This is a genomic window from Streptomyces sp. NPDC045021, assembly GCF_056432645.1.
This window is the reverse complement of sequence record NZ_JBWKIQ010000001.1, coordinates 559219-613427: the sequence shown is the minus strand read 5'-3', so window position 1 is coordinate 613427 and position 54209 is coordinate 559219. Positions and strand designations below refer to the sequence as shown.

Genomic DNA, 54209 nt, shown 5'->3' with positions numbered 1-54209 from the left:
CGTACCCCTGTCACTCCCGCGCGGGGGCGAGGGGCGGGGGGGGCGGCGCGGCGCGGTGCCCCGCGTCGCCCACCCCCCCCCGCCCCGGCCCCCCCGGGGGGGGGGGGCCCCCGACTCCTTGTTGTTTTCGGTCAGCCGGCGGTCGCGGTGAAGATGGCGACCGCACCGCGGATCGTCACCCGGTACTCGGGGAAGTACTTCGCCAGCTGCCGTTCGAGGCCCGCCGGGTCGTCCCCCTGGTTCTGGAAGTTGCCGCGCCGGTGCTGCTCCAGCACCATCTTGCTGGTCAGCCTGTTCATCGGAACGCCCTCGGCGAGCACCGTGGTGCCGAACAGCACACCACCGGGCCGGAGGGTCTCCGCGACATGCTTGAGGATGATGCCCTTGGTGTCCCAGCCGCCGGGGATGGTGTGGAACACGAGGTTCATGGCGGCCGAGTCGAAGTGCCGGCTCGGCAGTGGCAGCGGTTCCATCAGATTGGCCTGGCAGATCGCCGGCCGGTAGCGGGCCAGTCGGCCCGCGGACATGTCAAGGCATTCGGAGTTGAGGTCGAGCAGGGTGAGTTCCGGCGTCTTGGTCGGGAACCGGCACTTGTCCACGAAGTAACCGGTGCCGGGGCCGATGTCCAGGTGGCGGTTGCCGGCGGAGGAGTTGTAGAGCCGCCGCATGACTCCGGCCGGGCAGCGCCACACCACACGGCAGAACACCCCCAGCACCCATTTGTCGTAGATCCCCAGCCTGCTGCGGCTGTACACCTGTTGCGCATGAACGATCCGTGGGTCCAGCTCCGCGGACTCGGGAGCGGAGGCGGGAGTGTCGCTCGTCATATGGCTCTCCAGTGTTCTCAGCGGCGCCGGAAACGGGCGCTGCCCAGGGCAGCGAAGACAACCGTGATCCCGGCGGTCCAGATCAGCGAACGTGAGACGAAGTACCCGGCGTCATGACCGAGCAGAGCATGGGCGTGGCTGCCCAGCGTGAGCGCCCGCACCGCGTCGGCCATCACGGTGACCGGCTGGTTCTCGGCGAATGCCTGGAGCCATCCCGGCATGGTCCCGACCGGCACGTAGGCGCTCGATGCAAAGGTCACGATGAAGACGACCATCGACACGCCTTGTGCGGACTTGACGTTGCCGGTGAACAGCCCGACGGCGATGAAGACCCAGCTGAAGGCGACCCCGAACAGCAGGCACAGCGCGAACGCCGCCAACCCGCTCAGGACGGATGCGTGCAGCCGGAAGCCCACTGCGAAACCGACCCCTGTAGTGATCGCCAGGACGAACGCCAGGATCCCGGTGTCCGCCAGCACCCGGCCGGTCAGCACGGCCGAGGAGGGGAAGGGCATCGACCGCAGCCGGTCGATGAAGCCGCCCTCGACGTCCTCGGCCATCCCGATGGCGGTGCCCAGCGTCTGGAAGAGCACTCCGGCGGTGATGAAGCCGGGGACGGAGAAGTCGACGTAGTCCAGGCCCTGACTCGTGCCGATGGCGCCGCCGAAGATGTAGCGGAAGGTCAGCATGATCGACGTCATCTGCAGGACGCTCAGCACGATGAGTTCGGTCCTTCGCCAGAACGTCAGCGTGGTCCGTTTCGCCAGGAGCCCCGTACTCGTCAGCAGGCCGGCCCTGCTCTGTGATGTGGCGACCGCGGTCGTCATGGGCATTCCATCCTTCCGGATCCGGTCACACCGACTCGGCGGCGGACAGGGCGTGCTGCTTGTCGGCTCCGACCTCTTCCTCCGGCCGCTGATATGTCAGCGCGAGGAACACCTCGTCGAGGCTGGGCTCGCGCACGCTGATGTCGGCGAGATCCACGGCCGTTCCCTCGATCGACCGCAGTCCCGCGATCAGCCACTGGGCCGTGTCGTCGTTGCCAGGTCCCGCGGCCACGCTGACGCACCGCGTCGCCTCGTCCACCTGCGGCTCGGCGCCGTTCTCGCGGGCCAGCGCGGCGGCGACCTTGGGCAGGTCCGCGCGGTCGTGCACATGGACCTCGAAGACCTTGCCACCGATCCTGCTCTTGAGCTCGGCGGGGGTCCCGGAGGCGACCGTGCGCCCCTCATCGATGATCACGATGTGGCTGGCGAGCCGATCGGCCTCGTCCAGGTACTGCGTGGTCAGCAGGACATCGGTGCCCTGTTCGAGGAGGGCGTCGATCGCGTCCCACAGATCGAGCCGGCTGCGCGGGTCCAGCCCGGTCGTCGGTTCGTCGAGGAGCAGCAGGCGCGGGGCGCTCACCAGGCTGGCGCCCAGGTCCAGTTTGCGCCGCATACCGCCGGAGTAGGTGCGCACCAGCCGGTCGGCGTCGTCGGTCAGGTCGAACAGCTCCAGGATGGCGGTGGCATTGGCGCGGGCCTGCTTGGCCCGCTGGCCGAACAGCCGGGCCACCAGCTCCAGGTTCTCCCGGCCGGTCATGGCCTGGTCCACGGCGGCGAACTGGCCGGCGAGGCCGATCGCCCGGCGGACCGCCTCCGGCTCTCGCCGGGTGTCGTGGCCGACGACGCGCAGCTCGCCCTCGTCCGGGTAGAGGAGGGTCGCCACCGCCCGCACGAAGGTCGTCTTCCCGGCCCCGTTGGGGCCCAGCACCGCCACCACCCTCCCGGACTCGACCTCCAGGTCGAGTCCGTTGAGGGCGGTCTTCTTTCCGAAACGCTTGACTAGTCCCCGAGCTTCAATCGTCAGCGCCACAAGATTTCACCTCGTTTGCTTAGCATCCGTGTGAGGGCATGGCCTCCGGCCCATGGTGTAAAACGGCACCGGAGTGCCACTGGACCGCGACTTGATCGACGGCACGGCGGCAGGAAACGCGATCGGCTGTCCGTCAGACCACCAGTTCCACGTTGTAGTGCGACAGCCAGGAGTTGAACTGCAGCGCCGTCTCGATGTGCATCCGGCTCGGCCAGTCATTGGCGGCGCCCGGGTTGCGCAACGTGTGCTCCACCGCCTTGTTGTCCAGGTACGGCAGGATCGGTGAGTTCGGATCGCTGATCAGCGCGGTCAGTTCCTCGTGCAGCATCGCCGTGTAGGCGGGATCCTGGGTGACCGGCCACGGGCTCTTCTTGCGCTCCAGCACGGACGCCGGCAGCAGATCGCGCACGGCTGCCCGGAGGATGGCCTTCTCCCGGCCGTCGAAGGTCTTGAAGCTCCACGGAGTGTTGTACAGGTACTCGACGAGCCGGTGGTCGCAGTAGGGCACCCGCAGTTCGAGGCCGTGGGCCATGGAGAGCCGGTCGCTGCGGTCCAGCAGCATCGGCATCCACCGGGTGAGCGTGAGATAGCCGATCTCCCGCATCCGGTACTCCTCGGGGCTCTCGCCCTCCTGGTGCGGTGCCTCCGCGGCGGCCTCGTGGAAGGAGTCCGTGTAGTAGCGGCGCATGTCCAGCTTCTGCAGCAGCCCGTCGTCGAAGAGCCCCCGGCCCTGTCCCTTCATGGAACTCGGCTGCAGCGCCTCGTGCGCCACCCAGGGGAAGGCGTCGGCGCCCACGGTCTCCGGATTGAACATCCAGTTGTATCCGCCGAAGATCTCGTCCGCGACCTCGCCGACCAGTGCCACCGTGGAGTGCGTCCTGATCTCGCGTGAAGTGAGGTAGTTCGAGGTGTCCATGTCGCCGAGCGTCGAGGGCGCGTCCTGGGCGAGCAGCGCCGCCAGACGGGTCTTCGGGTCCATCAGGTCGTGGCTGCTCAGCCGGATGTTGACGTGGTCGGAGGAGAGATGCTCCGCGACCTCGATCGCGAAGGGCTCGTCCGGCGAGAAGCGGACGTCGTCCGCCTGGAACTTCTCGGCGTAGTCGTCGAACGTGGTCACGAAGGTGCGCAGCCGCGCGCCGTCCAGCTTCCAGCGCCACTGGGCGGCGATCGCGGTGAGCGAGCTGGAGTCCAGGCCGCCGGAGAGCGCGGTGCACAGCGGCACGTCGGCCACCAGCTCGCGCAGCACGATGTCCTCCAGCAACGAGCGGACGTTGGTGATGGTCTCCTGCAGGGTGTCGGTGTGCGGCCGGGCCTCAAGCTCCCAGTAGGTACGGTCGACGACGCCCGCGCTGCCGATGGTCAGGGTGTGGCCGGGCAGCAGCTCGCGCATGTCGCGGAAGACCGCCTGCCCGGGCTTCTTGGCGACGGCGAACATCTCCCGCAGGCCGTCGGCGTCGACGACCGGGCGGATCAGCGGGTTGGCCAGCAGGGATTTCGGCTCGGAGCCGAACAGGACGCCCTCGGGCAGCCGGTGGTAGAAGAGCGGCTTGACGCCGAACCGGTCGCGGACCAGGAGCAGTTCCTCGCGGCGCAGGTCCCAGATGGCGAAGGCGAAGATCCCCTCCAGCCGCTTGGCACAGTCCGGGCCCCACTCCAGGTAGGAGCGGAGCACCACCTCGGTGTCGCTGCGGGTGCGGAACTGATGGCCGCGCCCCTGCAACTCGGTACGCAGCTGCTTGTAGTTGTAGACCTCACCGTTGTAGACGATGACGGCGACGGGGCGCCCGTCCTCCTCCACCGTGAGCGGCTGCACGCCGTCGGCCAGATCGATGATCGCGGTACGGGTGTGCCCGAGCGCGGCGTGCCTGCTGACCCACAGCCCCTGGTCGTCCACACCTCGCTTGGCGACCGCGTCGGTCATCGCTTGCAGCACCGACCGCTTCTGCGACAGGTCCTGCCCGAAGTCCACCCAGCCGGCGATGCCGCACATCTGTGTCTCCCTCAGTTGTGTTCTGAAAGCCGTCTGTCTTCCGAAAGTCGTCGGCAGCATGCGGGTGCCGGTTCGAAGGGACCTTGACGCCTGCTAGATCCCGCCGTTCCACCAGGCCTCCACCGTGGTTCAAGTGAGGTTCGAGGCGGAGCCCCGAACCTGTGCGGACGTTGATCCGGACGAGAGGTGGACGTCGATGACCGCGCAGGACAGCGCTTCCGGGGCCCAGGGCACAGCCGGATGGTTCGACGCGAGCCTCCCCCCACAGCAGCAGGTGCTCGGATTCCTCTACGCCAAGTGGGTCATCGGGGCGCTGCGGGCGCTGGTGGAGCTGAAGGTGCCCGACGCGCTCGCCGACGGACCGCGGACCGTGGCGCAGATCAGCGAGACGACGGGCACGGATGCCGACGCCCTCTACCGGGTGCTGCGTGCGGTCGCCGCGGCCGGCGTGTTGGAGGAGCGGACCGACGGTAGCTTCGTACTGACGCCCCTCTCGGCGGGCCTCGTCTCGGACGCCACCGACGGCATCCGGGACATGTTCCTGTTCGCCTCCGACCCCACCCTCTGGCGGCCGTACGAGAATGTGGCACACAGCGTCCGCACCGGCGAAGCGGCCTTCAACAACGTCTTCGGGATGTCGTACTACGAGTACACCAAGGCCAATCCGGCCAGCGGCGCGGTGCTGGACCGGGCGATGAAGCAGAACCACTATCCCGGTACGGACCGGATCTTCGCCGAATTCGACTTCGGGCGCTTTCCCCGGATCGCGGACGTCGGCGGCGGCAGGGGCCAGTTCCTGGCCGAGGTGCTGCGCCGCCATGCCGGAGTCACCGGCGTACTGGCCGACCAGGCCCACACGGTCGCCGACGCCAAGGAGACCTTCGCGGACGACGGGCTGGCGGACCGGGTCGAGATCGTCCCGACCGACTTCTTCGTCGAGGTGCCCGCCGGCTGCGACGCGTACTTCATCAAGCACACGCTGCACAACTGGTCGGACGACAAGGCCGAGCTGATCCTGCGCCGGATCAGGGAGGCCATCGGCGGCAACGGCGAGGCGCGGCTGCTCATCGTGGAGAACCTGCTGCGCGGTCCCGGCGAGTGGGACATCGGCAAGCTGATCGACGTCGAGTCCCTCGCCGTGCTGGGCGGCCGTGAGCGCAGTCGCGAGGAATGGAACCACCTCACCGCCGCAGCCGGTTTCGCGCCGGCCAACGAACCGGTCCCGGGCGACATCGCCCTGTTGGAGTACCGGCCGGTCTAGGAGCGCGCGCCGGGAATCCGTGCCAGGCTCCAGTACGGGGAGCCCGCGGCGCCGGACCGGCAGGGGCGGCGGGCGGGACCGTACGGCTGAGTTGTGGTAACGGCCTCAGGAGTTCGAGATGGATCTGGGTTTGACGGACAAGCGGGTGCTGGTCACCGGCGCCACGCGGGGCATCGGCCGGGCCACTGCCCGGGTGTTCGCCGCGGAGGGTGCACGGGTCGCGGTCACCTACCACAGCAACGAGGTGGCGGCGAAGGAGCTCGTCCAGGAACTCGGCGGAGCGGACCGGGCCTGCGCGGTCCCCTACGACCTCGCGGTACCCGAGTCGATCGAACAGGCTGTGCGCTCGATCGAGGACCGGTGGGGCGGCGTCGACGTGGTGGTGGCCAACGCCCAGACCTGGGAGTGGATCAACCCCCAGGAGATGCCGCAGTACCAGGACTTCCCGATGGACTTCTGGCTGTCCAAGTACCGGGAGAACGTCGAAGGCCATCTGTGGACGGTGCGTCAGGCCCTGGGCGGGATGCGGGAACGCGGCTGGGGCCGGGTCGTCCTGCTGTCCTCGGTCACCGCGACCCACGGAAACCCCGGTTCTGAGATCTACAGCGCCGCCAAGGCGGCCCTGCACGGATTCGTCCGCGGACTCATGTGGACCGGCGACGGCGTGCTGGCGAATGTGGTGGCGCCCGGCGGCACCCTGACCGAGAGCCTGGAGGCGGTGGACCCGGCGCTGCTGGAGGTCGCCGTACGGGAGACGCCCAGCGGCCGTCTGAGCACCGCGGACGATGTGGCCCGGCTCATCGTCTTCCTGTCGTCCGAGGCGAACGGCAATGTCAACGGGCAGGTCATCCATCCCGCCGGCGGGCGCTGAGATGCTGCGGGACGAGCTGTCGGCGATCGCGAAACCGGTGCTGGCCGCCGTGTTGGAGCATCCCTTCTGGGACGGTCTGCGCAAGGGCACGCTGTCCGCGGACTCGCTGTGGTACTTCGCGGAGCAGGACGCGCGCTATGCCGTGCCGGCCTATGCGCGGGCGCTGGCCCGCACGGCCGCGATCGCCGACCAGGACGCGCACAGCGCCCTGATGAGCGGCGCGGCGCGCGTCACCCTGGACGCGGTCGGCAGGATGGACGGCGAACTGGCCGCCCTGGCGGCGGAGCTCGGCAGGCCGGTGCGGACCGTGGCGGTGAGTCCCGCGACCCATGCGCACACCTGCTTCATGCTGGCGGCCCCGGCGGTCTCGTTCGGCGCCGCGTTCGGCGGGCTGCTGCCCATGACCTGGTTCCACCAGGCCGTCTCGCGCGATCTGCGGGAACGGTGCGTGCCCGGGTCGCGGTACGAGGCGTGGATCGATCAGTACTGCCCGGAAAGCGGTTTCCACGACTACGTGGAAGCCTACCTGAGCATGATCGATGAATTCGGCGAGCAGTGTTCGCCCGCCGACCGTGCCACGCTGGCCGAACACTTCCTGTTCGGCGCACGGCATGAACTGGCTTTCGCCGATTCAGCCTTCCGGCTGCAAGCCTGGAGCGTCTGACCTTCCGCCCGGTTCACGCAATTCTTGAGCAAGGGTTGACCGCGCCGTCGCAGACTCGCCGAGACAACGATTTTCGGCCAAAGTTACTGCGAGGAGCAACGGCATGGTTATCACCTGGCGCTCGAACAGAGCGCGTCGCGGGGGTCAGGAGAGAAGACCGGCCCGGAGAGTACTCGCTCTCGTTCTCGGCCTGATGGCCGGAATGACCCTCGGTGTGTCAAGCACCTCGGCCGCCGCCGATTCGCCGGGCGGCCAGCGGTACTACCTCGACTGCGCGGCCGGGAACGACGCGGCGGCCGGTACGGCGCAGGGGTCGGCATGGCGGACTCTGGACCACGTCAACGCGTTGGTGTTCCACCCTGGTGATTCCATTCTGCTGCGCAGCGGCACCACCTGCCAAGGCACCTTTTCGCCAAAGGGGTCCGGTACCGAGAACCGGCCGATCGTCGCCGGCTCGTACGGCTCGGGAGCGCGTCCGGCCATCGTCGCCGACGGCGCCCGCGCGGTGGTCTTCCTGCACAACGTGCAGTACTGGGAGCTCCGGAACCTCGACATCTCCGACCGGGCAGCCGGCAACGGCACCTCGCGCACCGGGATCTACGTGCTGCTGGAGGATTACGGCACCGGCCATCACTACGTGATCGACGGCGTGAACGTCCACCACGTGGTGGGCATCGACGCCACGGGACCGGCGAACGAGGACAGTGCGGGCATCCTGTTCAAGGCCACCGGATCCACCGTGGCCACCGGGTTCGACGGGATCCAGGTCACGGGAAACACCGTCTCCGGCGTCGACGGCTACGGAATAGCGACATCGTCCCAATGGTCGCTCCGTCCGCTGCTCACGTCCGGAACGAACACCTTCGTGCCGATCTCCCATGTGCGGATCGCAGGCAACCGGCTGTCCGATCTCGGCGGTGACGGAATCGTCGTACAGAACGGCATCGACCCGCTGGTCGAAGGCAATGTGATCGACGGATTCGGGAAGCGTGCCACGGCCTTCCACGCCGGAATCTGGTCGTGGAACTCCGACCGTCCGGTGATGCAGTACAACGACGTGTCGCACGGCTCCTCCTCTCCGCCTGCCTTCGCCTTCGACGTCGACATCGCGGCTGCCGGTGTTCTCTACCAGTACAACTACAGCCACGACAATGCCGGGTTCATGCTGCTGTGCACGAATCCCGGTGAGAAGAGCGCCGGGGCGACCATCCGCTACAACGTCAGCGAGAACGACCGGGGCGCGCTGTTCGGCACCACCGAACTCCCGCTGGTCACCAATGGCTGCGGCAGCGTGCAGCCGGATGTCCGCTTCTACAACAATGTGATCCACACCAAGTACGCGAGCGGGCTGATCGGGAACTTCGGGGAGACGGCTGTCGCGTACAGCAACAACATCTTCTCCGGAAAGCCGGGCGGTTCGACGATCGGCGACCCGATGGCGTCCTTCGACCACAACCTGTACTTCAACGTCACCTCCGCACCGACGGTCGACGCACACGCCGTCGCCGCGGACCCGGCGTTCGTGCGGCCCGGCGCCGGCCCCCTGGGGTACCTGCTGAAGTGCGGATCGCCCGCCATCGGTGCGGGTGTCCTCATCGCCGGTGACACCGGACACGACTTCCTGGGATTCCCGGTGCCGCACGACGCGCCGCCGAACATCGGGCCGCACCAGTCACCCTGCGTCCACGTCTAGGACACGGCCCAGGGCCGTCAACCGCGGCTCGACCGGCTCCCCAGCCGTCACTCACACAATCACGGGACACGAGCTCGAGGAGGAACGCCATGGATATCGGGGTCTGCCTGCCGACCGCCGTGCACGGCGCCGACAGTAGTCAGTTGATCGAGTTCGCGCGCCGCGCCGACCGTCTCGGATTTCACAGCCTGACGGTGACCGACCGGGTCGTCTACGACAACTACGAGGGCATTGTGACGCTCGCCGCAGCGGCGGCGGTCACCGAGCGGATCAACCTGGTGACAGCGATTCTGCTGGCCGCCACCAGGCCCAGTCCGGTGGAGCTGGCCAAGCAGCTCGCCAGTCTGGACCGGCTCTCCGACGGGCGGCTCATACTCGGGCTCTCCGCGGGGATGCGCGAGGACGACTACGTGGCGACCGGAACCGACTACGCGACGCGTGGGCGCCGCCTGGATGCCATGATCGAAGAGATGCGCGAAGTCTGGCAGGGCAGGGGACCGGTTCCCGGTGTCGGTCCCCGCCCCACCAACGGTGACATCCCGTTCTGGGGCGGCGGCCACTCGCCGGGCGGCCTGCGCCGTTCCGCGAAGTACGGCATCGGCTGGATCTCACCCGGTGGACCGCCGCACAAGTTCGGCGAACTGGTCGCGAACTTCGCGAAGTTGTGGGCCGAGGAGGGCCGTACCGGTACGCCGAGGATGGGCGCCAACTGCTATGTGTCGCTCGGTCCCGGCGGCAAGGAACTCGCCACCGAGCACATGCTCAGCTACTACGCCTACATGGGCAAGGTGGCGGAGCACCTCGCGGCGGGCGCGATCACTGAGGAAGACCGGCTGCGCCAAGTGGTGGACGCCTACGCGGCGAACGGCTGTGACGAGCTGCTGCTGCTGTCGGTCACGGCCGATCCCGATCACCTGGACCGGATAGCCGACGTGGTGCTGCGCTGACAACCAGCGCCTCCGCATCACACCCGCATCCGGCCCCGACCTCGTAACAGGAGTAGTTGATGGACACTGCCCGCGATTCGGGCCGGCCGCTTCGGATCATCATCATCGGTGGTGGCATCGGCGGACTGTGCCTCGCCCAGGGGCTGAAGCAGGCCGGTATTGAGGACGTCGCCGTCTATGAACGCGATCAGTCCGCCCGGGGCCGGATGCAGGGGTACCGGCTGAGGATCAGCCCCGACGGGGAGCAGGCGCTGCGAGAGGTCCTGCCTCCCCGGTTGCAGGAGCTCCTCAGCGCCACCTCGAACCAGCGCGGCGAGGAGGGCCTGGCGGCGTACGACGAGCACCTCGAACCGAAGTGGGCGCCCACGTTCAGCGATCCGCGCGGAGATTCACCGGACAAGGTGGACGCCGTGGACCGGGCGACGCTGCGCCGGATCCTGCTCGCCGGCCTGGACGACACAGTGCGCTTCGGCAAGCGGTTCACCCACTGCGAGCAGGTGGGCGGCCGCGTGGTGGCGCACTTCGACGACGGCGACTCGGACGTGGGCGATGTGCTGGTCGCCGCCGACGGGGTGAACTCCACGGTGCGCACCCAGTTGCGGCCGGCCGACCGCGCGCTCGACCTGGGCGTGCGGGGTGTCCTGTCGCGCACCCCGAGGGCCAAGGCCGTTGCTGCCGGGTTGCCGGATGCCTTCAAGGACCGCTTCGTCTATGTGATCGGTTCGGACGGATACCACCTCGGACTGATGCCCATGGTCTTCCGCGAGCAGCCGGACGACGCCTCGGCCCGGCTGTGGCCAAGACTGCAATTCGAGAAGACCGACGACTACTACATGTCGGTCTTCAGCGTGCACCAGGATTCCCTGGGGCTGTCCGACGACAAGTTCTTCGCGATGAGCGGCGAGGAGCTCAAGCAGCTGGTGCTGGAACGGACCACCAACTGGCACCCGGACCTGCGGGCCGTGTTCGCCCATGCGGAACCCGAGGAGACCCACCCGGTCGCGCTGCGGGCGACGTCGCCGGTCGAGCCCTGGGAACCCGGCAATGTGGTCCCGCTCGGGGACGCGGTGCACACCATGCCTCCCACCGGTGGGGTCGGTGCCAACACCGCGCTGCGCGACGGGGCCGCACTCACCCGGGCACTGACCCGGGTGAGCCGCGGTGAGCAGTCACTGACCGATGCCGTGACGGAGTACCAGACGGAAATGGTCAAGTACGCGACCGAGGCCGTCGACATGTCGTTGAAGATCGCCAAGTGGTCCATCCAGATTGATGTCGACGGGGGACAGACACCTTCGAGCGTGTCCAGTGTCTGATCGGACCGGATCGGCCGGTGCCGGCCGCCATGCCGTGGTGGTGGGCGGCGGCATCGGCGGCCTGTCAGCGGCTGTCGGGCTGCACCGGCTCGGCTGGCGCGTCACCGTACTGGAGCGCGCCGACCGGATGCGTGAGTCGGGGGCGGGTATCTCGCTGCTGACGAACGCCCAGCGCGCGCTCGACCGGCTCGGCGTCGGCGACGCGGTACGCGCCCTCTCGGCGACCATGGATCCCGGCGGCGAGGGCCTGCGGGCGGCGTCCGGGCGGCGGCTGCAACGGCCGGCCGAGCCGGCCTTCCTGCGCGAGCGCGGACTGTCGATCATCGTCCTGCCCCGGCCGGACCTGCACGGCACGCTGCGCGCAGCCCTGCCGGAGGCATCGCTGCACACCGGCGCCGACGTCACCGAGGTCGCCGACGTGACCGACGGCGCCCGCGTCAGCTACCGGACCGAGGGCGGCGAGCGGACCGTGCACGGCGACATGGTGGTCGCCGCGGACGGCACGTTCAGCCGGATCAGGAGCGCCCGCTGGCCGCAGGTGCCACCGCCGGTCTACAGCGGCCACAGCGTCTGGCGGGGTATCGCCGAGGGGTGCGACGGCAGCGCCGAGCCGGGCGGCAGCACCTGGGGCCGCGGCCGGGAGTTCGGGCGGATGCCACTGGCCGCGGACCGCGTCTACTGGTTCGCCGTGGCCAATCTTCCCGAAGGTGTCCGATACCCCGACGAACACGCGCAGGTGCGAGAGCGGTTCGGCTCCTGGCATGACCCGATCCCCGCGCTGATCGCCGCCACGCCGCCCGAGCGGGTGCTGCGCCACGACGTCTTCGAGCTGGCGCAGCCGCTGCCCAGCTATGTCTCGGGCCGCGTGGTGATGCTCGGCGACGCCGCCCACGCCATGACCTCGGACCTCGGACAGGGTGCCTGCCAGGCGCTGGAGGACTCGGCCGTGCTCTGCTCCGTGCTGGCGGCCGAGGCCGACATCCCCCGCGCGCTCGCCGACTACGACGAACTGCGGCGGCCGCGGTCGCAGGCGATCGTCGAGGCTTCCCGCCGGATGGGAGAGCTGAAGCTGAACGAGCGGCGCCTGGAGCTGCTGGTCCGCAACGTGAAGCTGAGAATCGCGCCACCGCGTGCCGGACAGAAAGGGGTGGCCGGTGTCGGCGACTGGCACCCCCCGGCGCTGCCGGAACCGGTCCCGGTTCCGGAACCTGCCGGGCCGGTTTCCCCCCGGCGTCCTTGAGGAGGACGAACGATGATCCTGGTCTTCGGAGCCACCGGCAATGTCGGCAAAGAGGTGGTCAACGGGCTGGTCGAGCGCGGGAAGCAGGTCCGGGCCTTCACCCGGAACCCGTCCCGGGCCGTCTTCGACAGCGAGGTGGAGGTCCACACGGGAGACCTCGACGACAGCCGGAGCATCCGGGCCGCGCTGGAGGGGGTGGACGCGGTGTTCATGCTCTCCGCGGGCCCCGACGCCCTGTCCTACGACCTCGCCGTGGCCGAGGAGGTGCGGCGCGCGGGTACGGCGCGGGTGGTGCGGATGTCCTCGGTGGCCGCGCTGCCGCCGGTCGAGACTTCGTACGGCCGCGCGCACGCCGAGGCGGACCGCGCGTTCCAGGACTCGGGCGCGGCGTGCACGATGCTGCGCGGAGCGACCTTCATGACCAACGCGCTGCAGTGGCGGGCGTCGATCAGGTCCCACGACACCGTCTACGGGGTGTACGGGACGATCGCCCGCGCCCTGGTGCATCCGGCGGACGTCGCCGCGGTGGCCGCCACCGCCCTCGTCACCCCGGGCCACGAGGGCCGCAACTACACGGTCACCGGCCCGGAGGCGCTCACCACCGACGACGCGGTCCAGCGGATCGCCAAGCTGCTCGGGCGGCCGCTGAGCTACGTGGAGATGCCGGTGGAGAAGGCCCAGCAGGCCATGGTCGGCGCGGGTCTGTCCGCCGAGTTCACCGAAGGGCTGCTGGCTGTGCAGAGCGATCCTGATCCCGCGCGCGGTGGTATCCCGCTGCCGACCGTGGAGTCCATCACCGGTCTTCCTCCCCGCACCTTCGACAGCTGGCTGAAGGACCATCAGGAGGAGTACAGCTGAGAAAACCTGACTTCAGAGAAACGGCCCTCGGGCACGCACATCTCCGCGCGGCGGGGTGCGTGCCCGAGGGCCGTCCAGCGTCCTGACCGCCGGCCGTCACATCGCGACAGGGTGCCCCTTGAGCCGGTCTCGATCGGGGCCTGCCAGCGTTCCGCCGACCACCGGAGGTGCTCCGGCGGCGTCCAAGAGACCGGCGGTGAGACGTGAACGGCAAAACGAGCAGTGGCGGCACCGATGCCCCGCCCTTCCGGGTGATTCTGCGGATGGAGATCCGCCCGGGGGCGGCGGTCAACTTCGAGCACGCCTGGCTGGAGGTCGCAAGGGTGATCGCCCTCGATCCCGCCAACCTCGGCCAGGTGCTGGTGCGCAGCGCCGAGGAGGAGTTCGTCTACTACATCTTCACCGACTGGATCGACGAACCCAGCTTCCGGGCGTTCGAGCGCAGTGAGGCGCATGTCGAGCACCGTCGCCGACTGAAGCCCTTCCGGGTCGGGGGTCAGATGATCCTCAGCCAGATCGTGTACGACCTCGGCGGTCTGGGCGCCGCCGCAGCGACCGCCTGACCTCAGCGAGGAGTGACATGGACGCGAAGCAGCTCGCCTTCATCGGACTGGGAAACATGGGTGGCGGCATGGCGCACACCCTGCTCGACGCCGGTTACCCGCTCACGGTGTACAACCGCACGGCAAGCAAGGCCGAGCCGCTGGTCGCCGCAGGAGCCCGGGCCGCCGCCACCCCCGTCGAGGCGGCGGCCGGCCACGGGGTGGTGATACTCAGCCTGAGCGACGAGCACGCCGTGGAGCAGATCCTGTTCGGCCTGCTCGCGCCGGTGCTGGAGCCCGGCACCGTGGTGATCGACACCTCCACCGTCTCGCCCCGCTACGCCAGGGAGTCCGCGGAGCGCCTCGCGCAGCTGGGCGTACGCCGGGTGGAGGCGTGCGTGGTGGGCAATCCCTTCCAGGCCCGCAAGGGTGAGCTGCGGGTGTTCGCCTCGGGCCGGGACGATGACATCGCCGACGTGCGGGACATCCTCGACACCATCGGCTCCGAAGTGGTGCCGGCCGGGGCACCCGGCATGGCCACCACCATCAAGCTCATCTTCAATCTGCTGCTCGGCGCCCAGGTGGCCGCACTCGCCGAGAGCGTCGCCTACGGGGTGAGCGCCGGACTCGACCGCGACATGCTCATCTCCTCCATCGCCGGCAGCGGGTTCAGCTCGGTCGTGATGCGCTTCCGGGCGAATCTGATGCTCAACGGAACCTACGAACCAGCCTTCTTCCGCGCCGAGTTGATGGAGAAGGACCTCCGGCTGGCCAACCAGGCCGCACAGGAGGCAGGTGTCACGCTGCCGGTCCTCGACATGGTCCGCGCCCGGTTCGCCGAGGTCATCGAGGCCGGGGACGGCGACAAGGACGCGTCCGTCCTCGTCGAGCACACCAAGGCGTGACCAGTCCGCGTTCGGCTCCTGGGAGCCGCCCCCCGACGCCGTAACCGCGTCAACCCCGTCTTGAGCGGCCTTGCAGGCACTGCACGCAACATGGCCCGAGGTTGCCGACCATCTGGAGGAACCGTGTCTCGCCGCCTGTTCACATCGGAGTCCGTGACCGAAGGTCACCCCGACAAGATCGCCGACCGGATCAGCGACACCATCCTGGACGCGCTGCTCCGGCAGGACCCGACATCCCGGGTCGCCGTGGAAACCCTGATCACCACCGGGCAGGTGCACATCGCCGGTGAGGTGACGACCAACGCCTACGCCGACATCGCCACCCTCGTCCGGGAAGCCGTGCTCGACATCGGCTACGACTCGTCCGCCAAGGGCTTCGACGGCGCCTCGTGCGGTGTCTCGGTCTCCATCGGAGCGCAGTCCCCGGACATCGCCCAGGGCGTCGACACCGCCTACGAATCCCGCATCGAGGGTGGCGAGGACGACCTCGACCGCCAGGGCGCCGGCGACCAGGGCCTGATGTTCGGCTACGCCTGCGACGACACCCCGGAACTGATGCCGCTCCCGATCGCCCTCGCTCACCGGCTGGCCCGACGGCTCACCGATGTGCGCAAGGACGGCACCATCGCCTATCTCCGGCCCGACGGCAAGACCCAGGTCACCGTCGAGTACGACGGCGACAAGGCGGCGCGGCTGGACACCCTGGTGGTCTCCTCCCAGCACGCCTCCGACATCGACCTCGACGGTCTGCTCGCACCCGACGTGCGCGAATACGTCGTGGAGCCGGAGCTCAGGGCACTCGCCGAGGCCGGCATCGGCCTGGACACCGACGGCTACCGGCTGCTGGTCAACCCGACCGGCCGGTTCGAGGTGGGCGGTCCGATGGGTGACGCGGGGCTGACCGGCCGGAAGATCATCGTCGACACCTACGGCGGTATGGCACGGCACGGTGGTGGCGCGTTCTCCGGCAAGGACCCGTCCAAGGTGGACCGTTCCGCCGCCTACGCGATGCGCTGGGTCGCCAAGAACGTCGTCGCCGCGGGCCTGGCCCGCCGCTGCGAGGTACAGGTCGCCTACGCGATCGGCAAGGCCGCTCCGGTCGGGCTGTTCGTGGAGACCTTCGGAACCGAGACCGTACCGGTCGAGCAGATCCAGGAGGCCGTCGGCAGCGTCTTCGACCTGCGTCCCGCCGCGATCATCCGCGACCTCGACCTGCTGCGGCCGATCTACGCCCAGACCGCCGCCTACGGGCACTTCGGCCGGGAGCTGCCCGACTTCACCTGGGAGCGGACCGACCGCACCGAAAAGCTGGTCGCCGCAGTGCGGGGCTGACCTCAGCCAAAGGAGAGAAACAGTTGTGAAGATCGCCGTCACCGGATCCATTGCGACCGACCATCTGATGTTCTACCCCGGCCGCTTCACCGAGCAGTTGCTCGCCGACCGGCTCGACAAGGTATCTCTTTCCTTCCTCGCCGACGACCTGGAGGTCCGGCGGGGCGGGGTGGCGGCCAATATCGCCATCGGCCTGGGACGGCTGGGAATCCGGCCCCTGCTGGTCGGGGCGGCGGGCGTCGACTTCGCGGAGTACAGGCAGTGGCTCGAGGGCAACGACGTCGACACCGCCTCGGTACGGGTGAGCGAGACCCGGCACACCGCGCGCTTCGTCTGCACCACCGACGCGGACCAGAACCAGATCGCGACCTTCTACGCGGGCGCGATGTCCGAGGCCCGGGAGATCGCCCTCGCCCCGGTCGTGGAACGGGCCGGTGGTCTCGATCTGGTCGTGGTGTCGCCCAACGACCCGGACGCGATGCTCCGGCACACCGCGGAATGCCGTGAGTTGGGCATCCCGTTCGCCGCCGATCCCTCGCAGCAGCTCGCCCGTCTCGACGGACCTTCGGCACGGCAGTTGGTGACCGGTGCGACCTACCTGTTCACCAACGACTACGAGGCTTCGCTGCTCCAGGAGCGCACGGGATGGACCCACTCCCAGCTGCTCGACCAGGTCGGCACCTGGGTGACCACCCGCGGCGCCGACGGTGTGGACATCGCGCGGGCCGGCGAGCCGACCCTCTCCGTGTCCGCGGTTCCGGACGCCACGGTGGTGGATCCCACGGGAGTCGGTGACGCCTTCCGGTCGGGCTTCCTGGCAGGCGTCGCCTGGAAGTGGTCCGACATCCGCTCCGCCCAGCTCGGCTGCGCGCTGGCCTCAGTGGTGCTGGAATCCATCGGGACCCAGGAGTACGAGATCTCACCGGCCGAGCTCACCGCCCGTATCCAGATCGCCCACGGCGACGAGGCGGCCGATGCGATCGAGCCCCAACTGGTGGGCGTGTCATGAGCGCGGCCGCCCGGTCGGACGCGCTGCGTCGGGCATTCGCCACCCGGGTGGTGGTGGCCGACGGCGCGATGGGCACGATGCTGCAGGCCCAGGACCCCTCGATGGACGACTTCGAGAACCTGGAAGGGTGCAACGAGGTTCTGAACGTCACCCGTCCGGACATCGTGCGGTCGGTGCACGAGGAGTACTTCGCGGCGGGTGTCGACTGCGTCGAGACCAACACCTTCGGCGCCAACCTCGCGGCACTGGGGGAGTACGACATCCCCGAACGGATCCACGAACTGTCCCTGACGGGTGCCCGGTTGGCCCGTGAGGTGGCGGACGGTTTCGCGACGCCCGACCGGCCGCGCTGGGTGCTCGGCTCCGTCGGCCCCGGCACCAAGCTGCCCACGCTCGGCCACGCACCGTACGTGGCGCTGCGGGACGGCTACGAGGCGAATGTGGCCGGTCTCGTCGAGGGCGGCGCGGACGCGATCCTGGTGGAGACCACTCAGGACCTGCTGCAGACCAAGGCCGCCATCCTCGGCGCGCACCGCGCTCTGCGGAAACTCGGAAGCAACCTGCCCATCATCACGCATGTGACCGTCGAGACGACGGGCACGATGCTGCTGGGCTCCGAGATCGGTGCGGCGCTGACGGCGCTGGAGCCGCTCGGTATCGACATGATCGGTCTGAACTGCGCCACCGGACCGGCCGAGATGGGCGAGCACCTTCGCTATCTGTCGCAGCATGCCCGTATCGCCGTTTCGTGCATGCCCAACGCCGGCCTGCCGGTGCTGGGCAAGGACGGCGCGCACTACCCGCTGTCGCCGGAGGAACTGGCCGACGCACACGAGTCGTTCGTGCGGGAGTACGGGCTGTCCCTGGTCGGCGGCTGCTGCGGGACGACACCTGAGCACCTGCGGCGGGTCGTGGAGCGGGTGCGTGGCCTGGACCTGTCGCCGCGCAACCCGCGCCCCGAACCGGGTGCCGCCTCGCTCTACCAGACGGTGCCGTTCAAGCAGGACGCATCGTATCTCGCGATCGGCGAGCGGACGAACGCCAACGGATCGAAGAAGTTCCGCGAGGCCATGCTCGAAGGCCGCTGGGACGACTGCGTCGAGATGGCCCGCGACCAGATCCGCGAGGGCGCCCACCTGCTGGACCTGTGCGTGGACTACGTCGGCCGCGACGGTGCGCTCGACATGAGTGAGATCGCGGGCCGTTTCGCGACGGCGTCGACGTTGCCCATCGTGCTGGACTCCACCGAAGTGCCGGTCCTGCGTGCCGGGCTGGAGAAGCTCGGCGGCCGGGCCGTCATCAACTCCGTCAACTACGAGGACGGTGACGGCCCCGAGTCACGTTTCGCGCAGGTCACCGCACTGGCCTCGGAGCACGGCGCCGCGCTGATCGCGCTGACGATCGACGAGCAGGGCCAGGCCCGAACCCCCGAGCATAAGGTCGCCATCGCCGAGCGCCTCATCACGGATCTGACCACCAACTGGGGCATCCATGAGTCCGACATCCTGGTGGACTGTCTGACGTTCACCATTGCGACCGGTCAGGAGGAGTCCCGCAAGGACGGGATCGCGACGATCGAGGCGATCAGGGAGCTGAAGCGCCGCCACCCGCTGGTGCAGACGACGCTGGGCCTGTCGAACATCTCCTTCGGGCTCAACCCGGCCGCCCGTGTCGTACTGAACTCCGTGTTCCTCAACGAATGCGTGGCGGCAGGTCTGGACTCCGCGATCGTGCACGCCGCGAAAATCGTGCCGATCGCTCGTATCCCCGAGGAGCAGCGGGAGATCGCTCTCGATCTGGTCTATGACCGGCGCCGTGAGGGCTACGACCCGCTGCAGGCCTTCCTGGAGGCCTTCGAGGGCGTCGACATGAAGTCCGTCAAGGCCGGCCGGGCCGAGGAGTTGGCCGCGCTGCCGCTGGACGAGCGGTTGCAGCGGCGGATCATCGACGGTGAGAAGAACGGCCTGGACCGGGACCTGGACGAGGCGCTCGCGACCCGCCCGGCTCTGGCGATCGTCAATGACACGCTGCTGGAGGGCATGAAGGTCGTCGGTGAGCTGTTCGGTTCCGGGCAGATGCAGTTGCCGTTCGTGCTGCAGTCCGCGGAGGTCATGAAGGCCGCGGTCGCCTACCTCGAACCGCACATGGAGAAGTCCGATGCGGAGGGCAAGGGCACGATCGTGCTGGCCACCGTGCGCGGTGACGTCCATGACATCGGTAAGAACCTCGTCGACATCATCCTGTCCAACAACGGCTACAACGTGGTGAACCTGGGGATCAAGCAGCCGGTGGCGGCGATCCTGGACGCGGCGACCGAGCACAAGGCCGACGTGATCGGCATGTCGGGACTCCTCGTGAAGTCCACGGTGATCATGAAGGAGAACCTCCAGGAGCTCAACCAGCGCAAGATGGCCGCCGACTACCCCGTCATCCTCGGCGGCGCCGCCCTGACCCGCGCCTACGTCGAGCAGGACCTGCACGAGATCTACGAGGGCGAAGTCCGATACGCCCGTGACGCGTTCGAGGGCCTGCGGCTGATGGACGCGCTGATCGCCGTCAAGCGCGGGGTGCCGGGAGCGACGTTGCCGGAGTTGAAGCAGCGCCGCGTCGCCGCCCGTCCGGCCGTCGTCATCGAGGAGCCGGACGAGGAACGCGGCTCGGTCCGGTCGAACGTGGCCACCGACAACCCGGTCCCCACCCCGCCGTTCTGGGGCAGCCGCATCATCAAGGGCACGCCGCTCAAGGACTACGCGGCCTGGGTGGACGAGGCCGCCCTCTTCAAGGGCCAGTGGGGCCTGAAGTCGGCCCGCGGCAGCGGTCCTTCGTACGAGGAATTGGTGGAGACCGAGGGCCGGCCACGGTTGCGGATGTGGCTGGACCGGCTGCACACCGAGAACATGCTCGAAGCGGCCATCGTCTACGGTTACTTCCCCTGCGTGTCCAAGGGCGACGACCTGATCATCCTCGGCGAGGACGGCAGCGAGCGGACCCGTTTCACCTTCCCGCGCCAGCGCCGCGGGCGCCGGCTGTGCCTGGCGGACTTCTTCCGCCCGGAGGACTCCGGCGAGACCGACGTCATCGAGATGCAGGTCGTCACCGTCGGCAACCGGGTCTCGGTCGCGGCGAACGAGATCTTCGCCGCGAACGCCTACCGCGACTACATGGAACTGCACGGACTGTCCGTCCAGTTGACCGAGGCGCTGGCGGAGTACTGGCACGGACGCGTCAGGTCCGAGCTGGGCATCGCCTCAGCGGATCCGGACAACCTGGACGCGATGTTCCGCACCGAGTACCAGGGCTGCCGCTATTCGCTCGGCTACCCGGCCTGCCCGAACCTGGAGGACCGCGCCAAGATCATGGACCTGCTCCAGCCGGAACGCATCGGGGTCAACCTCTCCGAGGAGTTCCAGCTGCACCCCGAGCAGTCCACCGACGCGATCGTCATCCACCACCCGGAAGCCAGCTACTTCAACGCTCATGGAGGCCCCTTATGAGCACGCTGCGCGAAATCCTGGCATCGGGAACCCGGTCCTTCTCCTTCGAGTTCTTCCCGCCGAAGACGGACGCGGGCGAGCGCTCCCTGTGGGACACGATCCGGCGTATCGAGGCCGTCGGGCCCACCTTCGTGTCGGTCACCTACGGCGCCGGCGGCTCGTCCCGTACCCGGACCATAGCGGTCACCGAGCGGATCGCCGCGCAGACGAGTCTGCGCCCGGTGGCCCATCTGACCGCGGTAGGGCACTCGATCGGTGAGCTGCGGCGCATCATCGGGCAGTACGCCGACGCCGGCGTCCGGGACGTCCTGGTGCTGCGCGGCGACCCGCCCGGCGACCCGCGCGGCGCTTGGGTGCCGCACCCGGACGGGCTCAACCACGCCCGGGAACTGGTCGCGCTGGTCAAGGGGTCGGGGAACTTCAGCATCGGTGTGGCGGCCTTCCCCGAGCGCCACCCGCGCTCACCCGACTGGGAGACCGAGGTCCGGCACTTCGTCGCCAAGGCGCGGGCCGGGGCCGACTACGCCATCACCCAGATGTTCTTCCGGGCCGAGGACTACTTCAGGCTCCGGGACCGGGTGGCCGCCGCGGGCTGCGATCTGCCGATCATCCCGGAGATCATGCCCGCCACCGACGTCCGGCAGATCCGGCGCTTCGCCGAGCTGAGCAATGCGACGTTCCCGGACGATCTGGCGGCCCAGTTGGCGGCGGCCGAGCACGACCCGGACGTCGCCCACCGGATCGGGGTCGACCACGCGACCCGGTTGGCCCAGCGCCTGCTCGACGCCGGCGCTCCGGGGCTCCACTACATCACCCTCAATCGGTCCACGGCCGCCTTGGACATCCACCGAAACATTAGGAGTGCAGATGCCGTCCCTCACCGCCGCTGATTTCAAGGTCGCGGACATCTCCCAGGCCGCTTACGGCCGCAAGGAGATCACGCTGGCCGAGCACGAGATGCCCGGCCTGATGTCGATCCGTGCCGAGTACGCCGAGGCGCAGCCGCTGGCCGGCGCCCGCATCACCGGCTCGCTGCACATGACGATCCAGACCGCCGTCCTCATCGAGACCCTGGTCGCCCTGGGTGCCGAGGTCCGCTGGGCGTCCTGCAACATCTTCTCCACCCAGGACCACGCCGCCGCCGCCATCGCGGTCGGCCCGAACGGCACCCCCGAGAACCCGCAGGGTGTGCCGGTCTTCGCCTGGAAGGGCGAGAGCCTGGAGGAGTACTGGTGGTGCACGGAGCAGGCGCTGACCTGGCCGAACACCCCCACCGGTGGCCCGAACATGATCCTGGACGACGGCGGCGACGCCACGCTCCTCATCCACAAGGGCGTCGAGTTCGAGAAGGCCGGCGAGGTCCCGGCCACCACCGCCGACGACTCCGAGGAGTACGGCCACATCCTCCAGCTCCTCCGCCGCACCATCGGTGAGAACTCCCAGAAGTGGACGCAGCTGTCGTCGGAGATCCGCGGCGTCACGGAGGAGACCACCACCGGTGTTCACCGCCTGTACGAGATGATGCAGGAGGGCTCGCTGCTCTTCCCGGCCATCAACGTCAATGACGCGGTCACCAAGTCGAAGTTCGACAACAAGTACGGCTGCCGCCACTCCCTGATCGACGGCATCAACCGTGCCACCGACGTCCTGATCGGCGGCAAGGTAGCCGTCGTTCTCGGTTACGGCGACGTGGGCAAGGGCTGTGCGGAGTCGCTGCGCGGCCAGGGCGCCCGCGTGGTGATCACCGAGATCGACCCGATCTGCGCACTGCAGGCGGCGATGGACGGCTACCAGGTCGCCACCCTCGACGACGTCGTCGAGATCGCCGACATCTTCATCACCACGACCGGCAACAAGGACATCATCATGGCCGCCGACATGGCCAAGATGAAGCACCAGGCCATCGTCGGCAACATCGGCCACTTCGACAACGAGATCGACATGGCCGGCCTGGCCAAGATCCCGGGCATCGTCAAGGACGAGGTCAAGCCCCAGGTCCACACCTGGAAGTTCACCGACGGCAAGGTCCTGATCGTGCTGTCCGAGGGCCGTCTGCTGAACCTCGGCAACGCCACCGGTCACCCCTCGTTCGTGATGTCCAACTCCTTCGCGGACCAGACGCTGGCCCAGATCGAGCTGTTCACCAAGCAGAGCGAGTACCCCACCGGCGTCTACGTGCTCCCCAAGCACCTGGACGAGAAGGTCGCCCGTCTGCACCTGGACGCCCTCGGCGTCCGGCTGACCACGCTCCGCCCGGAGCAGGCCGCCTACATCGGCGTCCCGGTCGAGGGCCCCTACAAGGCGGACCACTACCGCTACTGAACCATCGGCGCAGTCCGGCAAACCGACAAGGAAACCATGAGCATCTTCGAGCTGGAACGACAGATGACCGGTGCTCCACCGGAAATCGTGCCGCCCTCGTCACCGAACCTGGACCCGGACTCCGTCGACCTGCCAGCCGGGACCGCGACCGCTCCGGCGCCCGCGGACATGCTCGGCCGGATCGCCGAACTGGAAGGCCGCAAGGCGGAGGCGGAAGCGGGGCCGAGCGAGCAGGCCACCCGCAACCAGCACGACCGCGGGAAGTTCACCGCCCGCGAGCGGCTGGAACTGCTCTTCGACGAGGGCACGTTCAACGAGGTCGAGCCCTTCCGCAGGCACCGTGCGACAGGGTTCGGCCTGGAGGCCCGCAGGCCCTACACCGATGGAGTGGTGACGGGCTGGGGCAAGGTGCACGGCCGTATCGTCTTCGCCTACGCGCATGACTTCCGGATCTTCGGCGGTGCGCTCGGCGAGGCGCACGCCGAGAAGATCCACAAGTTGATGGATCTCGCCGAGTCCTCCGGCGCCCCGCTGGTCAGTCTCAACGACGGCGCGGGCGCCCGGATCCAGGAGGGCGTCACCGCGCTGGCCGGGTACGGCGGGATCTTCTCCCGCAACACCCGGTCCTCCGGGGTGATCCCGCAGATCAGTGTGATGCTCGGCCCGTGCGCGGGCGGCGCCGCGTACTCGCCGGCGCTCACCGATTTCGTGTTCATGGTGCGCGGGACGTCACAGATGTTCATCACGGGGCCCGATGTGGTGCACGCGGTCACCGGCGAGGAGGTCACGCAGGAGGTACTCGGCGGCGCCGACACCCACGCGGCGACCTCGGGTGTCGCGGCGTTCGCCTACGACAACGAGGACGAGTGCCTGGAGGAGGTCAGGTTCCTGCTCTCGTTGCTGCCCGCCAACAACCGCGAGCTGCCGCCGGTCTGGCCCTGTGACGACCCGGTCGACCGCCCCAACGACGTGTTGGTGGATCTGGTGCCGGCCGATCCGACGCAGTCGTACGACATGCGGGCCGTCATCGAGGAGATCGTCGATGAGGGCGACCTGTTCGAGGTCCATGAGCGCTGGGCCACCAACGTGGTGTGCGCACTGGCCCGTATCGGCGGCAATGTCGTCGGTATCGTCGCCAACCAGCCGGCCTCGATGGCCGGAGCACTGGACATCCAGGCTTCGGAGAAGGCGGCCAGGTTCGTGCAGACCTGCGACGCGTTCAACATCCCGCTGATCACCTTGGTCGACGTGCCGGGCTTCCTGCCCGGCAGGGACCAGGAGCACAACGGCATCATCCGGCACGGTGCCAAGTTGCTGTACGCGTACTGCAACGCGACCGTTCCACGCATTCAGGTGATCGTGCGCAAGGCGTACGGGGGCGCGTACATCGTCATGGATTCGCGCTCCATCGGCGCCGACCTCTCCTTCGCCTGGCCGAGCAACGAGATCGCGGTGATGGGAGCCGAGGGCGCCGCGAACGTGGTGTTCCGACGTCAGATCGCGGCGTCGGAGGATCCGGAGGCCACCCGGCAGCTGCTGGTCGAGGAGTATCGCCAGGAGTTGGTACACCCCTACTACGCGGCGGAGCGCGGGCTGGTCGACGATGTGATCGACCCCCGCTGGACCCGGCGCACACTGGCCCGCTCCCTGGAGATGCTGCGGTCCAAGCAGCAGGTCCTGCCGGCCCGCAAGCACGGGAACCCCCCGGTATGAGCGAGCGATGGGCGGTGGAGCGCGGCGACGTCGGCCAGGAGGAGCTGGCGGCCCTGGCGGTGGTCCTGGCGAGTCTCTCGACGCGCGCGCAGGTACCCGGGCCCGAGACCGAACCCTCCCGCGCCGCATGGCGCCAGGGCTACGGGTACCAGAGCGCCGGCTCCTGGCGGGCGGCCGGACGATGACGCCGGGCCCGCCGGCCGCGGCGCGGTGGAGGGCGCGCGGGTTGCAGCCACCCTCCATGGCTGTTCGAGCGGGAGTGCCGACCCTGGCACTCCCGCGCGTCGGACTTCAGGAGCGGAGAGGACGGCAAGGATGACGAAGGCGCCCTGGGACAAGGCGTTCGACGAAATACTGAGATCCAGCCTTCCCCTGCTGAAGCAGGACGAGGCGCTGCTGCCGAGCACGCCGCTGTCCGAGTACGGTCTGGACTCGATGGGGATGATGCAGCTCATCGCCAGGCTGGAGACCTCGCACCGGGTGACGTTTCCGCCCGGCACGATGCCTTCCTCCGCGTTCGCCAACCCGGGAGTGCTCTGGGGCATGGTGCAGGCCGCACAGCAGGCGACGGAGTGGGGGGAGCCGGACGGCGGGCACCGCGGTCCCGCACATCGGCGCCGGACCGGGCTCGCCGGCTGGTCGGAGCACGGTTCCCGGGGGACGGTCGCCGGGGCGTCCTGGCAGTACTGAGAACAGGGTCCCGCACGCGAATCGCGCCCCGCCGGTGACACGGACCCGGCGGGGCGTACCCGTGTGCCGGGAACTACCCGTCGAGTTCGGCGCGAACGCCTTCCAGGACAGCGTGCAGGGCCCGGGCGTTGACCTTGGGTGCGATCATCGGCACCGGCCGCCCGGCGAGCAGGGCCTCGCTGTCGGCGACCATCGACGTGACGTCGCCGCAGCCGTCCTCGATCCACTGCTCCATGCGCATGCGTACGGCGATCCGCAGTTCGTCGCTGATCCCGGTCCAGTCGAACATCGGCAGTTCCGCGGTGAGGACCGGGATGCGCAGTGTCCGCTCGATGTACAGGCCGGCCGCCTCGCTGTCCGTGATGCCGATCTGTGCTGCCGCGAAGTAGGAATAGGTGCGCGGGCCGAGATGGTGTGTCCACTCCACCTCGTCGAGCGGGGCGTCGGGGAACGCGCCGGCCGGCGCGGAGGCGAGCAGCCGCTCGGCCTCGGGCCACCGGCGGTTGCCGTACATGTAGGGGATCCGGGAGAACGCGTCGTTGTGGACGAGGATCAGTGCCGCGGGGGCGGCCAGCCGCACCAGCCGGCGGAAGTCGGCGGCATGGTGCTGGGCGGGTGTGACCGGAACGGCGGTGTGCGCGAACTCCGTCTGCTCCTCCAGCGGCTGCAGATAGCCGGTCCGCAGGAACTCCCGGAAGTCGCACGGCAACGGGAAGCACCGGTCGGCGGGCGGCGGATCCACCGGCCAGACCGCCGCCACCTGCCCGCACCCGTCGGCCAGCTTCTGCAGCGGCCGGTGCAGGGCGTACCCCAGCGGTTCGTTGGCGTGCGGCATCAGCGCCAGGGCGATCACGGGATCGCCCGAGCCGAACCACTCGATGGTCATCTGCGGGCGGCCGGGCCAGGCGTACTCGGCGTCGTCGAGCGGAAGCCGGTAGCGGGGCCGAGAGATCCATTCCATGGAGGCACTCACCAGATGCTGTAGCCGCCGTCCACGACGAGTACGTGGCCGGTGACGTGGTCGGACATGGCGGAGGCGAGGAAGAGCAGCGGTCCGTTGAGCGCGTCGGCGGGGCCGACCCTGCCGTCCGGCATGAAGCGCTCCTGGAAGCGCCGGCCCGCCGCGGAGGCGAAGTAGGCGGCGTTCTTGGGGCCTTCGAGATAGCCGGGGGCGAGCACGTTGATCTGCACGCCGGACGCCGCGTATTCGAGTGCGGCGCTGCGGGTGAAGCCGATGAGGGCGGCCTTGGCCGCCGCGTAGGCCGGGACGGTGGGGACCGGGTGCAGGGCCAGGACCGAGGAGACGTTGATGATCTTTCCCCGGCCGCGGGCCGCCATCCGCGGCGCGAAGCGGCGGCACAGCCCCGCGGCCGTCTTCAGGTTGATGTCGAGCATCCGGTCGATCAGCTCGTCGTCGGTACCGGCGAGCGGCCGGGCGTCGCCCGCGCCGACGTTGTTGACCAGCACATCGGCATCGCAGCAGTCGGCGGCCGCGTCCTGGACGTCCTGGTCGCAGAGGTCGCCGCACAGGTGGTCGGCGAGGATCCCGGCCTTGCGCATCTCGCGCAGCGGTTCCTCGTTGCGGTCGATGCCGACGACCGCGGCGCCCGCCGCGGTGAAGGCGGCGGCCGCCTCCCGGCCCACCGCTCCGGCGGCGCCGGTGAGCACCACCTTGCGGCCGTCCAACGACCAGAGATCCGGGCCGGTCATACGGCGCCCTCCTTCTCACCGGCCGGCGCACCGGCCCGCCACCGCCGTGCGGCTCCGGACCGGACCACCAGCGTCGCCCCGGCGCCCGAGAAGAGCAGCGCGCAGACCAGCGCCAGCCCGTCCGGCTCCAGCCGGGCGACCAGGATGCCGAGGAACGGGGCCAGGACGGCGAACCCCAGGCTCGACGCCGTGGTGACCACGCTCATCGCGGTGGCGTCGCCGCGGTCAGCGAGATCCCGCAGCACCAGGGCCCGGTACGAGGGCAACAGCCGTCCCTGGGCGCACTGCACGACCAGGATCCCGGCCAGGACGAGGGTCACCGACGCCGAGGCGAGGGCGGCGGACGCGGCGACCGCGGCCAGCACCACCGATCCGGTGCCGAGCCCGTCCGGCGCCAGGTGCAGCAGCAGCGCGGCCCCCAGCGCCACGGCGGCGGCGACCAGGCCGACCAGCCGCTCGTCGATCCCGGCCGCCACCACGTACACGGGCATCAGGTACAGCAGGATCGAGAAGGCCGTCCCGGTCAGCACCATCGCGGTCAGGTCCCAGCGCAGTCCGGCCGTCTCGCGAACGGCGCGCGCGACCCCGGTCAACTGGGCTGCAAGACCCGGGCGTTCCCCGTCCGGCGCCGCGCCGCGTACGTCCGGAACCGTCAGGACCAGGCCGACGGTCAGGCACAGCACGATCCCGCTCGCCACGAAGGTGGCCCGCAGCGAGATCAGCGAGAAGGCGCTGGCGGCGGCGAAGACCACCGCGTTCCAACCCAGCGCCCCGGCCTGGAACAGCCGCTCCCCGGACTCGAATTCCGCGTCGCGTCCTGCCCGGCGCAGCAGGGCACCGGCCAGGCCCGCGTCACTGCCCTGGGTGAGCGCGGTGGCCGCCGCGAACAGCGGCTGCACCAGCCAGAAGACCAGCGCGTGCGGCCAGCAGCCCAGCAGCAGCGCGGCGGCGCCCTCCGCGCCGGCCCCGATGGCCAGCGCCTGGCGCGGACCGATCCGGTCGGCGAGCAGCCCGGCGGGCAGGTCCACCAGCACGATCAGCAGCGCGAAGACGGCCTCGATGACCAGAAGAGTGCCCAGCGACACCCCGACCTGGCGGGCGTACAGCACGATGTAGGGGAGGAAGAAGTAGCTGCGCAGCAGCAGCCGCGCGCCCAGCAGGCGTCCGTACGCGGCGGGCCAGGGGCGGTTCACCGGCGGGCTCCGGACGGGCTCAGCGCCTCCCAGCTGCCGGGCTCCTTCACATCGAGCCAGATCAGCTCCCGGTAGACGCCCTTGTAGTACGAGCAGTGCTCCGACTCACGGTCGAGCCGCTTGAAGTGCGTGTAGCTCTTGTGCACGCAGCCGCCGTGGCACATCTGCTTCCAGGTGCACTTCGCGCACTCGTCGATCTCCTCGACATGCCGATCGCGGAGCTGTCGCACCACGGGGCTGGTGTCGAGCACGTCCCGGATGGTCTCGGTGCGCAGGTTGCCGATGACGAACTCCGGCTTGCCGACCATCTCCTCGCACGGGTAGAGGTCGCCGTTGGTGTCGACGGTGATCATGTTGACCCCGGCACCGCACGGGTTGCGCATGCACATGTACTCGCGCTTGAAGGAGCGCAGCGAACCCAGCTCGCCGGCGTTGAGGTTGGCCAGCGGGACGGTGGGGGCGCCGGACCGCCCGAGGCGGGCCACATGCCGGACGACGCCGAGGTACGCGGCCAGGTACCGGTCGCCGGTGAGCCACTGCTCCAGGCCGGCCTTCCCGGTGGTGAACACCGGCAGGAAACGTACGCTCGCGACGTCCAGCGCGGCCATCGAGTCGTACATCTCGACGATGCGGTCCGCGGTGCCCGCGTGCACGACGCAGACCGCGTGCACCGCGATCCCCAGCTCCTGCAGCCTGCGGATGCCGCGCACGACGCCCCGGTACGAGCCCTTGCCCGCGTGGTCCACCCGGAACTCGTCGTGCGTCCCGGGGGTGCCGTCCAGGGAGACGCGGACCGAGAAGTCGTTGTCGGCGAGGAACCGGCACACCTGCGGCGACAGGTTGTAGGCATTGGTCTGGATGGAGAAGCGGACCTTTTTCCCCGCGCGGGCGTACACCTGCTGGGCGTGCGCGGTGACCTCGCGGATGGCCGGCATGGCCATGGTGGGCTCGCCGCCGTGGAACTCGAAACTGGTGAACCGGGTCGGCATCTCGGCGAGTTCGTCGACCGCCTTGCACATCACCTCGGCGGAGAGCTGCTCCCGGGGGATGCCCTCCTCGATGGTGTAGCAGTAGGTGCACGCCAGGTTGCACCAGTTGTGCACATGGAAGATGCCCAGTACCGGATAGCTGTTGTGGGCGGCCTTCGGGGAGATCAGTTCCAGGCCGGGGGCGGGGCGGGTGGCCGAGGTGCCGCGCACCCGCTCGTCCAGCTCCAGCAGCCCGCGGTCGAAGAGCTCCCGGACGGTGTCGTGGGAGACGCGGGCGATCGGGTCACCCAGCGCGTACAGGTCGCTGAGGGAGGCGGGGCCGTTCGCGTCGAGATGTGCGAGCAGGGCCAGTGCGCCGGCGTCCTCGGTGACCGTCCAGCCACCGGTGCCGGGCGCGACCACCAGTGTCTTCCCCGTGGCTACGCCGTCGCCGGCTTCGAGCTGGAGGTGGTCGGAGACCCCGATCCGGGTGTCCGGCGCCAGGTCGATCGGCATGTGGCGGCCTTCCCTTCCCTACCGTCCGGCTTCCGTTCGGTCCGCGTGGTGCCGCGCCGCCACTTCCGGCCGGTGCCGGCAGGGGTGCGGCGCGGGCGTGCCCGCCCATGGCGTACGGGCACGCCCCTCGTTGTGCCGTTGCTCAGGTGGCCACCCAGGAGGGCTCCACCGACTCCTCGTTCTGCTCCGACTCCTCCAGCTCTTCCGGCTTGCTGGAGGGGGACGACATCTTCTTCTCCGACATGAGATTCACCTCCTCCTCGATCCGTGGGACGGGTAGGTGAGGGGAAGGTGGCGAACGGCTCTCGAGCCGGGGTCGGGAGGTGCTGGACGTGCAGGTGGGTCACGGCAGCGGCTGGGGCGGCGTGGGTCCGGTGTAGTGGCCACTGGGACGCAGCCGCAGCGGGCGCTCCTGGTACTCCTCCAGCGCGTGGGCGATCCAGCCGGCGGTGCGGGCCACCGCGAAGACCGCCTCGCCCGCCTCCGCAGGCATGCCGGCCGAGACCGACAGCACGGCGAGCGCGAGATCGACGTTGGCGTGCAGCGGGGTGTACCGCGCGGTCGTCTCCACCACTTCGCGGGCGGCGGTGAGTGCGGGGGCCGCCTGCGGCAGGTCCTCGAGGAGACCGAACAGCATCCGGGCACGCGGGTCCTCGCCCGGGTACAGGCGGTGGCCGAGCCCCGGGATCCGGCGGCCTTCGCGCAGGTGGTCGGCGACGACCGCCGCTGCGCTGCCGCGTTCCAGCACCTCGGTCAGCAGCCGGTGCGCGAGGCCGCTGGCGGCTCCGTGGAGCGGTCCGTCGACCGCGCCGAGGCCCGCGGAGACGACGGCGTACGGGTGGGCGCGCGCGGAGGCCGCGACCCGGGCGGCGAGGGTGGAGGCGGCCAGGTCGTGGTCGATGAGGAGGGTGAGCGCGGCGTCCAGTACGCGCACCGACGCCTGGTCGGCGGCGTGCCGGGTGAGCCGGGGCCAGAGCCGCGCGGCCAGCGCGGTCTCCGGCTCGTCCGCCGCGTCCGTCTGCCGTACGGGCAGGGCGCCGACCAGGGTGGCGATGAGGGCGGGAGCGGCGGCGAGCACGGTGGGCGCCGCCAGGTCGAACCGCAACGGATCGGTGACGGCCGCCGCGATCACCGCCGCCCGCAGCCGGTCCACCAGCCCGCTGTGCCCGGGCAGCGCCTCGACGGCCCGGCGCGCGGCGGCGAGGCTCTCGTGCGGTGCGGTGAAGCGGATGCCCGGCGTCAGTTCGCCGGTCCACAGCCACGCCGCGGTCTCCTCGTAGCCGTAACGGGCGGCGAGGGCGCAGGCGTCGACGCCGCGGAAGTAATAGCGGTCGGTGTCGATGAGGGTGATGCCGGTTCTGGCGGTCAGGTCCCACGGGCCGTCGCCAGCGGAGGAGCCGGCGGCCCGGTCCGCCGCCGTGCCGTCGCCGCCCGGCCGGCCGCGTCCGGACCGGCGGGCGAGCGCGTCCACCTCGTCGGCATCGAAGGTGCTGCCGCGCCCGCCGGGTGCGCGCCGGCTGGTGAGCAGTCCGCGGCTGACGTACGCATAGACCGTCTCGGGCTTGACCCCGAGCCGGACGGCCGTCTCCCGGGTACTCAGCCGCTTTCCGCTCCCGCTCGTTCCGCCCGCCGCGTCGTCCGTCATGCGCCTCACCGTATCCATATTGATTCAATCAACGTTGACAAGCATTGAATCAATCATAGACAGTCGAATCAACATTCAGGGAGGAAAACCATGGCCACCACCGAGCGGAACGCCCCGATCGATGTACCCCGCGGACTGAAGGGAGTGGTCGTCACCGAGACCGCCATCGGCGACGTCCGAGGCCTTGAGGGCTTCTATCACTATCGCCAGTACTCGGCCGTCGAACTCGCGCAGACCCGTGGCTTCGAGGATGTCTGGCACCTGATGGTTCACGGCGAACTGCCGGACGCTGCGCAACGCTCCGCCTTCGCCGCGCGGACCACGAACCTGCGCCGCCTGCCCGACGACGTACGCGCGGCACTTCCCGCGGTGGCCGCGGCGAGCGGCCGATCCGGGCCGCTCGCCGGGCTGCGCACCGCGCTGTCACTGCTCGGGGCGTCGAAGGGGTTCCGGCCGGTGTACGACATTGCCCCGGACCGGCGCCGCGCGGACACGATCGAGGCTGCCGCCGCCGTCCCCACGATACTGACGGCGCTGTACCGATTGGGGCAGGGCCTGGAGCCGATCGAGCCGCGCGGGGATCTGCCGTACGCCGCGAACTACCTCTACATGCTGACGGGTTCGGAGCCGACCGAGGATCGGGCGAGGGCGATCGAGCAGTACTTGATCTCGACCATCGACCACGGATTCAACGCGTCAACATTCACGGCGAGGGTCATCACGTCGACAGGTGCGGACGTGGCGGCCGCTCTGGTCGGTGCGGTGGGAGCCCTCTCGGGCCCTCTCCATGGCGGCGCGCCGAGCCGTGCGCTGGACACGCTCGACGCGATCGGCAGCCGCGACCGGATCGACCCCTGGATCCGTGAACGTGTCCTTGCCGGTGACCGCATCATGGGCTTCGGACACCCGATCTATCGCACCGAGGATCCCCGTTCCCGGATGCTTCGCGGCATCGCGGAACGGTTCGGGGGCCAGTTGGTCGACTTCGCGATCGAGGTCGAACAGCACGTGGAGGTGATCCTGGCGGAACTCAAGCCCGGCCGAGAACTCCACACGAACGTGGAGTTCTACGCGGGCGTGGTCATGGAACTGTGCGGCCTCCCGAGGGAGATGTTCACGCCGACGTTCGCGGCGGCACGGGTGGTCGGCTGGAGCGCGAACATCCTCGAACAGGCAGCGGACCCGAAGATCATCCGCCCGGTTGCGCGGTATGTGGGACCGACACCGCCGGCGGCGCTGCCGGCCATGGCCTGAGAACATGCCTGAGGGTCGCTCGCCGGGTTCGCGAGCCCCAGGGCCGCGCGTCACCTGGGGCTGCCCCGCCCCGACCGGGGCGGGCCGGGGTAGCGCACCTCCCGCCGGGAATCCACCTGTGAGATCCGGGGACCTGTGGGCTCACCAGAAGCTCTGGCAGGAGCAGCGGATCTCTACCGTGCGCTTCGTGGTCCACGTTTCGCCTTCGTTGCCGAAGTGGCGTTCGGTGACCGTGTCCTGGCCGATGCCGGCCTGGCAGCTCACTCCCGAGTGTTGTGATCTGCTGTGGCCGCATCCGCGGCATGTTCCGGTGGTGTTGGGACGCCAGTCGTCGGGATAGAAGCCCCGGCAGTCGCAGGGGCCGTCCTCGTTGCTGCAGCGGCCTTCCAGGTGGACCGTCCACAGGTGGCCACACCGGCACCTGGCCACACGATCGTCGCTCATGCGTGCTCCTTCCGGATGGGGACGGTTCCGGCCATGGCCGGAACCGCGGCCGCACCGCGCCCGCCCTGCCCACCCGCATGATCATCACTGACCGTTCGACCGCCGTGCTGCCCGTCAGCAGCGAGGACAGCGCCGCCGGCGCCGTTGTTCTGACCGGGCAGGGCACCCTGACCGCACTGTGCGCCCTGTTCGACAGTGTCTGGAGCGCCGCCCAGCCGTTCGGCGAGGCTGCGACCCAGAACGCCCATGGCCTGAGCCCCCAGGGATGCGCCGCCATCGGTCTGCTCGCCCAGGGCCACACCGACGAGGCCATCGCCAAGCGCCTGGGCGTCTCCCAACGCACCGCACGCCGCATCGCCAGCGAATTGATGGAACGCCTGGGCGCCAGGAGCCGCTTCGAAGCCGGCATGCGCGCTGTGCAACAGGGCTGGCTCCCGCAGACATGACTGTGGTTCGGGTTGCCCCCGATCCCGTGATCGACGTCTGTCTCTGCTTCTCGCTGAGGTGGGGGACAGGGTGGCGTTGGTGTTGAATATGGCTCCATGAGCGGAAGTGGGCGTTCGGCGAGCCGGACGGCGGTGCTGGTCTGTCAGGGGCGGGCGGCCGCGGATGGGATGGCTGCTCCGGGCCGGTTCTCGGATGCGCCGGCGGTGCGACTGCTGAGCGCCGCGGAACGCACGCCCGTTGACGAGGTGCGCGCGAGCACTCCGCCGGCGGGCTGGAAGCAGCGCACCGTGTACGAGAGTGTGCGGGCCTGCGCCGAGGTGGTCGTGCCGCGGACGGTCGCCATCGACGACGCGCTGCGCGTCCTTGTGACCGGCCAGCTCGTGATCCTCGGCGCCGGTCTGGACACACGCGCGTGGCGTCTGCCCGAGCTCGCGCAGACAGATGTGTGGGAGGTCGATCATCCGGCCTCCCAACAGGACAAGTGTGTTCGCCTCACCGAGGCCGGATACCTGCTCCCAGGACCGGATGAGAGCGATGGCCTGGCCGCCGAGCTGCCGGCCATGGCCCGTTCGGTGCGGTTCGCGCCGGTCGATTTCGCGGTAGATGACCTCGGTGCGGCGTTGGATGCCGCCGGGCACGACCCGTCCGCGCCGACGACCTGGCTGTGGGAGGGCGTCGTCCCCTATCTCACGCGCGACGAGGTGCGCGCCACACTGGCGGCACTCGCCGCCCGGACGGCCCCGGGCAGTGCCCTCGTCGTCAACTACCAGGCGCCCTCGGCGAGGGCGGCCGCAGGGCGGCTGCTGACCCGCGTGCTCGGCAGTTCCATCACGTCGGGCGAGCCGTGGCGCTCCCTGTGGAGGCCGAAGCAGATGGCCGTACTGCTCGCGGAGTACGGCCTGCGAGTGGTGTCGGACGACCAACTCCTCGCCCTCGCACACACCCTCGGCGGCCCCGCACGCAGGCGGTCATCCTTGCAGTCCGGTCGAGTAGCCGTCGCAGTGAGCCACTGACGCGAGGCTCTCGGCACCACGGAAGGCCATGGATTCCGGGTCAGCAGGTCGGCGTGTCCGTGCTGACGATCGGGCGGTGCTCGCGCGGTGCGGTGAGCGCGGGCACCGCCCGAAGCGATGTCGAGGGGCGAGGAGAGCGAAGGAACTTGTTTCAAAGGGAGTTGAGAAGGAAGCCCCTTCATGGCCTCGCCATGGGCAACGTTAGCACTCAGCCCGGGATCAAGTCGCGCAGATTTTCGAGGGTGATGACCTGGGAATCCGGGTGCAGCCCCTCGGGTCGTTCGAGGCCGATGTACATCACGGGTTCGTCCGGGACTGCCTCGCCGTCCCACAGATCCACGGCCGTGGTGTCTCCGGACATCAGGTCGATCAGGTACCAGACCGTCAGATGCTCGCGCTCCACGACGGCGCGCACCACCTTGGACACCGACACCTGGTTCTCCTCGACCCGGTTGGCCGACGAGATGCCCTTCAGATACAGGTGCAGCCACTTCGCGCGCCACCGGCCGTTGTCCTCACGCCGGAACACCAGCGGCAGCGCCACTCGACCCGCTCCGCGAAGATCCGACTTCATCCGCACCGTGCGCGGCTCGAACGGCCGGCCCTTCTGCTCACCGTCGCGCAGCATGAAACCGAAGAACGACTCCTCGACCTCCTCGAAGCTCTCTCCGGCGAAGATGTTGACCTGCGGAACGATGAAGGTGCTGCGTACCCGGTCCAGGGACAGGTTGATGAACTCCGTGGCCCCGTCGGGAGCCTCGGTGATATCGCCCGAGTGCTCGCCTCCGACGGCCGTGAGGGATGTGTACGAGAGCCAGGAGTCGGTGCTGTAGTCGGCGTGGAGAAGCAGCGCCGAGAGGTCGTAGTCGGTCCGCTGCTCGGTCTCCTTCCAGTACACGAAGAAGCGCAGCTGCTCGCCGTCGACCGCCGAGACCGAACCGCGCGGCAGTACGCCGAGCCCGGCCGCGGTCGTCCTGCCGCTGAGCGGTAGCGCAACGTCGAGGATGTCGGGGTCCAGCAGCAGCCGGACCGGCGTCGGGAGCCTGCGGCGCAGCTCGGCGTCGAGGGCGGCGATCAGACGGTCGCGGTCGGCGGCGGGGACGGGCGGCCGGACGTCCGGGGCGACCCAGCCGCGGCCCCGGCGGTTGACGAAGACCCGGGGTTGGTCGGTCTCCCGCTCCCGGTTCTGGAAGTGCTCACGGACCGACAGCACGACCCGGCCGGATACCTCAGGAGCCACTCGCACCGCGGCGGCCACCACCGCGTCCCGCTGCTCCTGGTCGGCGGCTATCCGCAAAAGGAGGTCCAGGGCGCGGAACAGCTTGCCGGGAGCGGACGTCAGCAGCCGCACCGCACCGAGGATGTCGTACTCGTCGAGCAGCTTCTCGACGCGGCTGTCGAAGGACCGCGCCTCCTTCTCACCCCGCGCCACGGCGAACACATCGGCGGCGTGCGGCCAGCGCGGGTACTCGTGCGGGTGGAGACGCTCACCGAGCCGCTTGAAAGGCTCGCGATGCATGTGCACATCCGCCAGCTTGGCGGGGTTCGCCGAGACCACAGCGTCGAGGCCCGCGAGCAGCGCACGGCGGGCCGGCCGCTGCAGCGCCCGGAACCGGGTCGGCTCCTGCAGGGTCACGTCGCCGTCCGACAGCGCGCAGGCCAGCCGCAGCACATCAGTGACGGTGTCCAGCAGGAGGTCCGCGCCGACAGCCAGGCGGGCCTCGTTGACGACTGCCCGGTTCTCCCGGACCGGGATCGACTCCGGCTGGGGGCCGAGCGCGCACCGCTCGGCAAGGGTCTTGAGGTCGCGCAAGTGCTCCTCGCCCAGGGGCGTCGTGCTGCCCGCCAAGGCCAGGTACAGGTCCGTGAGTTCGTCGTCCAGGTCCCGACCGAGGTGCAGGACGGTCACCCGGTCACCCGCCGCGGCGATCAGCTCGTCCTGCGCCGCGAGCATCTCCTCGTAGGTGTGCTGGTAGCGGCCATACGTGGGGAGGCTGAGCAGGTCCAGTACCCCGTCGCCCAGCTGCGCCAGCACGTTCTCGCGCGATGTCTCGTCGGCGAGCGCCTTCGCCACACACTGCATCCAGAACTCTTCGGTGGCCGGCACGTTCGCGGGAAAGTCGATGAAGTACGAGTTGTGCCGGACGTGATCGCCCACCAACTCGCACACGGTGCGCAGCGTCTGCTGGGCGGTGTGCACGACCGCGGCCCCGGACAGCCCCGACAGCCGCTCGAGCAGTTCCGCCGAGAGCTTGAAGCCCACCGATGTCAGCGCCGCGTCGAACTGCCGCGCGGCGATGGTTCCTTCCCCGACGGAGCCCGTGGGGGAGGGAAGGCGGTGGGTGTGCCGAATGACCAGCGATTCGAGATGGTGCGACATCCGGAGATGATCGCAGAGGTGTGCGAGTGAGCGCACAGGAGTTTCTGTGCGCCGCACTGCGCTCGTGCGGTCTTCGGGTGCCGTCCGGCCACGCGCTGCACCGGCCCCCCGCCGCCGCAGCCGGTCCCGGCGATCTGACCCGGTTCCGCGATCCGGTGTTCCGCGATCCGGCCGGGCGCCGGTGGGGGCTCGCGGGGGCCCGTGCGGCGGGTCAGCCGACGGGGCGGCGGTCCACCGGCGTCACCGGGTTGCGGATGGCCACCGCGGTGCGGCGCGGGCCCGACCACGGAGCCGGAACGGCGTCGATGTCCCACGCCAGGCGGTAGGCCAGCGACTCGTAGTTCACCCGCCACCCCTTGAAGTGCGGCCAGGCCTCCTCCGGCGTGCGCTCCATCGGATAGCCCTGCGCCGCCATGCGCGCCACGCCGCGCAGGTACTCCGCGTACTCCAGGGCCAGCGGGTCCTCCGGCAGCGGATCGTGGTCGTACGGGACGCCGCGCATGTCGGCGATGTCACGCAGGCAGACGAAGCCGCCGCGCAGCGCCATCCGCACCTCCGCCTGCGGCCCGGAGGGATTGAACGCCAGCCGCAGGGCGGCCGCGTCCATCACCGACAGCAGGGCCAGCAGCCAGTTCCGGGTGGCCCGGGGGGAGCGGAACGCGATGAGCACCGGGTACGTCGTATGGCTCTCGCTCACCTCGGCGGCCCACCGCTCCCAGTTGCGGAACAGCTCGGTGAGGCTGTCCAGCAGCTCCACCTGGGCGTACCGCGCCAGGATCTCCGGCCCCCACGGCGGGCTCCCGGCGCGGGCCTGCAACATCGTCACCTCGGTCTCGCGGCGCGCGTACGCACCATAGAGCGTCGGCAGGTAGCCGATCTGCAGTCCGATGACGATCGGGCCGGTGGCCGCCGCGCAGAAGTCGATGGCCGTCAGCGTCGGACGGCTGCTGCTGGCGAAGCCGAGGGTGAACAGCGAGGATCCGGCCTCGAACAGCGCCGCCTGGGGACCGAGCCGGCTCACCGCGGCCTCCAGCAGGGCGTAGCCGCCCATGAAGCACGCCAGCCAGCTCATCAGCGTGATCACGATCGCCAGCGGGGCCGCGGGCGCGAGCACCCGGTCCTTGTTCTCGGCGCTGTGGCACCGGTCGGCCACCAGCTGGAAGGGCCGGTGGACCAGGCGCTGGACGATCTGGGTGAATCCGGAGCGGCTCGCGCGCGGTATCACCAGCGTCCGGAGCACGGAGGAGTAGATACCGAGCACGACGGCAGTACCCACGACGCCCAGCAGTGCGCGCAACACGGTGTCCTTCCAGGTCGGAGCGGGGCCGGAGGCCGGCTCGCTTCGCGGGAAAGCGTATGGCCCCGTGGTGCGGGAACCGGCAGGGCCACGCGCGGCGCAGATCACATACCGACTGGTCGGTCACCCATTCCCCTGGCGCTCCGCACGCTCTAACGTGAAGGCTGCCGGGAAGCCGGACCGAGAACGACGAGGAACAGCGGAAGGAGTCGCGGTGCGCGCGATCCAGATCACGGAGTTCGGTGGACCCGAGGTACTGCGGCAGGTGGAACTGCCGGAGCCCGAGGCACAGCCCGGACACCTGCTCGTGGAGGTGTCGTCCGCGGGGATCAACTTCGCCGACACCCACACCGTCGAGGACAGCTACCTCTCGCGCTCGACACTGCCGATGGTCCCCGGCGCCGAGGTCGTCGGCCGCACGCCCGACGGCCGCCGCGTCGTCGCCCTCGTCGACAACGGTGGCTACGCGGAGGTCGCCTCGGTCCAGGAGTACCTGGCGCACGACGTCCCCGAAGGCGTCAGCGACGGCCAGGCCCTCGCCCTCATCGTCCAGGGGCTGACCGCCTGGCACCTGCTGCGCACCTCCGCGCGGATCGCCGCGGGCGAGAGCGTCGTGGTGCACGCCGCCGCCGGCGGCACCGGCTCGCTGGCCGTGCAGCTCGCCAAGTCCTTCGGCGCGGGCCGGGTCATCGCCACCGCCTCCACCAAGGAGAAGCGGGACCTCGCGCTGGAACTGGGCGCCGACATCGCGGTCGACGCCGACGCCGAGGGGCTGAAGGACCGGCTCGTCGAGGCCAACGGCGGCAAGAAGGTCGACATCGTCCTGGAGATGACCGGCGGCCCGGTCTTCGACGCGTCACTCGCCGCCCTCGCACCCTTCGGCCGGCTGGTGACGTACGGCATGGCCTCCCGCGTCCCCCCGACGCCAGTCCAGGCCGCCCAGCTGATGGGCCGCTCCCGCGCGGTCGTCGGCTTCTGGCTGATGCACTGCCTCGGCCGGCCCGGCATGTACCGCGAGCCGATGGCCGAACTGCTCGCGATGACGGCGGACGGACGCCTCAAGCCCCAGGTCGGAGGCGTGTACCCGCTCGCCGACGCCGCCCGCGCCCACGAGGACATCCGCGCGCGGCGCACCCACGGCAAGCTGATCCTGGACGTCACGCGCTGAGCTCTGCCCGGCCGCCGGGACCCCGCCGGGCCGGATCGCGCCGAATCACCCGCTGATTCGGAAACCCGCGGCCCGTCGTGTTCGTTCTCCAAGATGCACTATGGACAACGGAGTACGACGGGCCGCGGCCTGCGACCCGCGCCCCGCACATCCCGGGAGCGGCCATGGATCAGTCCCGATTCGCCTCCGACCGCGGGCTGACCACCCGCATGACGGCCACGATGTTCATGATCGGGCTGCTGTATGTGGTCTTCGTCGGCGCGCTGTTGGCGCTCCTGCGCGGCTCCTGGCCGCTGATCCTGGTGATCGCCGCGGCGCTCTTCGTCGCCCAGTTCTGGTTCAGCGACCGGATCGCGGCCTTCAGCATGGGCGCCCGTGAGGTCACCCCCGAGCAGGCGCCCGAACTGCACGGCGTCGTGGACCGGGTCTGCGCCCTGGCCGACATGCCCAAGCCCCGGGTGGCGATCGCCGACAGCGATGTCCCCAATGCTTTCGCCACCGGCCGCAACCGGCAGAACTCGGTGGTGTGCGCCACCACCGGTCTGCTGCGCCGGCTGGAGCCGGACGAGCTGGAAGGCGTCATCGCGCACGAGCTGTCGCACGTGGCGCACAAGGACGTGGCCGTGATGACCATCGCCTCCTTCCTCGGCATCCTGGCCGGAGTGATCACCCGGATCGGCCTGTGGGGCGGCTTCCGCCGCGTCCGCGGTCCCGGCACCGCCGCGGTCGCCGTCCTCATCCCGCTGGTCAGCGCCGTCGTCTACGCGATCAGCTTCCTGCTCACGCGGATGCTGTCGCGCTACCGCGAGCTGTCCGCCGACCGGTCCGCCGCGCTGCTCACCGGACGGCCGTCCGCGCTGGCCTCCGCGCTCACCAAGGTGACGGGCGAGATGGCGGCCATCCCCACCAAGGACCTCCGCAAGGCCGGATCCTTCAACGCCTTCTACTTCGCCCCGGCGATCGCCCCGCTGCAGAGCACCGACGGGGGTTCGCGGCGCAAGCTGTCGCAGCTGCTGTCGAGCCACCCCACCCTGGAGCAGCGGCTCGAACAGCTCGGCCGGATCTCCGTCGAACTGGGCCGCGGCTGATGGGCCTGCTGGACGTGCTGCTCGGCCGCAGCAAACCCGTCAGGCCCGATCTGGACCAGCTCTTCGGCCTGCCGTCGGCGGCGATCACCCTGCAGACGGCGGGCTTCCTGCCCACCGGCCTCGGGTCGGTGTGCTTCGCCTCGGTCGAGGGCGGCGCCTTCGCCGAGATCCAGCAGGATCTCAAGGCGCTGGTGGCCACGGAACCGAGCCAGGACGCCTACGGCTACACCTGGCTCCTCTCCCGCCATGCGCCCGACGACGTACCCGCCCTCGTCACCGACCTGCACGCGATCAACGCGGGCCTGGAGGGGCGCGGCTTCGGCCCGCAGCTGCTCTGCTCCCTGATCGGTTTCCGGAACGCGGCCGGGCGCCCGCTGGCGCTGGTCTACCTCTACAAGCGCGGCGCCTTCTACCCGTTCGCGCCGCTGCCGGGCGAAAAGCGCGACAATCCGCTGGAGTTGCAGGTCAGGGCGCTGGTCACCGACGACCTGCGGATCGAGCAGGACCTCTCGCGCTGGTTCCCGGTCTGGGGCGCACCGGGTTTGTGAGGTGGAGGCGCGAGGCGCGGAACCCGTTGTACATAGTGTGGAGATCACACCCGAGATCGACTTGGAGGCAACTGCGTGGCGGAGTACGACGAAAACACAGTGCGGATCAGCCCGACGGATTGGGTGGCCAGGCAGGCGCGGACCTACGAGGAGTCCGGCGGCGTCAAGGGCACCGTCATGAACGGCTCGCCGTGCCTGCTCATGGACTACCTGGGCCGGCGCAGCGGCGCGTGGCACCGGACCGTGCTCATCTACGGGCGCGACGGCGCCGACTACCTGATAGTCGCCTCGAAGGGCGGCGACGACAAGCACCCGCTCTGGTACCTGAGCCTGCGCGACAACCCCGAGGTCCATCTGCGGGTGGACACCGAGCGGTTCGCCGCCACCGCGCAGACCCTGTCGGCCGAGGAGAAGGCCCGCGTCTGGCCGCACCTGGTCGACGTCTACGCACCGTACGCGGACTACCAGAAGAAGACCGAACGGGACATACCCGTGGTGCGGTTGCGCCGCGTCTGACGTGACCTGACGACCCGGTGCGGTCGTCAGCCGGGGAAGGCGTAGACGGTGGTGGCCTGTGCCACCACGTCTTCGCCGCCCTCGACGGCCATCGTGATGTCGACGAAGGCCAGTTTCCGGCCCAACTTGGTCACCCGGGCGGTGATCAGCACATCCGCGTCCAGCACGGCCCGTTGGAAGGTCGTCGCCTGCTGCACCGTCGTCATCGGCCCGTAGCCGCCGCGCGCCGCCGAGACCGCGATCACGGTGGCCGTGTCGGCGGCGGCCATCAGCGCCTGCCCCGACATCGCCCCGCCCTCCCGGGCCAGCCGGTCCGACCAGGGCAGCCGCAGCACGGCGTGCCGTTCGCCGGTCTCGGTCACCGTCAGCGCCAGATCCCGCACCCAGGGCGCGAAATTGTCGGCCAGGATCTTCTCCGCCTCAGCGGTGCTCAGCGTCACCACGCCATTGTGTCGACGCCTTGACGCCGCCACCAGGGCGCCGCGTACGGTCGGGCGGTATGAACCCCGACGCGGTGTTCCTCCCGCAGACCTACGCCGAGGGCGTCCCGTACGAGCTGTTCCGCGAACTGCGGGCCACCTGTCCGGTCCGCTGGACCGAGGAGCCCGCGGTGGGTCCGTGGCCCGCGGGGCCCGGGTACTGGGCGGTGTTCCGGCATGCGGATGTGAAGCAGGTGCTGCGCACGCCCGAGGTGTTCTCGTCGCACCTCGGCGCCACCCAGATCCGCGACCCGGACACCGGGCAGGACCTGGCGTTCGTCCGGGCGATGATGCTGAACCAGGATCCGCCGGACCATTCGCGGCTGCGCCGCATCGTGGCCGCGGCGTTCACCCCGCGGGCGGTGCGCGAGCTGGAGAGCGTCATCGAGGAGCGGGCCGGCGCACTGATCGCGGCGGTCGAGCCGGACGGCGCGGCGAACCTCGTGGAGATCGCCGCCGATCTGCCGGTGCGGACGCTGGCCCATCTCATGGGAGTGCCCGAGGAGGACCGGCGGCTGCTGTTCGACTGGTCCAGCCGGGTGATCGGCTACCAGGACGCCGAGTACGCCGACTCGCGTACCGCGGACGGCACCGGGCTCAGCGCCATCGGGCGCGCCGCGCTGGCGCACCGGCCGCCCGCGTCCGCGGTCCGCCCGGACGGCCGTCCGCTGAACCCGCGCTCCCGCGAGGCACTGGCCGACATGTTCGCCTACGCGCACGCGCTGGCCGAACAGCCCCGGCCCGGCAGCGTGATGGCGCGGATGCGCGCGGGCGGGCTCGGCCGGGACGAGTTCGAGAACATGTTCTTCCTCTTCGCCGTGGCGGGGAACGAGACGCTGCGCAATGGCATTCCCGGCGGTCTGTACACCCTGCTGAGTCATCCGGAGCAGCACCGGCTGCTGCTGGCGCGGCCCGAGTTGACGGAGCCGGCCGTCGAGGAGATGCTCCGCCACTGGCCGCCGGTGCTGGACTTCCGGCGCACCGCGGCGTGCGACACCGAGCTGGGCGGAGTCCGGATCCGCAGGGGCCAGAAGGTCGTCGTCTACCACGCCTCGGCCAACCGGGACGAGACGGTCTTCCCCGACCCGGACCGTTTCGACATCACCCGCACCCCCAACGACCACCTCAGCTTCGGCTTCGGCCCGCACTTCTGCCTCGGCTCGCACCTGGCCAGGACGCAGATGCGGGCGATGGTGCGGCAGGTGATGACCCGGCTGCCCGGACTGGAGCCGGATGGCGAGCCGGTGCGGCTGGTGTCCAACTTCCAGAACGGCCTGACGCACTTCCCGGTCCGGTGGCGGTAGTGCTGCAGGTCGTACCCCGTTACAAGGGCCCGGGCCGGGGACGTCCGGCGGTCAGTCGCGGTTGCCCTGCACTCCGAAGTTCCATGGCCCCCACTGGGTGAGCCCGGAGAAGACGTCCTTCTCCCAGGTGTGCGCGAACAGTTGGAACGGCTGGAGGTTGTCCGGTGCGAACGGGATGGTGATGCGCAGGACGTGCGGCAGGGTGACGTCCGTCCCGCCGCTGACGTCGAGCACCCGGCCGTCGGCCGCCGTGTAAGAAGCGGTGAAGGGAACGGCCGAGGTGATGTCCAACGTTCCGCGCCAGCCGTCGTGGTTCATCGCCCACCGGCCGATCCAGTCATCGGGCGAATTCGTTGGCCCGGTCGACCGCCTTTCGGTGTTCCACCGGATCGTCGAGCAGATACCGCTTCTCCTCGACGATGTCCTCGAAGCGGATGGCGTTCGTCATGGGCGCTCCCGTCGCATGGAGGTCGTTCGCATTCCCTTTTCGGGAGCGTAGCCTCGCTGCGCCGTGAAGTTCATGGACCGTGCCGCAGGCATAACCGATGGGATGAAATCGCGGGCGGTGGCGCATATTCCGGTGGCGGACACCCGCTACCCGGCCGACCGCGGCTCCCGCTCGTCGATGACGCGCTTGATCTTCCCGACCGAGCGCTCCAGGGTCTCCGGATCGACGACGGCCACCTCCACCGTCACTCCCACGCCGTCCTTGACGCCCTGTGCGATGGCGGCCGCCGCCGCGGCCCGCAGCTCGGCGCTCGCGCCGGGCCGCGCCTCGGCGCGCACGGTCAGCCGGTCGAGGCGGCCCTCGCGGGTGAGCCGCAGTTGGAAGTGCGGCGCCACGCCGGGGGTGCGCAGCACGATCTCCTCGATCGCGGTGGGGAAGAGGTTCACGCCACGCAGGATGATCATGTCGTCGCAGCGGCCGGTCACCTTCTCCATCCGGCGGAAGGGGCGCCGTGCCGTGCCGGGCAGCAGACGGGTCAGGTCGCGGGTGCGGTAGCGGATGACCGGCATCGCTTCCTTGGTGAGCGAGGTGAAGACCAGCTCACCGCTCTCGCCCTGTGCCATCACCTGGTCGTTGAGCGGGTCGACGACCTCGGGGAAGAAGTGGTCCTCCCAGATGTGCAGCCCGTCCTTGGTCTCGACGCACTCCTGCGCCACCCCGGGGCCGATGACCTCGCTGAGCCCGTAGATGTCCACCGCGTCGATGGCCATCCGCTCCTCGATCTCCCGCCGCATCTCCTCGGTCCACGGCTCGGCGCCGAAGATGCCGGTGCGCAGGGACGTCGAGCGCGGGTCGACGCCCTGCCGCTCGAACTCGTCGAGCAGCGTGAGCATGTACGAGGGGGTGACCATGATGATGTCCGGCCGGAAGTCCTGGATGATCCGCACCTGGCGCGCCGTCATACCGCCCGAGGCGGGAATGACCGTGCAGCCCAGCCGCTCGGCACCGTAGTGGGCGCCGAGGCCGCCGGTGAACAGGCCGTACCCGTACGCGATATGGATCTTCTGGCCGGGCCGGCCGCCCGCCGCGCGGATGGAGCGGGCGACCATGTCCGCCCACATGTCCAGGTCGTTGCGGGTGTAGCCCACGACCGTCGGCGCGCCGGTGGTGCCGCTGGACGCGTGGATGCGGCGGATGTCCGTCTCGGGCACGGCGAACATCCCGAACGGGTAGTTGTCGCGCAGGTCGGCCTTGGTGGTGAACGGGAACCGGGCGAGGTCGGCGAGTGTGCGGCAGTCCTCCGGCGTCACCCCGGCCGTGTCGAACGAGTTCCGGTAGAAGGCGACGTTGTCGTAGGCGTGCCGCAGGGTGGCCCGCAATCGGCGCAACTGGAGATCCCGCAGCTCCGCACCGCTCAGCTGCTCCCCGGCGTCGAGGAGGGTGTCGTCCGCTCCCGACCGATCGTTCGGTACTGTCGTCACGGGCTCAAGTAATCAGGATCCGCATCGCAGGTCAAGAGACGCGCGGCGATCCGCTGCCGCCTTCCGGCCGGCCCTGCGCGCCGTGCGGTAGTGCTTGACCCGGACACCCGCACCGTCCGAAGGTGGCCCCGGGCAGGTCCGGCAGCGGGGAGGCGTCATGGTCGCGGTGCACAGCAGTACGGTCGACGGGGTGCTGCGGCGCAGCGCCCGGCGGGTGCCGGACCGGGTGGCGGTGCGGTTCGGGGACCGGACGTGGAGCTATCGGGAGCTCGACGAGGCGGTGACCGCCGCGGCGGCCGTACTCCTGGAGACCGGGCTGCGGGCCGGCGAACGCGTCGCCGCTTACGGACACAACTCCGACGCCTATCTGATCGGCTTCCTCGGCTGCGCGCGCGCCGGACTGGTGCACGTGCCGGTCAACCACCATCTGGAGGGCGAGGACCTCGCCTACCAGATCGGGCAGTCCGGCAGCGTGCTGGTGCTCAGCGACCCGCAGCTGCGCGACCGGCTGCCCGGCGGCGTACGCGTCCTGGCGCTCCGGGACGACGACGCGTCGCTGCTCGCCCTGCTGCCGGCCGCCGGGCCGGCGACCGGCGCGCCGGAGGTCGGGGCCGAGGACCTCGCGCAACTGCTCTACACCTCCGGGACCACCGCGCTGCCCAAGGGCGCGATGATGACGCACCGCGCGCTCGTCCACGAGTACGTCAGCGCCGTGACCGCGCTCGGCCTGCGGGAGAGCGACCGACCGGTGCACTCGCTGCCGCTGTACCACTCGGCGCAGATGCATGTCTTCCTGCTGCCGTACCTGATGGTCGGCGCGGAGAACACGATCATCGCGGGGCCTGATCCGCAGACGGTCTTCGACCTCGTCGAGGAGGGTCGGGCGGACAGCCTCTTCGCGCCGCCCACCGTCTGGATCGCCCTCGCCAACCACCCGCAGTTCGCCGACCGCGACCTGAGCGGGCTGCGCAAGGCCTTCTACGGTGCCTCGATCATGCCCGTGCCGATCCTGGAGCGGCTGCGCGCCCGGCTGCCGGACCTCGCCTTCTACAACTGCTTCGGGCAGAGCGAGATCGGCCCGCTCGCCACCGTCCTCGGCCCGGACGAGCACGAGGGCCGGATGGACTCCTGCGGCCGCCCGGTGCTGTTCGTCGAGGCCCGGGTGGTCGACGAGGACGGCAAGGACGTACCGGACGGCACCCCGGGCGAGGTCGTCTACCGCTCACCGCAGCTGTGCGAGGGCTACTGGGACAAGCCGCAGGAGACGGCGGAGGCCTTCCGCGACGGCTGGTTCCACTCCGGCGACCTCGCGGTACGCGACGCCGAGGGGTATCTCACCGTCGTCGACCGGGTGAAGGACGTCATCAACTCCGGCGGCGTGCTGGTCGCGTCCCGCCAGGTCGAGGACGTGCTCTACGGGCATCCGGCGGTCGCCGAGGTCGCCGTCGTGGGGCTGCCCGACGAACGCTGGATCGAGGCGGTCACCGCGGTGGTCGTGGCGCGCGACGAGGTCACCGAGGACGAACTGATGGAGTACGCCCGCGGAAAGCTCGTCCACTTCAAGGCGCCCAAGCGGGTCCTGCTCGTCGACGAGCTGCCGCGCAACGCGAGCGGCAAGATCCTCAAGCGCGAGCTGCGCGACCGCTTCGCCGCGGGGCCCGGGGCCTCCTGAGGCCGAGCGCGTGATGAAAGGATCGGAGCATGATCTTCCGCACCGCCACGCGCGACGACCTGCCCGCCCTCATCGCCCTGATCTCCGAGGACACTGTCGACCCGCCGGTGGCCGCCCAGGACCGGGCCGCGGTCGACGAGGCGTACAGCCGCGCGTTCGACGCGGTGGACAGCGACGCGCGCAACGAGATCGTCGTGATGGACGACGGCGACGGCACGGTGCTCGGCTGTCTCCAGCTCACCTACATCCCCGGCCTGGGCCGGCGCGGCCAGGAGCGGGCACTGATCGAGGGCGTGCGGGTGCGGTCCGACCGGCGCGGCGCCGGACTGGGCCGCGCCCTGCTCAGCCACGCCATCGAGCGCGCCCGCGACCGCGGCTGCGGTCTCGTCCAGCTCACCAGCAACAAGCGCCGCACCGACGCGCACCGCTTCTACGACTCGCTCGGCTTCGCCCGCAGCCACGACGGTTTCAAGCTCGCCCTGTAGGCACGGCAGCCGGGCCCAGCGCAGCTCAAGGGCCTCGATTTCGCCGTTCAGTTGGCGGTCACTAAGCTCCCCGGATGATCACCAAAAGACGGCTGGCGGCCGGCCTGTGCGGCCTTGCCGCAACTCTCGCCGCCGGACTGTTCCCGGCGACCGCCGCCGCGGACGAGCCCACAGCGCAGGAACCACCCAAGATCGACCTGGTCCTGGACGTCAGCGGGTCGATGAGCGCGCGGGACGTGGACGGGAAGTCGCGGATGTCCGCGGCGCAGCAGGCGTTCAACGACGTGCTGGACGCGGTGCCGGACGATGTCCGGCTCGGCATAAGGACGTTGGGGGCCACCTATCCCGGCAAGGACATGAAGACCGGCTGCCAGGACAGCAAGCAGCTGTACCCGGTCGGCCCGGTCAACAGGACCGAGGCGAAAGCGGCCGTCGCGACGCTGCGCCCCACCGGCTGGACCCCCATCGGGCTGGCGCTGCGCGGCGCGGCCCAGGACCTGGCGGGCGGTGACGCCACCCGCAGGATCGTGCTCATCACCGACGGCGAGGACTCCTGCGGCCAGCCGGACCCCTGCGACGTCGCACGCGAACTCGCCGCGCAGGGCACCCATCTGGTGGTGGACACCCTCGGCCTGGTCGCGAACGACAAGATCCGCAAGCAGCTGAGCTGCATCGCCGAGGCCACCGGCGGCACGTACACCTCCGTGCAGCACACCGACCAGCTCTCCTCGCGCATCAAGCAGCTGGTCCGGCGCTCGGCGCAGACCCCGCCGGTCGTCCCCAAGGCGGTCCAGGGCTCGGCGCAGTGCGGGAACGCGGCCGGCATCACCCCCGGCGTCTACACCGACCGCGAGGAGTTCGGACAGCACCGCTACTACAAGGTCGCGGTGACCGACGGCCAGGAACTGCGCGCGACGGTCAGCGTCGGCGCCGACCGGGCGGTGAACGCGGACTACGGCGTACTGCTGCGCGCGGTGAGCGGCGAGGGCCAGGAACTGGTGCGGGGCTCGGACGCCGGCAGTGGCCGTACCGATGTGATGTCCTCGGGCCTGCGGTACGTCTACCCGGAGAAGGACTCGGACTCGGACGACGCCGTGCCGCCGCACACCGTGTGCCTGGAGGTCAGCAACTCCTTCTCGGCGCCCGACGCCGTCAAGCGCACCCCGGGCCTGCCCGTCGAGCTGACCCTCGACCTGGTCGACGCCCCCGACGAAGCCGCTGACGTCGCCGCGTTCGGTCTGGGCCGCGGCTGGGTGCTGCTCGGCGTCCTGGCGGTCACGGGTCTGTTCGCCGGACTGATCTGGGGCTGGCTGGCCCGCTGGCGCGTCGCTGTATGGAGGAGCAACTGATGCGTACGACACGTCTGGTGACCGCCGCACTGCTCACCGGGGCGGCCCTGCTCGGACCCGCCGCGACCGCACTGGCCGACACCCCCAGCAGCAGCCCGAGCTCGGAGGCCGGCGCCACCCCCAGCGGGAGCGCCGGCACCGAGGAGGAGGCCGCGCCGACCGAGGCCGGCACCGCCTTCCGTACCGCCACCGCGATCCGGCAGGGACAGGCCGCCACGGCCTCCGCCTCCACCGGCGACTACCTGTACTGGATGTTCCCGGCCGCCGCGGGACAGACCGCGACGGCCAGGGCGACGGTGACCCTGCCGGACCAGGCCACCCGGCACGGCGCGCAGACCTGGCAGATCGACGTCTACGACGGGCTGCGCCGCCGCCAGCCGTGCGTCTCGGGGGACCGGACGGTGCGGAGCCCGGACTCGGGTCCTTCCGTCACCCTCACCTGCACCCTGCGCACGGTCCGGCCGATCGCCGACAGCAGGTCCAACGACCCGCTGCCGGGCGCGTACTACGTACGGCTGACCGTCGTCGATCTGCCGGCCGAGGATCTCGGGCAGCCGTTCAAGACGGAGGTTCTCGCGACCACGAAGGACGCCGGGGGAGCGCACTCCGAGGGCGGCGAGCTGGCCGCCCCGCTGACCCCCGCGGGACAGCCGGACGCGCTCGCCGCCCCGGAGGACGGTTGGACGGCCGGCTGGTGGTCCGACCGCTGGCTGTGGACCGCGGGCGGAGGTGTGCTCGGCGCGCTCGCCGCGATCGGCGGCTACACCCTCACCAGGGGACCGCGCCGATCGGGCCGGGTGCCGGCCCAGGCGTACGCGGGGCCGCCGCCCAGCGGTGCACGGGACGCGGAGGCGTTCTCGAGGCGCTGAGCGGCCGGCAGACACGGTCGTGAGACGTCAGCAGACGTTGTCAGACCTCAGGAGACGGTCAGGGCGAGACGGGCGATCCGGCCCTTCTCGCCCGCCGCCCAACAGCTGAGGTCGGGAGCGCAGTCGACCGTGTCGAAGGACCCGAAGTCGAACTGCCGCCAGGTGCGCCCCGAGTCGAGCGACAGATCGCTGCCGGTGGGTCCCACAGCGATCGCGGCAAAGCCCAGATGGGGGAGCCAGGCGACACCCGAGCGGTACGCCTGCGGCGGTGTCGCGGATGCCGTCCAGGTGGCGCCGCCGTCCTGGCTGACCGCTCCAGCCCGGGGCGAGGCCTGGTCGGCGCGGTAGTCGCCGCCGACGGCCAGGCCGTGCCGGGCGTCACGGAAGGCGAGGGCGAAGACGCCCTTGGCGGGGTCGCCGGCCGGGATCACGGTCGGCGCCGCCGTCCACGTCAGACCTCGGTCGGCGGAGTGCAGGACGCGTGAGGCCGGGCCGCCGCCGGTGGCCAGCCACACGTCATGGCTGCCGGAACTGACCAGGCACTGGCCACTCGCGGCGAAGGAGGCCTCGCCGTCCTGCGCGGCGGGCATGCCGTCGGAGGGCAGCACCCGCCAACTGCGGCCGCCGTCACCCGTGGACAGGATCCGGTACTTGCCGTCCACCGGGTCGCTGACGGCCAGTCCGTTCTTCGCGTCGAAGAAGGTCAGACAGTCGTAGAACGCCTTCGGGTCGGGGTTGCGGAAGGTCTCGGTCCAGGTGGCGCCGCCGTCCTGCGTCCGGTAGACGCGGGAGGCGTCGCCCTCGCCGATCGCGAGGGCCACCGCGCGCCGCGCGTCGAACGCCTCGATGTCGCGGAACTCCAACTCCGCGGCGCCCGGCGGGGACACATTGGCCCAGCCGGCGCCGCCGTCGGTGGTCCGCAGGATGGTGCCGGCGGATCCCGCCGCCCAGGCGGTCCGGCTGTTCACCGCCGACAGACCGCGGAACCGGGACGTCGTCCCGGTCGCCTTCAGCTCCCAGCCGAGCTTCGGGCTCAGCTTCGCCCCGTTCGCTTCCGGCCCGGCCGGTTTCCCTCCGCCCGGCTCCGGCCCGGCCTGCGCGGGCAGCGCCGCCACCGCGACAAGTGCCGCCCCGCACAACCCGATCGTCACCGTACGTCTCAGTATCCCCATGGCACTCATGCCGCGGAACGTAGCCGACCCCCTCGGCGCCGTCCAGACGGCACCGAGGGGGTCGGGTGGATGGGACTCATCCGGAGGCGGCCGCCTTGCGGGGCAGCAGCAGGACGAGCGCGGCGAGGGCGACTTCGACCGCCATCAGGAAGGCGAGGCTCAGACCGAAGGCGTGCGGGAAGGACTCCGGCACTCCGCTGCCGACCGCGCCGTAGAAGATGATGCCGATCAGTGCGACGCCCAGCGCTCCGCCGATCTGCTGGATGGTGGCCACGGCGCCGGAGGCGGAGCCGACCAGCTGGGGTGTGACACCCCGCAGCACGGTGGTGGTGAGCGGTGCGATGACCATGCCCATTCCCAGGCCGTCGAAGAACAGTCCGGGGACCAGCCAGCCGATTCCGCCGGTGGTGCCGATGGTGTGCGAGGCCTCCCAGAGCAGTCCCAGACCGAGGACCATACCGAGGGCGCCGACCGAGATCGTGTGCCGGCCGAGCCGGGCGGCCAGGTGGTGGGCGGTCGTTGAGGTGATCATGTAGCCGGCGCCGATCGCCGTGAAGACCACTCCGGAGCCGAGCGCGTCCAGGCCGCGGCCCTGCTGCAGATAGAGGGCGAGCACCAGGAAGAAGGACGCCTGGCCGATCCAGAACACCAGCTGGGCGATGGCGCCGACGGTGAATGTCCGCTCCCGGAACAGCGCGGTGGCGAGCAGCGGGTCGCCGCCGCGGCGGCCCAACCGGTGCTGGTGCACGGTGAACTCCGCGAACAGCAGCGCGGAGAGCCCCAGGCACAGCCAGGTCCACAGCGGCCAGCCCTGCTCACGTCCCTGGATCAGGGGCAGGACGAGAGCGACGACGGCGAGGGTCGACAGGACGACACCGGTGACGTCGAGGCGGGGGCGCTGGGGGGCGCGGGACTCCGTCAGGGTCCGCGGGACGAGCAGCAGGGTCACGGCGCCGACCGGCAGGTTGATCAGGAAGCAGGTGCGCCAGTCGAGGCCGAAGAAGTCCGCCTTGATGAGCACTCCGCCGATCAGTTGGCCGAACACCGCGCCGATACCCATGGTCAGCCCGTACATGCTGAACGCGCGGGCCTGGGCCTTGCCGGCGTAGTCGGTCTGGATGATGGAGAGCACCTGCGGGCCCATCAGCGCGGCCGCCAGGCCCTGCAGTACCCGGGAGGCCACGAGTATCCCGGCGGTCGGGGCGATCCCGCAGGCCACGGAGGTGAGGGTGAACAGCGCCAGCCCGACGGCGAAGATCCGTCTGCGGCCGAACATGTCACCCAGCCTTCCGGCGGTGATCAGCCCGGTGGCCAGGGCGAGTCCGAAGCCGGCCACCACCCACTGGATCGACGCGGTGCCCGCGTGCAGGTCCACCTGCATGGAGGGGATCGCGACATTGACGATGAAGAAGTCGAGGGCGGTCATGAAGGTCGCGACCAGGAGAACCAGCAGGCCCAGCCCTGGCCGGCGGGTGGCGGCCGGCCGCTGACGGTTCGCGGCGGAGGAGACGGTGCGTTCGTCGGTGACGGTCGATGCCATGGTGGAACTCCTGGGGGCAAGGGGGCGATACGGGTCGGTCGTCGGGTCGGTCGGATCGTCGGGTGTCGGTACGGGGGCGGGCGGGGGGGGGGGGGGGGGGGGGGGGGCCCCCCCCCCCCCCCCCCCGCGGCTCAGGCGGCCGGGACCTTGTCGAGGAAGCCGAGGACGCTGCGCAGCCGGCCGTCCTCGGTCAGCACTGCGACGTCGAACCCGATCACCAGCGACTCGCCGCCGGCCGGGCCCAGTTCCCAGGTGAAGCGGGCGATGTTGTGGTGGGCGTCCACCGGGCCGCCGAGGGTGAAGACCAGTCCGGGGAACTGGGCCTGCACGGCGCCGATGGTCGCGTCGATCGCGTCGCGCCCCTCGGCGACCACCAGCGGGTCGGTGTAGTTGGCGTCGTCGGCCCACAGTTCGTCGATCGCCGCGCGGCGGGCGGTGGGGTCGGTCTCGTTCCAGGTGGCGAGGTAGCGCTCGACGAGGTACTGGGTGTCGCTCATGTCCGGGTCTCCCTGCGGTTCGGTGTGCGGTGTGCGCTGTCGTGTTCTGTGTTGCGCTGTGTTCCTGCAGGTCAAGACGGTACGGAGATCGGACGGACACGGAATCAGTCATCGTTAGGTACTTTCCGGGCCCGGCATCATGAAGGGGCGGGCCCGCGTTGACCGGCCGCAGACCCGTAGGGGACTACAGGGAGGCAACAGGCGTGGTCTTGAAGCGGACCTGTGCCTACCGGTTGGCTGTGGACGATCACTGTTCGTAACCCGCCCGTGGAGGCAGCCCGCGGATGAGCCCACCTCCGCCCCCCTTCGGCTTCTCCCGGTCCAAGGACGACTTCGGCTTCGACCCGGCCCTCGACGACGTCGAGTTGGTCGCGGCTCGCAGCGCGCTGGGACAGGGACACTGGTCCGACGTGCGCACGTTGCTGGCCGAAACCGGCGACCACTGGGACCGTCGCGGCCACCGGCTGGTCGTGCTCGCCGAAGGCTCCGCCACCGCTGCCTGGACCCGTGAGTGGCAGCTCGCGGAACCGGACAGTCACGACGCGGCGATGCTGCTCGCCTGCGCCATGGTCTTCCGCGCGGTGGCCGGCAAGGCGAACCCGGAGGTCGCGCGGGAGGCCTGCCTCGCGGTGGCCCGGCTGACGCCGGCGGACCCGTCACCGTGGCTGGCGCTGCTGATCCTGGCCCGCCGTACCGGCAGCGACGAGGACCAGGTGCGCGCGTTCGACCAGGTACGCGGCCGGCACCGCAGCCACCACCACGCGCACCACCTGATGACCGCCTGCCTGGCCGAGCGTCAGAAGACCGACCGGAACGACCCGTTCCATGAGGTGTACGAGTTCGCCGAGTGGGCCGCGCAGGAGGCGCCCGAGGGCTCGCCCCTCGCCGGCCTTCCGCTGCTCGCCCATATCGAGCGCTACCGGGTGCTCGCCGGGACCGGCGCCGAGCCGAAGGACCCCACCGGCCTGCCGCACTGGACCAGCGGCCGGGGCCGGCAGAGTCTGCGCACGGCTTTCGACTGGTGGCTCGAGTGGCACGGCGGCGACCACCCGCGGCTCGAGCTGGACCTCAACCTGCTGGCCTTCGCCATGGTGCACAGCGGCCGCCCGGTGGAGGCCGCCGCGCTGTTCAACCGGATCGGCCCGCACGCCACCCGGCGCCCCTGGTCGTACTCCGGCCGCGATCCGAAGAAGGC

General features: G+C 70.3%; 48 protein-coding genes and 1 pseudogene (1 of these 49 running past the window's edge). 31 read left to right on the top strand and 18 right to left on the bottom strand.

Translation table 11 applies throughout. The features are described from left to right. Nucleotides 1-131 precede the first annotated feature (131 nt). The 4 genes from AC07DC_RS02805 to asnB all read right to left on the bottom strand — a co-directional run bounded on the left by AC07DC_RS02805 (nt 132) and on the right by asnB (nt 4674). On the bottom strand, nt 132-827 hold the full coding sequence (locus AC07DC_RS02805) for a class I SAM-dependent methyltransferase (protein WP_138356817.1): 696 nt from the start codon (nt 825-827) through the stop codon (nt 132-134). A gap of 17 nt (nt 828-844) precedes the next feature. After that, nucleotides 845-1654, bottom strand: a complete 810-nt coding sequence (locus AC07DC_RS02800; protein ID WP_138356816.1) for an ABC transporter permease — start codon at nt 1652-1654, stop codon at nt 845-847. A gap of 25 nt (nt 1655-1679) precedes the next feature. Then, a complete protein-coding gene (locus tag AC07DC_RS02795; RefSeq protein WP_478911200.1) occupies nt 1680-2684 on the bottom strand; it encodes an ATP-binding cassette domain-containing protein in 1005 nt (334 codons plus the stop codon). A 133-nt stretch (nt 2685-2817) separates the two neighbouring features. Then, nucleotides 2818-4674 (bottom strand): asparagine synthase (glutamine-hydrolyzing), encoded by a 1857-nt coding sequence (gene asnB, locus AC07DC_RS02790; protein ID WP_164293536.1) that lies wholly within the window; start codon nt 4672-4674, stop codon nt 2818-2820. A 196-nt stretch (nt 4675-4870) separates the two neighbouring features. Between asnB and AC07DC_RS02785 the strand changes: the two genes are divergently transcribed. The 18 genes from AC07DC_RS02785 to AC07DC_RS02700 all read left to right on the top strand — a co-directional run bounded on the left by AC07DC_RS02785 (nt 4871) and on the right by AC07DC_RS02700 (nt 25531). Further along, nucleotides 4871-5935: a methyltransferase gene (locus tag AC07DC_RS02785; RefSeq protein ID WP_478911197.1), complete on the top strand. Its 1065-nt coding sequence runs from the start codon at nt 4871-4873 to the stop codon at nt 5933-5935. Between the two features lie 118 nt (nt 5936-6053). Further along, the gene (locus AC07DC_RS02780; protein WP_138356812.1) at nt 6054-6806 is read left to right on the top strand and encodes an SDR family NAD(P)-dependent oxidoreductase; all 753 of its coding nucleotides are present in this window, start codon (nt 6054-6056) and stop codon (nt 6804-6806) included. A 1-nt stretch (nt 6807) separates the two neighbouring features. Beyond that, a complete protein-coding gene (locus AC07DC_RS02775; protein ID WP_478911195.1) occupies nt 6808-7470 on the top strand; it encodes a TenA family protein in 663 nt (220 codons plus the stop codon). Between the two features lie 214 nt (nt 7471-7684). Further along, complete coding sequence (locus AC07DC_RS02770) at nt 7685-9163, top strand: right-handed parallel beta-helix repeat-containing protein (RefSeq protein WP_478911193.1); 1479 nt, start codon at nt 7685-7687, stop codon at nt 9161-9163. Between the two features lie 89 nt (nt 9164-9252). Beyond that, nucleotides 9253-10110: an LLM class flavin-dependent oxidoreductase gene (locus AC07DC_RS02765; protein ID WP_478911191.1), complete on the top strand. Its 858-nt coding sequence runs from the start codon at nt 9253-9255 to the stop codon at nt 10108-10110. Nucleotides 10111-10169: 59 nt separating this feature from the next. Beyond that, nucleotides 10170-11426 carry an FAD-dependent oxidoreductase gene (locus AC07DC_RS02760; RefSeq protein ID WP_478911190.1) on the top strand — a complete coding sequence of 419 codons (1257 nt, stop codon included), beginning with the start codon at nt 10170-10172 and terminating at the stop codon, nt 11424-11426. Then, complete coding sequence (locus tag AC07DC_RS02755) at nt 11419-12666, top strand: FAD-dependent monooxygenase (protein WP_478911188.1); 1248 nt, start codon at nt 11419-11421, stop codon at nt 12664-12666. Before AC07DC_RS02760 ends, AC07DC_RS02755 begins: the two co-directional genes overlap by 8 nt. A gap of 12 nt (nt 12667-12678) precedes the next feature. Further along, complete coding sequence (locus tag AC07DC_RS02750; RefSeq protein ID WP_478911186.1) at nt 12679-13524, top strand: NAD(P)H-binding protein; 846 nt, start codon at nt 12679-12681, stop codon at nt 13522-13524. A 203-nt stretch (nt 13525-13727) separates the two neighbouring features. Continuing rightward, a complete protein-coding gene (locus AC07DC_RS02745) occupies nt 13728-14087 on the top strand; it encodes an antibiotic biosynthesis monooxygenase family protein (protein WP_478911184.1) in 360 nt (119 codons plus the stop codon). A 17-nt stretch (nt 14088-14104) separates the two neighbouring features. Then, nucleotides 14105-14971, top strand: a complete 867-nt coding sequence (locus tag AC07DC_RS02740) for an NAD(P)-dependent oxidoreductase (protein WP_478911182.1) — start codon at nt 14105-14107, stop codon at nt 14969-14971. A gap of 123 nt (nt 14972-15094) precedes the next feature. Further along, nucleotides 15095-16303, top strand: coding sequence for a methionine adenosyltransferase (gene metK, locus AC07DC_RS02735; protein WP_138356804.1), 1209 nt, complete (start codon nt 15095-15097; stop codon nt 16301-16303). A 25-nt stretch (nt 16304-16328) separates the two neighbouring features. After that, nucleotides 16329-17312 (top strand): carbohydrate kinase family protein, encoded by a 984-nt coding sequence (locus AC07DC_RS02730; protein ID WP_478911180.1) that lies wholly within the window; start codon nt 16329-16331, stop codon nt 17310-17312. Beyond that, on the top strand, nt 17309-20806 hold the full coding sequence (gene metH / locus AC07DC_RS02725) for a methionine synthase (RefSeq protein ID WP_478911179.1): 3498 nt from the start codon (nt 17309-17311) through the stop codon (nt 20804-20806). The genes AC07DC_RS02730 and metH overlap by 4 nt, the downstream gene beginning before the upstream one ends. Further along, nucleotides 20803-21696: a methylenetetrahydrofolate reductase [NAD(P)H] gene (gene metF, locus AC07DC_RS02720; protein WP_478911177.1), complete on the top strand. Its 894-nt coding sequence runs from the start codon at nt 20803-20805 to the stop codon at nt 21694-21696. The genes metH and metF overlap by 4 nt, the downstream gene beginning before the upstream one ends. Next, nucleotides 21674-23128, top strand: coding sequence for an adenosylhomocysteinase (gene ahcY / locus AC07DC_RS02715; RefSeq protein WP_478911175.1), 1455 nt, complete (start codon nt 21674-21676; stop codon nt 23126-23128). The genes metF and ahcY overlap by 23 nt, the downstream gene beginning before the upstream one ends. Before the next feature lie 168 nt (nt 23129-23296). Next, nucleotides 23297-24841, top strand: coding sequence for an acyl-CoA carboxylase subunit beta (locus tag AC07DC_RS02710; protein WP_478912579.1), 1545 nt, complete (start codon nt 23297-23299; stop codon nt 24839-24841). Next, nucleotides 24838-25026: an acyl-CoA carboxylase epsilon subunit gene (locus AC07DC_RS02705; protein WP_138358397.1), complete on the top strand. Its 189-nt coding sequence runs from the start codon at nt 24838-24840 to the stop codon at nt 25024-25026. Before AC07DC_RS02710 ends, AC07DC_RS02705 begins: the two co-directional genes overlap by 4 nt. Before the next feature lie 130 nt (nt 25027-25156). After that, the gene (locus tag AC07DC_RS02700; RefSeq protein ID WP_478911174.1) at nt 25157-25531 is read left to right on the top strand and encodes an acyl carrier protein; all 375 of its coding nucleotides are present in this window, start codon (nt 25157-25159) and stop codon (nt 25529-25531) included. 73 nt (nt 25532-25604) lie between these two features. On the opposite strand, the gene AC07DC_RS02695 is transcribed toward AC07DC_RS02700, so the two are convergent. The 5 genes from AC07DC_RS02695 to AC07DC_RS02675 form a co-directional block, all read right to left on the bottom strand. Continuing rightward, on the bottom strand, nt 25605-26492 hold the full coding sequence (locus AC07DC_RS02695; protein WP_478911172.1) for a hypothetical protein: 888 nt from the start codon (nt 26490-26492) through the stop codon (nt 25605-25607). An 8-nt stretch (nt 26493-26500) separates the two neighbouring features. Further along, nucleotides 26501-27241, bottom strand: coding sequence for an SDR family NAD(P)-dependent oxidoreductase (locus AC07DC_RS02690; RefSeq protein WP_478911171.1), 741 nt, complete (start codon nt 27239-27241; stop codon nt 26501-26503). Then, entirely contained in the window at nt 27238-28434 is a 1197-nt protein-coding gene (locus AC07DC_RS02685; protein ID WP_478911169.1) for an MFS transporter, read from the bottom strand. Before AC07DC_RS02685 ends, AC07DC_RS02690 begins: the two co-directional genes overlap by 4 nt. Beyond that, nucleotides 28431-29918 (bottom strand): radical SAM protein, encoded by a 1488-nt coding sequence (locus AC07DC_RS02680; protein ID WP_478911167.1) that lies wholly within the window; start codon nt 29916-29918, stop codon nt 28431-28433. Before AC07DC_RS02680 ends, AC07DC_RS02685 begins: the two co-directional genes overlap by 4 nt. A 343-nt stretch (nt 29919-30261) precedes the next feature. Beyond that, nucleotides 30262-31563 (bottom strand): citrate/2-methylcitrate synthase, encoded by a 1302-nt coding sequence (locus AC07DC_RS02675; RefSeq protein WP_478911166.1) that lies wholly within the window; start codon nt 31561-31563, stop codon nt 30262-30264. 90 nt (nt 31564-31653) lie between these two features. On the opposite strand from AC07DC_RS02675, the gene AC07DC_RS02670 reads away from it, so the two are divergent. Then, nucleotides 31654-32817: a citrate synthase gene (locus tag AC07DC_RS02670; RefSeq protein ID WP_478911164.1), complete on the top strand. Its 1164-nt coding sequence runs from the start codon at nt 31654-31656 to the stop codon at nt 32815-32817. A gap of 141 nt (nt 32818-32958) precedes the next feature. Here the strand turns inward: AC07DC_RS02670 and AC07DC_RS02665 are convergent, their stop codons facing one another. Further along, nucleotides 32959-33261 (bottom strand): hypothetical protein, encoded by a 303-nt coding sequence (locus AC07DC_RS02665; protein WP_478911162.1) that lies wholly within the window; start codon nt 33259-33261, stop codon nt 32959-32961. Nucleotides 33262-33311: 50 nt separating this feature from the next. Here AC07DC_RS02665 and AC07DC_RS02660 point away from each other — a divergent pair. Both AC07DC_RS02660 and AC07DC_RS02655 read left to right on the top strand, forming a co-directional pair. After that, a pseudogene (locus tag AC07DC_RS02660) lies at nt 33312-33707 on the top strand (helix-turn-helix transcriptional regulator); the annotation flags it as partial. A gap of 96 nt (nt 33708-33803) precedes the next feature. Further along, nucleotides 33804-34721: a class I SAM-dependent methyltransferase gene (locus AC07DC_RS02655; RefSeq protein WP_478911161.1), complete on the top strand. Its 918-nt coding sequence runs from the start codon at nt 33804-33806 to the stop codon at nt 34719-34721. 208 nt (nt 34722-34929) lie between these two features. On the opposite strand, the gene AC07DC_RS02650 is transcribed toward AC07DC_RS02655, so the two are convergent. Beyond that, nucleotides 34930-37101, bottom strand: coding sequence for a TerD family protein (locus AC07DC_RS02650; RefSeq protein WP_478911159.1), 2172 nt, complete (start codon nt 37099-37101; stop codon nt 34930-34932). A 211-nt stretch (nt 37102-37312) separates the two neighbouring features. Beyond that, nucleotides 37313-38401 (bottom strand): hypothetical protein, encoded by a 1089-nt coding sequence (locus tag AC07DC_RS02645; protein ID WP_478911157.1) that lies wholly within the window; start codon nt 38399-38401, stop codon nt 37313-37315. Between the two features lie 211 nt (nt 38402-38612). On the opposite strand from AC07DC_RS02645, the gene AC07DC_RS02640 reads away from it, so the two are divergent. The 4 genes from AC07DC_RS02640 (at nt 38613) to AC07DC_RS02625 (ending at nt 41718) form a co-directional block, all read left to right on the top strand. Next, complete coding sequence (locus AC07DC_RS02640; RefSeq protein ID WP_478911155.1) at nt 38613-39566, top strand: quinone oxidoreductase family protein; 954 nt, start codon at nt 38613-38615, stop codon at nt 39564-39566. A gap of 164 nt (nt 39567-39730) precedes the next feature. Further along, nucleotides 39731-40654, top strand: a complete 924-nt coding sequence (gene htpX, locus AC07DC_RS02635) for a zinc metalloprotease HtpX (protein WP_478911153.1) — start codon at nt 39731-39733, stop codon at nt 40652-40654. Then, on the top strand, nt 40654-41202 hold the full coding sequence (gene pspAB / locus AC07DC_RS02630; RefSeq protein ID WP_478911151.1) for a PspA-associated protein PspAB: 549 nt from the start codon (nt 40654-40656) through the stop codon (nt 41200-41202). The genes htpX and pspAB overlap by 1 nt, the downstream gene beginning before the upstream one ends. 75 nt (nt 41203-41277) lie before the next feature. After that, nucleotides 41278-41718, top strand: a complete 441-nt coding sequence (locus tag AC07DC_RS02625; protein ID WP_478911149.1) for a nitroreductase family deazaflavin-dependent oxidoreductase — start codon at nt 41278-41280, stop codon at nt 41716-41718. Between the two features lie 26 nt (nt 41719-41744). Here AC07DC_RS02625 and AC07DC_RS02620 read toward each other — a convergent pair whose 3' ends face one another. Next, nucleotides 41745-42158 carry a PaaI family thioesterase gene (locus tag AC07DC_RS02620; RefSeq protein WP_478911147.1) on the bottom strand — a complete coding sequence of 138 codons (414 nt, stop codon included), beginning with the start codon at nt 42156-42158 and terminating at the stop codon, nt 41745-41747. Nucleotides 42159-42217: 59 nt separating this feature from the next. Between AC07DC_RS02620 and AC07DC_RS02615 the strand changes: the two genes are divergently transcribed. After that, nucleotides 42218-43501 carry a cytochrome P450 gene (locus tag AC07DC_RS02615; RefSeq protein ID WP_478911145.1) on the top strand — a complete coding sequence of 428 codons (1284 nt, stop codon included), beginning with the start codon at nt 42218-42220 and terminating at the stop codon, nt 43499-43501. A gap of 51 nt (nt 43502-43552) precedes the next feature. On the opposite strand, the gene AC07DC_RS02610 is transcribed toward AC07DC_RS02615, so the two are convergent. Both AC07DC_RS02610 and paaK read right to left on the bottom strand, forming a co-directional pair. Continuing rightward, entirely contained in the window at nt 43553-43819 is a 267-nt protein-coding gene (locus AC07DC_RS02610; protein ID WP_478911143.1) for a hypothetical protein, read from the bottom strand. Between the two features lie 276 nt (nt 43820-44095). Continuing rightward, on the bottom strand, nt 44096-45430 hold the full coding sequence (paaK, locus tag AC07DC_RS02605; RefSeq protein WP_478911141.1) for a phenylacetate--CoA ligase PaaK: 1335 nt from the start codon (nt 45428-45430) through the stop codon (nt 44096-44098). 157 nt (nt 45431-45587) lie between these two features. Between paaK and AC07DC_RS02600 the strand changes: the two genes are divergently transcribed. The 4 genes from AC07DC_RS02600 (at nt 45588) to AC07DC_RS02585 (ending at nt 49805) form a co-directional block, all read left to right on the top strand. Further along, nucleotides 45588-47102, top strand: coding sequence for a fatty acyl-CoA synthetase (locus AC07DC_RS02600; RefSeq protein WP_478911139.1), 1515 nt, complete (start codon nt 45588-45590; stop codon nt 47100-47102). 29 nt (nt 47103-47131) lie between these two features. Next, a complete protein-coding gene (locus tag AC07DC_RS02595) occupies nt 47132-47587 on the top strand; it encodes an N-acetyltransferase family protein (RefSeq protein WP_478911137.1) in 456 nt (151 codons plus the stop codon). Nucleotides 47588-47661: 74 nt separating this feature from the next. Continuing rightward, entirely contained in the window at nt 47662-48936 is a 1275-nt protein-coding gene (locus tag AC07DC_RS02590; protein WP_478911135.1) for a VWA domain-containing protein, read from the top strand. After that, the gene (locus AC07DC_RS02585) at nt 48936-49805 is read left to right on the top strand and encodes a hypothetical protein (RefSeq protein WP_478911133.1); all 870 of its coding nucleotides are present in this window, start codon (nt 48936-48938) and stop codon (nt 49803-49805) included. The genes AC07DC_RS02590 and AC07DC_RS02585 overlap by 1 nt, the downstream gene beginning before the upstream one ends. Before the next feature lie 47 nt (nt 49806-49852). Here AC07DC_RS02585 and AC07DC_RS02580 read toward each other — a convergent pair whose 3' ends face one another. From AC07DC_RS02580 to AC07DC_RS02570, 3 genes are all read right to left on the bottom strand, one after another. Beyond that, entirely contained in the window at nt 49853-50977 is a 1125-nt protein-coding gene (locus tag AC07DC_RS02580; RefSeq protein WP_478912577.1) for a WD40/YVTN/BNR-like repeat-containing protein, read from the bottom strand. 76 nt (nt 50978-51053) lie between these two features. Further along, a complete protein-coding gene (locus AC07DC_RS02575) occupies nt 51054-52517 on the bottom strand; it encodes an MFS transporter (RefSeq protein WP_478911132.1) in 1464 nt (487 codons plus the stop codon). Nucleotides 52518-52648: 131 nt separating this feature from the next. Further along, nucleotides 52649-53014, bottom strand: coding sequence for a nuclear transport factor 2 family protein (locus tag AC07DC_RS02570; RefSeq protein WP_478911130.1), 366 nt, complete (start codon nt 53012-53014; stop codon nt 52649-52651). A 284-nt stretch (nt 53015-53298) separates the two neighbouring features. On the opposite strand from AC07DC_RS02570, the gene AC07DC_RS02565 reads away from it, so the two are divergent. Next, nucleotides 53299-54209 carry the 5' portion of a hypothetical protein gene (locus AC07DC_RS02565; RefSeq protein WP_478911129.1) on the top strand. It continues 46 nt past the right edge of the window, so only the first 911 of its 957 coding nucleotides appear in the window; its start codon is at nt 53299-53301; its stop codon lies beyond the right edge, outside the window.

Coding starts and splice junctions, on each gene's coding strand:
- AC07DC_RS02680 (WP_478911167.1), bottom strand. CDS start 29,918: ATGCCGATCGACCTGGCGCCGGACACCCGGATCGGGGTCTCCGACCAC.
- AC07DC_RS02580 (WP_478912577.1), bottom strand. CDS start 50,977: ATGGGGATACTGAGACGTACGGTGACGATCGGGTTGTGCGGGGCGGCA.
- AC07DC_RS02800 (WP_138356816.1), bottom strand. CDS start 1,654: ATGACGACCGCGGTCGCCACATCACAGAGCAGGGCCGGCCTGCTGACG.
- htpX (WP_478911153.1), top strand. CDS start 39,731: ATGGATCAGTCCCGATTCGCCTCCGACCGCGGGCTGACCACCCGCATG.
- metH (WP_478911179.1), top strand. CDS start 17,309: ATGAGCGCGGCCGCCCGGTCGGACGCGCTGCGTCGGGCATTCGCCACC.
- AC07DC_RS02710 (WP_478912579.1), top strand. CDS start 23,297: ATGCTCGGCCGGATCGCCGAACTGGAAGGCCGCAAGGCGGAGGCGGAA.
- AC07DC_RS02700 (WP_478911174.1), top strand. CDS start 25,157: ATGACGAAGGCGCCCTGGGACAAGGCGTTCGACGAAATACTGAGATCC.
- AC07DC_RS02600 (WP_478911139.1), top strand. CDS start 45,588: ATGGTCGCGGTGCACAGCAGTACGGTCGACGGGGTGCTGCGGCGCAGC.
- pspAB (WP_478911151.1), top strand. CDS start 40,654: ATGGGCCTGCTGGACGTGCTGCTCGGCCGCAGCAAACCCGTCAGGCCC.
- AC07DC_RS02750 (WP_478911186.1), top strand. CDS start 12,679: ATGATCCTGGTCTTCGGAGCCACCGGCAATGTCGGCAAAGAGGTGGTC.
- AC07DC_RS02675 (WP_478911166.1), bottom strand. CDS start 31,563: ATGACGGACGACGCGGCGGGCGGAACGAGCGGGAGCGGAAAGCGGCTG.
- AC07DC_RS02670 (WP_478911164.1), top strand. CDS start 31,654: ATGGCCACCACCGAGCGGAACGCCCCGATCGATGTACCCCGCGGACTG.
- AC07DC_RS02775 (WP_478911195.1), top strand. CDS start 6,808: ATGCTGCGGGACGAGCTGTCGGCGATCGCGAAACCGGTGCTGGCCGCC.
- AC07DC_RS02690 (WP_478911171.1), bottom strand. CDS start 27,241: ATGACCGGCCCGGATCTCTGGTCGTTGGACGGCCGCAAGGTGGTGCTC.
- ahcY (WP_478911175.1), top strand. CDS start 21,674: ATGCCGTCCCTCACCGCCGCTGATTTCAAGGTCGCGGACATCTCCCAG.
- AC07DC_RS02615 (WP_478911145.1), top strand. CDS start 42,218: ATGAACCCCGACGCGGTGTTCCTCCCGCAGACCTACGCCGAGGGCGTC.
- AC07DC_RS02785 (WP_478911197.1), top strand. CDS start 4,871: ATGACCGCGCAGGACAGCGCTTCCGGGGCCCAGGGCACAGCCGGATGG.
- AC07DC_RS02650 (WP_478911159.1), bottom strand. CDS start 37,101: ATGTCGCACCATCTCGAATCGCTGGTCATTCGGCACACCCACCGCCTT.
- AC07DC_RS02780 (WP_138356812.1), top strand. CDS start 6,054: ATGGATCTGGGTTTGACGGACAAGCGGGTGCTGGTCACCGGCGCCACG.
- metF (WP_478911177.1), top strand. CDS start 20,803: ATGAGCACGCTGCGCGAAATCCTGGCATCGGGAACCCGGTCCTTCTCC.
- AC07DC_RS02665 (WP_478911162.1), bottom strand. CDS start 33,261: ATGAGCGACGATCGTGTGGCCAGGTGCCGGTGTGGCCACCTGTGGACG.
- asnB (WP_164293536.1), bottom strand. CDS start 4,674: ATGTGCGGCATCGCCGGCTGGGTGGACTTCGGGCAGGACCTGTCGCAG.
- AC07DC_RS02805 (WP_138356817.1), bottom strand. CDS start 827: ATGACGAGCGACACTCCCGCCTCCGCTCCCGAGTCCGCGGAGCTGGAC.
- AC07DC_RS02760 (WP_478911190.1), top strand. CDS start 10,170: ATGGACACTGCCCGCGATTCGGGCCGGCCGCTTCGGATCATCATCATC.
- AC07DC_RS02655 (WP_478911161.1), top strand. CDS start 33,804: ATGAGCGGAAGTGGGCGTTCGGCGAGCCGGACGGCGGTGCTGGTCTGT.
- AC07DC_RS02590 (WP_478911135.1), top strand. CDS start 47,662: ATGATCACCAAAAGACGGCTGGCGGCCGGCCTGTGCGGCCTTGCCGCA.
- AC07DC_RS02765 (WP_478911191.1), top strand. CDS start 9,253: ATGGATATCGGGGTCTGCCTGCCGACCGCCGTGCACGGCGCCGACAGT.
- AC07DC_RS02705 (WP_138358397.1), top strand. CDS start 24,838: ATGAGCGAGCGATGGGCGGTGGAGCGCGGCGACGTCGGCCAGGAGGAG.
- AC07DC_RS02695 (WP_478911172.1), bottom strand. CDS start 26,492: ATGGAATGGATCTCTCGGCCCCGCTACCGGCTTCCGCTCGACGACGCC.
- AC07DC_RS02585 (WP_478911133.1), top strand. CDS start 48,936: ATGCGTACGACACGTCTGGTGACCGCCGCACTGCTCACCGGGGCGGCC.
- AC07DC_RS02570 (WP_478911130.1), bottom strand. CDS start 53,014: ATGAGCGACACCCAGTACCTCGTCGAGCGCTACCTCGCCACCTGGAAC.
- AC07DC_RS02740 (WP_478911182.1), top strand. CDS start 14,105: ATGGACGCGAAGCAGCTCGCCTTCATCGGACTGGGAAACATGGGTGGC.
- AC07DC_RS02610 (WP_478911143.1), bottom strand. CDS start 43,819: ATGAACCACGACGGCTGGCGCGGAACGTTGGACATCACCTCGGCCGTT.
- AC07DC_RS02575 (WP_478911132.1), bottom strand. CDS start 52,517: ATGGCATCGACCGTCACCGACGAACGCACCGTCTCCTCCGCCGCGAAC.
- AC07DC_RS02595 (WP_478911137.1), top strand. CDS start 47,132: ATGATCTTCCGCACCGCCACGCGCGACGACCTGCCCGCCCTCATCGCC.